General features: G+C 42.7%; 45 protein-coding genes and 1 tRNA gene (2 of these 46 running past the window's edge). 33 read left to right on the forward strand and 13 right to left on the reverse strand.

Features of this window, described 5'->3' with window-relative positions; genetic code table 11:
* Positions 1-134, forward strand: partial view of a hypothetical protein gene (locus AC2IOM_RS09430; protein ID WP_486358204.1) — the 3' portion only. It extends 847 nt beyond the left edge of the window; the window shows 134 of its 981 coding nt (coding positions 848-981); the start codon falls outside the window, past its left edge; the stop codon is at positions 132-134.
* 3 nt (positions 135-137) lie between these two features.
* Here the strand turns inward: AC2IOM_RS09430 and AC2IOM_RS09435 are convergent, their stop codons facing one another.
* A complete protein-coding gene (locus tag AC2IOM_RS09435; protein WP_010559758.1) occupies positions 138-467 on the reverse strand; it encodes a TraR/DksA family transcriptional regulator in 330 nt (109 codons plus the stop codon).
* 82 nt (positions 468-549) lie between these two features.
* Positions 550-1,515 carry a tRNA-dihydrouridine synthase gene (locus tag AC2IOM_RS09440; RefSeq protein ID WP_486358205.1) on the reverse strand — a complete coding sequence of 322 codons (966 nt, stop codon included), beginning with the start codon at positions 1,513-1,515 and terminating at the stop codon, positions 550-552.
* A 225-nt stretch (positions 1,516-1,740) separates the two neighbouring features.
* Here AC2IOM_RS09440 and AC2IOM_RS09445 point away from each other — a divergent pair, with 225 nt between their 5' ends.
* The 7 genes from AC2IOM_RS09445 (at position 1,741) to AC2IOM_RS09475 (ending at position 7,687) form a co-directional block, all read left to right on the forward strand.
* Positions 1,741-2,280, forward strand: a complete 540-nt coding sequence (locus AC2IOM_RS09445) for an HvfA family oxazolone/thioamide-modified RiPP metallophore (protein ID WP_100913691.1) — start codon at positions 1,741-1,743, stop codon at positions 2,278-2,280.
* Positions 2,281-2,354: 74 nt separating this feature from the next.
* Entirely contained in the window at positions 2,355-3,206 is an 852-nt protein-coding gene (locus AC2IOM_RS09450; RefSeq protein ID WP_486358206.1) for an HvfB family MNIO-type RiPP peptide maturase, read from the forward strand.
* A complete protein-coding gene (locus tag AC2IOM_RS09455; protein ID WP_486358207.1) occupies positions 3,206-3,940 on the forward strand; it encodes an HvfC family RiPP maturation protein in 735 nt (244 codons plus the stop codon). Before AC2IOM_RS09450 ends, AC2IOM_RS09455 begins: the two co-directional genes overlap by 1 nt.
* A gap of 67 nt (positions 3,941-4,007) precedes the next feature.
* Positions 4,008-4,136 (forward strand): hypothetical protein, encoded by a 129-nt coding sequence (locus tag AC2IOM_RS09460; protein ID WP_021033034.1) that lies wholly within the window; start codon positions 4,008-4,010, stop codon positions 4,134-4,136.
* Positions 4,137-4,309: 173 nt separating this feature from the next.
* Positions 4,310-4,861, forward strand: coding sequence for an adenine phosphoribosyltransferase (gene apt, locus AC2IOM_RS09465; protein ID WP_010559764.1), 552 nt, complete (start codon positions 4,310-4,312; stop codon positions 4,859-4,861).
* Positions 4,862-7,315: a DNA polymerase III subunit gamma/tau gene (dnaX, locus tag AC2IOM_RS09470; protein ID WP_486358208.1), complete on the forward strand. Its 2,454-nt coding sequence runs from the start codon at positions 4,862-4,864 to the stop codon at positions 7,313-7,315.
* A gap of 45 nt (positions 7,316-7,360) precedes the next feature.
* Positions 7,361-7,687: a YbaB/EbfC family nucleoid-associated protein gene (locus AC2IOM_RS09475; protein ID WP_010559766.1), complete on the forward strand. Its 327-nt coding sequence runs from the start codon at positions 7,361-7,363 to the stop codon at positions 7,685-7,687.
* A gap of 84 nt (positions 7,688-7,771) precedes the next feature.
* On the opposite strand, the gene AC2IOM_RS09480 is transcribed toward AC2IOM_RS09475, so the two are convergent.
* Positions 7,772-8,941 (reverse strand): lipid-transfer protein, encoded by a 1,170-nt coding sequence (locus AC2IOM_RS09480; RefSeq protein WP_486358209.1) that lies wholly within the window; start codon positions 8,939-8,941, stop codon positions 7,772-7,774.
* A 281-nt stretch (positions 8,942-9,222) separates the two neighbouring features.
* On the opposite strand from AC2IOM_RS09480, the gene AC2IOM_RS09485 reads away from it, so the two are divergent.
* The 11 genes from AC2IOM_RS09485 (at position 9,223) to AC2IOM_RS09535 (ending at position 30,528) form a co-directional block, all read left to right on the forward strand.
* The gene (locus AC2IOM_RS09485; RefSeq protein ID WP_486358210.1) at positions 9,223-11,031 is read left to right on the forward strand and encodes an HAD-IIB family hydrolase; all 1,809 of its coding nucleotides are present in this window, start codon (positions 9,223-9,225) and stop codon (positions 11,029-11,031) included.
* Positions 11,024-12,268 carry a glycosyltransferase family protein gene (locus AC2IOM_RS09490; RefSeq protein ID WP_336435232.1) on the forward strand — a complete coding sequence of 415 codons (1,245 nt, stop codon included), beginning with the start codon at positions 11,024-11,026 and terminating at the stop codon, positions 12,266-12,268. The genes AC2IOM_RS09485 and AC2IOM_RS09490 overlap by 8 nt, the downstream gene beginning before the upstream one ends.
* Entirely contained in the window at positions 12,268-14,016 is a 1,749-nt protein-coding gene (locus tag AC2IOM_RS09495; protein WP_486358211.1) for a sugar phosphorylase, read from the forward strand. The genes AC2IOM_RS09490 and AC2IOM_RS09495 overlap by 1 nt, the downstream gene beginning before the upstream one ends.
* Before the next feature lie 2 nt (positions 14,017-14,018).
* Positions 14,019-14,924 carry a UTP--glucose-1-phosphate uridylyltransferase GalU gene (gene galU / locus AC2IOM_RS09500; RefSeq protein ID WP_486358212.1) on the forward strand — a complete coding sequence of 302 codons (906 nt, stop codon included), beginning with the start codon at positions 14,019-14,021 and terminating at the stop codon, positions 14,922-14,924.
* A 300-nt stretch (positions 14,925-15,224) separates the two neighbouring features.
* Entirely contained in the window at positions 15,225-15,830 is a 606-nt protein-coding gene (locus AC2IOM_RS09505; RefSeq protein WP_486358213.1) for a class I SAM-dependent methyltransferase, read from the forward strand.
* The gene (locus tag AC2IOM_RS09510; protein ID WP_486358214.1) at positions 15,827-16,897 is read left to right on the forward strand and encodes an HNH endonuclease; all 1,071 of its coding nucleotides are present in this window, start codon (positions 15,827-15,829) and stop codon (positions 16,895-16,897) included. The genes AC2IOM_RS09505 and AC2IOM_RS09510 overlap by 4 nt, the downstream gene beginning before the upstream one ends.
* A gap of 35 nt (positions 16,898-16,932) precedes the next feature.
* The gene (locus tag AC2IOM_RS09515; RefSeq protein WP_486358215.1) at positions 16,933-18,120 is read left to right on the forward strand and encodes a nuclease-related domain-containing protein; all 1,188 of its coding nucleotides are present in this window, start codon (positions 16,933-16,935) and stop codon (positions 18,118-18,120) included.
* Positions 18,121-18,656: 536 nt separating this feature from the next.
* Complete coding sequence (locus tag AC2IOM_RS09520) at positions 18,657-21,821, forward strand: glycosyl hydrolase family 18 protein (protein WP_486358216.1); 3,165 nt, start codon at positions 18,657-18,659, stop codon at positions 21,819-21,821.
* Positions 21,822-21,865: 44 nt separating this feature from the next.
* Positions 21,866-23,443 (forward strand): lytic polysaccharide monooxygenase, encoded by a 1,578-nt coding sequence (locus tag AC2IOM_RS09525; protein ID WP_486358217.1) that lies wholly within the window; start codon positions 21,866-21,868, stop codon positions 23,441-23,443.
* A gap of 113 nt (positions 23,444-23,556) precedes the next feature.
* The gene (locus AC2IOM_RS09530) at positions 23,557-26,166 is read left to right on the forward strand and encodes a glycosyl hydrolase family 18 protein (protein WP_486358218.1); all 2,610 of its coding nucleotides are present in this window, start codon (positions 23,557-23,559) and stop codon (positions 26,164-26,166) included.
* A gap of 234 nt (positions 26,167-26,400) precedes the next feature.
* Complete coding sequence (locus tag AC2IOM_RS09535; protein ID WP_486358219.1) at positions 26,401-30,528, forward strand: hybrid sensor histidine kinase/response regulator; 4,128 nt, start codon at positions 26,401-26,403, stop codon at positions 30,526-30,528.
* Positions 30,529-30,590: 62 nt separating this feature from the next.
* On the opposite strand, the gene AC2IOM_RS09540 is transcribed toward AC2IOM_RS09535, so the two are convergent.
* The 6 genes from AC2IOM_RS09540 to AC2IOM_RS09565 form a co-directional block, all read right to left on the reverse strand.
* Positions 30,591-31,850: a sensor histidine kinase gene (locus AC2IOM_RS09540; protein WP_486358220.1), complete on the reverse strand. Its 1,260-nt coding sequence runs from the start codon at positions 31,848-31,850 to the stop codon at positions 30,591-30,593.
* A 12-nt stretch (positions 31,851-31,862) separates the two neighbouring features.
* Positions 31,863-32,564 carry a response regulator transcription factor gene (locus AC2IOM_RS09545; protein WP_486358221.1) on the reverse strand — a complete coding sequence of 234 codons (702 nt, stop codon included), beginning with the start codon at positions 32,562-32,564 and terminating at the stop codon, positions 31,863-31,865.
* Complete coding sequence (locus AC2IOM_RS09550; RefSeq protein WP_486358222.1) at positions 32,561-33,475, reverse strand: alpha/beta hydrolase family protein; 915 nt, start codon at positions 33,473-33,475, stop codon at positions 32,561-32,563. The genes AC2IOM_RS09545 and AC2IOM_RS09550 overlap by 4 nt, the downstream gene beginning before the upstream one ends.
* 251 nt (positions 33,476-33,726) lie before the next feature.
* The gene (locus tag AC2IOM_RS09555; RefSeq protein WP_486358223.1) at positions 33,727-35,856 is read right to left on the reverse strand and encodes a S8 family peptidase; all 2,130 of its coding nucleotides are present in this window, start codon (positions 35,854-35,856) and stop codon (positions 33,727-33,729) included.
* A gap of 331 nt (positions 35,857-36,187) precedes the next feature.
* A complete protein-coding gene (locus AC2IOM_RS09560; protein WP_486359558.1) occupies positions 36,188-36,673 on the reverse strand; it encodes a DUF1543 domain-containing protein in 486 nt (161 codons plus the stop codon).
* Positions 36,674-36,718: 45 nt separating this feature from the next.
* Positions 36,719-37,090, reverse strand: coding sequence for a nuclear transport factor 2 family protein (locus AC2IOM_RS09565; protein ID WP_394227800.1), 372 nt, complete (start codon positions 37,088-37,090; stop codon positions 36,719-36,721).
* A gap of 118 nt (positions 37,091-37,208) precedes the next feature.
* Here AC2IOM_RS09565 and AC2IOM_RS09570 point away from each other — a divergent pair, with 118 nt between their 5' ends.
* A complete protein-coding gene (locus tag AC2IOM_RS09570) occupies positions 37,209-39,146 on the forward strand; it encodes a RecQ family ATP-dependent DNA helicase (RefSeq protein ID WP_486358224.1) in 1,938 nt (645 codons plus the stop codon).
* Here AC2IOM_RS09570 and AC2IOM_RS09575 read toward each other — a convergent pair.
* From AC2IOM_RS09575 to AC2IOM_RS09590, 4 genes are all read right to left on the reverse strand, one after another.
* Positions 39,143-39,865 (reverse strand): SIR2 family NAD-dependent protein deacylase, encoded by a 723-nt coding sequence (locus tag AC2IOM_RS09575; RefSeq protein ID WP_486358225.1) that lies wholly within the window; start codon positions 39,863-39,865, stop codon positions 39,143-39,145. The two genes, AC2IOM_RS09570 and AC2IOM_RS09575, sit on opposite strands and share 4 nt — an antisense overlap.
* On the reverse strand, positions 39,858-40,760 hold the full coding sequence (locus AC2IOM_RS09580; protein ID WP_486358226.1) for a DMT family transporter: 903 nt from the start codon (positions 40,758-40,760) through the stop codon (positions 39,858-39,860). The genes AC2IOM_RS09575 and AC2IOM_RS09580 overlap by 8 nt, the downstream gene beginning before the upstream one ends.
* A 299-nt stretch (positions 40,761-41,059) precedes the next feature.
* A complete protein-coding gene (locus AC2IOM_RS09585; RefSeq protein ID WP_394227807.1) occupies positions 41,060-41,833 on the reverse strand; it encodes a delta-class carbonic anhydrase in 774 nt (257 codons plus the stop codon).
* A gap of 42 nt (positions 41,834-41,875) precedes the next feature.
* Complete coding sequence (locus AC2IOM_RS09590) at positions 41,876-42,019, reverse strand: hypothetical protein (RefSeq protein WP_486358227.1); 144 nt, start codon at positions 42,017-42,019, stop codon at positions 41,876-41,878.
* Between the two features lie 109 nt (positions 42,020-42,128).
* On the opposite strand from AC2IOM_RS09590, the gene AC2IOM_RS09595 reads away from it, so the two are divergent.
* The 13 genes from AC2IOM_RS09595 to AC2IOM_RS09655 all read left to right on the forward strand — a co-directional run.
* Positions 42,129-42,205 (forward strand) — tRNA-Met (locus AC2IOM_RS09595).
* 221 nt (positions 42,206-42,426) lie between these two features.
* Entirely contained in the window at positions 42,427-42,882 is a 456-nt protein-coding gene (gene rimP, locus AC2IOM_RS09600; protein WP_010559786.1) for a ribosome maturation factor RimP, read from the forward strand.
* A 35-nt stretch (positions 42,883-42,917) separates the two neighbouring features.
* Positions 42,918-44,417, forward strand: coding sequence for a transcription termination factor NusA (gene nusA, locus AC2IOM_RS09605; protein WP_010559787.1), 1,500 nt, complete (start codon positions 42,918-42,920; stop codon positions 44,415-44,417).
* Positions 44,418-44,441: 24 nt separating this feature from the next.
* Entirely contained in the window at positions 44,442-47,096 is a 2,655-nt protein-coding gene (infB, locus tag AC2IOM_RS09610) for a translation initiation factor IF-2 (protein WP_486358228.1), read from the forward strand.
* Between the two features lie 93 nt (positions 47,097-47,189).
* Positions 47,190-47,588: a 30S ribosome-binding factor RbfA gene (gene rbfA / locus AC2IOM_RS09615; RefSeq protein ID WP_010559789.1), complete on the forward strand. Its 399-nt coding sequence runs from the start codon at positions 47,190-47,192 to the stop codon at positions 47,586-47,588.
* A complete protein-coding gene (gene truB, locus AC2IOM_RS09620; protein WP_486358229.1) occupies positions 47,588-48,526 on the forward strand; it encodes a tRNA pseudouridine(55) synthase TruB in 939 nt (312 codons plus the stop codon). The genes rbfA and truB overlap by 1 nt, the downstream gene beginning before the upstream one ends.
* Positions 48,527-48,655: 129 nt before the next feature.
* Complete coding sequence (gene rpsO / locus AC2IOM_RS09625; RefSeq protein WP_010559791.1) at positions 48,656-48,922, forward strand: 30S ribosomal protein S15; 267 nt, start codon at positions 48,656-48,658, stop codon at positions 48,920-48,922.
* Between the two features lie 325 nt (positions 48,923-49,247).
* Entirely contained in the window at positions 49,248-51,389 is a 2,142-nt protein-coding gene (pnp, locus tag AC2IOM_RS09630) for a polyribonucleotide nucleotidyltransferase (RefSeq protein ID WP_486358230.1), read from the forward strand.
* 95 nt (positions 51,390-51,484) lie between these two features.
* Positions 51,485-52,387: a lipoprotein NlpI gene (gene nlpI, locus AC2IOM_RS09635; RefSeq protein WP_010559793.1), complete on the forward strand. Its 903-nt coding sequence runs from the start codon at positions 51,485-51,487 to the stop codon at positions 52,385-52,387.
* Positions 52,384-53,466: a hypothetical protein gene (locus AC2IOM_RS09640; protein WP_486358231.1), complete on the forward strand. Its 1,083-nt coding sequence runs from the start codon at positions 52,384-52,386 to the stop codon at positions 53,464-53,466. Before nlpI ends, AC2IOM_RS09640 begins: the two co-directional genes overlap by 4 nt.
* A gap of 245 nt (positions 53,467-53,711) precedes the next feature.
* The gene (locus tag AC2IOM_RS09645; protein ID WP_486358232.1) at positions 53,712-56,504 is read left to right on the forward strand and encodes a monovalent cation/H+ antiporter subunit A; all 2,793 of its coding nucleotides are present in this window, start codon (positions 53,712-53,714) and stop codon (positions 56,502-56,504) included.
* Positions 56,504-56,845, forward strand: a complete 342-nt coding sequence (locus tag AC2IOM_RS09650; protein ID WP_010559796.1) for a Na+/H+ antiporter subunit C — start codon at positions 56,504-56,506, stop codon at positions 56,843-56,845. Before AC2IOM_RS09645 ends, AC2IOM_RS09650 begins: the two co-directional genes overlap by 1 nt.
* 5 nt (positions 56,846-56,850) lie before the next feature.
* A protein-coding gene (locus AC2IOM_RS09655; protein WP_486358233.1) for a monovalent cation/H+ antiporter subunit D crosses the window boundary here: on the forward strand, positions 56,851-57,671 show its 5' portion. The gene runs 682 nt beyond the window's last position; only the first 821 of its 1,503 coding nucleotides appear in the window; the start codon lies at positions 56,851-56,853; the stop codon falls past the right edge of the window.

Below are 57,671 nucleotides of genomic sequence, written 5' to 3' on the forward strand. Positions count from 1 at the left end.
AGGCATGGAGTAGTGAGCATGCACTTACAGTGCTAACCAAGCAGTTAGAGATTGATGAAGAACGCGCTAATCGTGTACTAGCAAAAATATTACAAGAGCCAGCGCTTGCGATGGTAAATATCCCATTAGGCTAATGCCTAATGGGAACATGCTTTACAGCGTTGTGTTGCTGGGTCGTTATCGAGTAACTCCAACTCAATAGGTTCTTCACAGTCTGCACAATAGCCATATTGGCCAATTTCAAATTGCGCAATTGCCGCCTCCAACTGAATTAAACGACTCAGTTTAGGTTCATGATTTAATAGAAAGTGCTGTTCCAGAAAATCTGGCCAATCGCTATAGTTAATAGCATGTAAGTCATTAACAATTGCGGGCTGAACTTGTCCATAATGTTCAATTACCTCTTTGCGTAACGCTTCCAACTCTACTTCAAGCCTACGTTTGAATAACTCAAGTGACACGGTCATTCTCATTCCCCTTTTTATTCCTAGCACCTAAGGGTGCAATATTGAATTATAGGGACTTGATAAACGCGCGATATGATATGAATCAACAAGTAGTAACTTTGTTACTCGCCTGTAAAATTTTATCGAGCACTTCTTGACTCGATTTAAGGCGTTTTATTTCTTCAAAAAAGAGGTTTGCTTCGGTGTATTGTAGTTTTAAATAGCCAAGCCATTGTTTTGTACGACTGGCGAAGTAACGTTCACTGTTACCGCCATCACAATGCATTGATGAGTCAATTATATGGTGTAGTATTTGCTGCCACGATAATGCAGTGTAATGTTCGCCATTGCGCTTGCTGACAATTTCAGCTGCCAGATCGGGCTTTGCCAACGCACCACGACCTAGCATCACATCATCACAGCCACTGCGTTGTTGGCACAATCTATAATGGTCAAAATTCCACACCTCACCGTTGGCAACCACATTGATATCAGAGGTGGTTTTGAGTGGTTTTATTTTTTCCCAATACGCAGGAGGGCGGTAGCCGTCACGTTTTGTTCTTGCATGAATCGCGATACTTGAGGCGCCGGCACTGCAAACAGCATCAAAAACTTCTTGGCTTTGAGAGCAGTCATCAAAACCAAGGCGAACCTTAGCTGATACCTCATCATCCACAGGCACCGCATCTCGCACAGCTTTTACGATTTGGTAAATTTGCTCTGGTTCTTTGAGTAGTACTGCACCGCCTTTACTTTTATTAACTGTTTTTGCAGGACAGCCAAAATTCAAGTCAACGCCGTGAGAACCAAGTTCAACTGCACGCTGTGCATTTTCTGCAAGCACATTTGCGTGTTGTCCCAGTAATTGTATGCGCACAGGGGTGCCAGATTGGGTTTTTCCCTGATTGTTTAACTCAGGGCAGTATCGATGAAATACACGAGCAGGTAATAATGCATCAACAACACGGATAAATTCAGTAACACACAGGTCAAATCCACCAATATCGGTGAGCAATTGTCGCATATGGAAGTCAACAACACCTTCCATCGGTGCCAAAATCAGTTTCATTGTAACCCGTGTAATAGCTATCTCGGCGGCGATTTTAACGAGCTTATGAGCGAAACACTATTATTTTTTTTATTACAAGGCTAAACTGATATTGCTCAATGGGTTAGCTGTACCATAATGAGATTTACAAAACGAATTGATCAAAAAAATTTAAATTTATTTGAAAGAATATTTTTAAAAGCTAGGTCATTTTAAACAATCAAGTAAACGTAAAACGAGACAACTATGAAAACACTTAATAAAAATTCAGTAGCTTTAACAGTAGGTGCAGCAGTAATTGGTGCATCAAGCCTAGTTTCTACAGCGGCAAACGCTAACCCTTTCCAAGTTACCGCAATGCAATCTGGTTATATGCTTGACGCTGGCGAAGGCAAATGTGGTGAAGGTAAATGCGGCGGCGACAAAAAAGCTGAAAAAGAAGGCAAGTGTGGTGAAGGTAAGTGCGGCGGCGACAAAAAAGCTAAAAAAGAAGGTAAGTGCGGCGAAGGCAAATGCGGCGGCGACCACAAAGCTAAAAAAGAAGGCAAGTGTGGCGAGGGTAAATGCGGCGGCGACAAAAAAGCTAAAAAAGAAGGCAAGTGCGGCGAAGGTAAATGCGGTGGCGACCACAAAGCTAAAAAAGAAGGCAAGTGTGGCGAAGGTAAATGCGGCGGCGACAAAAAAGCTAAAAAAGAAGGCAAGTGCGGCGAAGGTAAATGTGGCGGCGACAAAAAAGCTAAAAAAGAAGGTAAGTGTGGCGAAGGCAAGTGCGGCGGCCACAAGTAATTAGTTAACCCTATTTCAGGCTAACTAGTCAAAAGGCCAGCTTAGCTGGCCTTTTAGTTAATTAAAGAATAAATATGTTTGGAGGGGCGGTGAATAAACACAATTTTGGAATGGTAGGACTTGGTCTACGACGTGAAATGCTTGATCCATTAATCGAAGACTACCCAAAACAAATCGATTTTTTAGAAGTTGCGCCTGAAAACTGGTTGATCTTAGGTGGCGCATTAGGCAAAAAGTTTAAGCAATTAACCGAACAACATAATTTTGTGTGCCACGGATTATCCCTTTCAATCGGTTCACCTGAGCCACTTGATATTGATTTTGTTAAAGATCTTAAAGTCTTCTTTAAACAACATAATATTAAAGCCTACAGCGAACATTTAAGTTATTGCTCGGGTACAGGGCATATGTATGATCTGATGCCAATTCCATTTAGTGAAGAAGCAGCCCGTTATGTCGCAGAGCGCATTCGTACGGTGCAAGATATCCTTGAAATGCCTATCGCGATGGAAAACGTATCGTATTACGCAGCGCCCGGGCAGCAAATGTCTGAATTAGACTTCACTAACTTGGTTTTAGAAGAAGCCAACTGCGAGTTATTACTCGATGTAAATAATATTTATGTTAATGCCGTAAATCATGGTTACAGTGCCAGCGAATTTTTAAAAGGGCTTCCTACCAAACGCATTAGCTACGGCCATATCGCCGGGCATTATAATGAAGCGGATGATTTAATTGTTGATACCCATGGCGCAGATGTAATAGACCCTGTTTGGCAATTGCTACGCGAGGCGTATCAAATTCATGGCGTATTCCCGACCTTGTTAGAGCGTGATTTTAACATTCCAGCGATGCCCAAATTATTAGGTGAAGTTGATACTATTGCCGCAATTCAGGCAGAGAATATTAAGCGAGAAACAGCTTAATGAGTTTTCAAGCTACCCAAAATGCCTTTATGCAGCATATTCGCGATCCTGAAAATCACCAGTTCCCCGATATTGAAGATCGTCGCTTAGCAATTTACCGAGAGCTTTTCTTTAACAATGTTGAAGGCTTTGTCAGTTCTGCGTTTCCGGTACTTCAGTCGCTTTATAGCGAACAAGAGTGGCTGGTATTAGTACGTAAGTTTTTTAGCCAACATGATTGTAAATCACCTTACTTTTTGCAAATTTCTGAAGAGTTTTTGGCGTTTGTATCAAATGAATATACGCGTACAGTGACCGACCCAGAATATATGCTGGAACTTGCGCACTACGAGTGGGTTGAATTGGCACTTTCAATCGCAGATCAAGATCCAAATGAAAGGGCTGTTTCCGATATCCAAACGCAACCACTTTATTTTTCATCGCTTGCGTGGCGTGTAAGTTATGCTTACCCCGTGCAATTCGCATCAAGCGAGAATTCCGAGCTATCGACACTTGAAGAAGGTAATCATTTGGTTATTTATCGCGACGGTGATGATGATATTCAGTTCGTTGCCATTAATGCGATAACCGCGCACTTAGTACAATTAATTGAGTCAACGCCAGGCATTAAATTTAGTGCAGTACGCGACACAATGCAGCAACTGTTACCCCAGTTTGATCCAGCTACGCTAGAAACAGGTTTAATCACTACACTTAACGATTTAGCACAAAAAGCAGTATTGGTCACAAAATAACACTTTTGATCTAGATCAACTTCTACTATTATATGCGGCGATTTTTCGTGCTTAAGATGTAGAGGTAATGATGGCGCACAAAGGTGATTTTAAAGACCCGTTCAATGCAAAATACTTTATTGGTTTCCTAGTTGTATTTGCAGGTATTGGTTGTTTAAATGCAATTCTAGGTTGGGCGACGCTACTAAGCGCTTAATACCATACCTTCCACATATTTTGTGATTTTAGGCCGATTTATCGGCCTTTGTTGTTTCTGTAATACCCCGTTGTGCAATAGATAATCGAAAGGGCTCGATTAATTATGCGAAGCGGAGGTTTTTTGTTTCAAACTTTGTATAATGACCTGTAATTAAAATATTGGGGAAAACCATGACTTTGTCAGTTTCAGACCTAGAACTAGTAAAAAACAGCATTGCGACTGTGCCAGATTATCCAAAACCAGGCATTATGTTCCGCGATATTACTAGCTTATTAGCTGAGCCTAAAGCGTTCCAAACCGTGCAAAAAGCACTGGTAGAAAAATACAAAAACCAAGAATTTGATGTAATTATTGGTACTGAATCTCGCGGCTTCATTTTTGGGGCACCGCTTGCACTTGAATTAGGCATTCCATTTGTCCCAGTGCGTAAGCCAGGCAAACTGCCACGCGAAACGGTATCGCAGTCGTATCAACTTGAATACGGTGAAGATACCCTTGAAATTCATAAAGATGCAATTAAAGCGGGCGATAAAGTATTGCTAGTAGACGACTTATTAGCAACTGGCGGCACTATCGAGGCAACCGTTAAATTGGTTGAAAAACTCGGTGGTAACGCAACCGACGCAGCATTTGTTATTTCATTGCCAGAACTAGGCGGTGAAGCGCGCCTAGACGGCCTAGGTTTAAACATACTTAAATTAGTTGAGTTTGAAGGCGAGTAAATGAGCTATCAAGTTCTGGCAAGAAAGTGGCGTCCACAAAACTTTCATCAGTTAGTTGGGCAGCAACACGTTAAACAAGCATTAGTAAACGCGCTTGATCAAAACCGTTTGCACCATGCTTACTTATTTACCGGTACACGTGGTGTAGGTAAAACCACTATTGCCAGAATTTTTGCAAAAAGCTTAAACTGCGAATCAGGCATTACAAGTCAGCCTTGTGGCAGCTGTAATGCCTGTGTTGATATCGAGCAGGGCCGTTTTATCGACCTAATTGAAATCGATGCAGCGTCGCGTACCAAAGTAGAAGATACGCGCGAAATTCTCGATAACGTGCAATACGCGCCCACGCGTGGCCGTTATAAAGTGTACCTCATCGATGAAGTGCACATGCTCTCTAAACACAGTTTTAATGCACTATTAAAAACACTAGAAGAGCCACCAGAGCACGTTAAGTTTTTACTAGCTACGACCGATCCGCAAAAATTACCCGTCACTATTTTATCGCGTTGTTTGCAATTTAATTTGGCCGCATTGTCGGAAAATGAAATTGAAACACAACTAACGCATATTTTGCAGCAAGAGCGACTGGGTTTTGAACCAGAAGCGCTTAAGCAATTGGCACAAAGTGCCAAAGGCAGTATGCGCGATGCACTGAGTTTAACTGACCAAGCCATCGCTCAAACTAACGGTAATATTAGCCATCAAGCAACCAAACAAATGCTTGGTTTAATGGATATTACTTGGGCACAAAGTTTATTGATTGCGGCCATGGCCAGCGATGGAGATAGCTTATTAGAGCTAAGCGCAAAATTGGGCTTACAAAATGGCAACTATGGTGCAGTACTCGATGACTTAATTAAGCTATGTCATTTAATACTCGTGTCTAAGTTGGTGCCAAGTGCTGCGCAACTGAGCGACCAATATGCTGATTTTATTAGTGAACTGGCAAATGAAGCAGATACCCGTGAAATACAGGTGTATTACCAGCTCCTACTAAACGGTAAAAAAGATTTAATGCTTGCGCCAACCGAGCAACTTGGCTTTGAAATGGTGATGTTAAAGTTACTGGCGTTTGAACCTGCACAAATGCAGGCACAAGCACCGGCGCAGCAAAACCAATCAGCGCAAACACAGCCACAAGCTCAACAAGCAACGCCAAGCGCGCGTGTTTCTCTTAAAGAACAATTAAAAAAACAAAAAGAAGCTCTCGATAATAAACAGGTAACGCAGCCTCAACCTGAGCCTGTTCAACCTGTAGTAGAAAAACCAGCACCGCTTGCTCCTGCAACAGAAGTTCCCGCACCACAGGTACAGACTGCACCAGTGCAATCTCAGGAACAACATTCACAAGAACAACCATCTCAAGAACAATTAGAGCAGCAAGTAAATCAGCAAATGGATGACGTACTTGCACAAGCTGAGCAGTTGACAGCGCAATCGCCAGCGCCTGAAATGTTTGAGCAACAGCAACAGCAACAGCAACAGCAACAGCAACAGCAACAGCAACAGCAACAGCAACAGCAACAGCAACAGCAACAGCAACAGCAACAGCAACAGCAACAGCAACAGCAACAGCAACAGCAACAGCAACAGCAACAGCAACAGCAACAGCAACAGCAACAGCAACAGCAACAGCAACAGCAACAGCAACAGCAACAGCAACAGCAACAGCAACAGTTCGATAGTGCACCAGAGCCACTGCAAATGCTTGAGCAGGTGGTAAATGAACAGCCACCAGTAGAAGAGTCACCTCAGCCAAGCTTTGAGCAAAATTTTAATAACGAAGCCGAAGCAATCGCGAAAATTTTAGCGCGCCGCAATGTGTCGGGCTCGGGTTCACTTATTCAACCGGACGGTAGCGAAACGTCAATAAAAAAGACTGAGCCCCAGCAAAGGGGCGAAAACTTTGCAAAACCAAAGCAAAGCCCACTTGAAAAATACCGCGGAGAAACTCAGCATGTGGCACCTGAGTTAATTGAACAATTAACGCCAGAGCCAAAGCAAGAGGAAGCACCTGCCCCAGAGCCTCAAGTTATTGAAGGCTTTGAAAGCCCAATTTCACAAGAGCGTTTTGCTCATCAGCAAGATGATTGGGCAAATAAAATTGAAACCATGGGACTCGGTGGTCGCGTGCGTCAATTTGCTCTGCACAGTATTTATCAGCAAAATGGGGCTGAAGTGAGCTTACTGGTTGACAGTGAACAGCGACACCTCGACTCACCTATGCTGCGTGAACAGTTGCAACAAGCACTGTCAAATTTACTAAATACGCACGTTGAATTAATTATTAATTTTAACGATGTGGTAGAACAAACACCGTTTAAAATTCAGCAAAAAATTGATGCATTTCGTCATCAACAAGCGGTGCACACCATTAAAAACGACCCAATTATCACTCAGCTCATGACACACTTTGACGCAGAGCTAGATGAAGGTACAATAAAGGCATTATAATTCTGTTGGTAGCCTCGCTGCCATGCATTAAAAGAGAGAAAAATTATGTTTAAAGGCGGAATGGGTAACATGATGAAGCAAGCGCAGCAAATGCAAGAGCGCATGCAAAAAGCCCAAGAAGAAATCAAAAATATGGAAGTAGTTGGCGAAGCAGGCGCAGGCCTTGTGAAAGTAACTATGCTAGGTAGCCACAATGTTCGTCGCATCGACATTGATGAGTCATTAATGGAAGATGACAAAGAAATGATCGAAGATCTAGTTGCAGCAGCAATCAACGACGCAGTACGTCGCGTAGAAGAAGGCTCAGCTGAGAAAATGGCTACAGTAACGGGCGGTATGCAGATGCCTCCAGGCTTCAAAATGCCGTTCTAATTTAGAAAGCATTTTATGTTTTGAAAAATAGCGCCTTTTGGCGCTATTTTTATATGTATTAGATATATCTATCAGAATTCAAAACTACTTTTGATACAGGGTAACTACCACAGCGCCACCTAAGCCAACATTATGCTGTAACGCAAACCTTGCGCCTTCAACTTGTCTTTTTCCTGCTTGGCCTCGTAAATGCCAGCATAATTCAACACATTGCGCTATGCCAGTTGCACCAATGGGGTGGCCTTTTGACATCAAACCACCAGATGGTCCAATCACAAACTTACCTCCGTAAGTATTGTCGCCGTCTGAAATCAGCTTTATTGCTTCACCTTCTTCACACAGTCCAAGCGCTTCATAATTAATTACTTCATTGGTGGTAAAGCAATCATGTAATTCAATTACATCAACATCTTGAGGTGAAACACCCGCTAGGTTAAAGGCTTTATTGGCAGCGCGTTTAGTCATATCAGCCCCAACCGAAAGAATAGGATCTTGCCATGACTCTTCAGTGTCGGTTGCCATGGCTTGGCCAATAATTTTCACCCCATGTTTAATATTATGTTTTTTAGCAAAAGCATCACTACACAGAATAGCAGCTGCAGCGCCGCAGGTAGGCGGGCAAGCCATAGTGCGCGTCATATAATCATCAAAAATTATTTTGTCATTAAGCACACTTTCTACGCTAAGTGGTGTTGAAAACAATGAATAAGGGTTATGTATAGCATGACTTCGTGATTTTACGGCCACTTTTGCATAAAGCTCGCTAGTGACATTATATTTTTCCATATAATGTTTTCCGGCTGCACCAAATGCGCGTAGTGCAATCGGCGCTTTTGCAATACCAAATTTATCATACACTGCATTGGCTCTATCAAACGGGTTTTCCCTATCAGACCAATGTGAGCCGAGCGCACCAGGTTGCATTTCCTCAAAGCCAAAAGCCACAACACACTCAACCTCACCAGACAATATAGCCTGCCTTGCAGCATAGAGCGCTGTTGAACCACTTGAGCAATTATTATTAACATTAATGATAGGAATACCGGTTTGCGCAACATCATAAAACGCATGCTGCCCACAGGTACTATCGCCATAAATATAGGCTGCATAGCCTTGTTCGATTTGGCTTACATTAACGCCAGCGTCAGTAAGTGCCAATCTAATAGCGTTTGCAGCCATTACGCGATACGGCTCTTGTTGGCCAGGTTTACAAAACTGTGTCATACCGACGCCAGCTACGATTACATTCTTCATTTTCAGCCTGTTGTTTTTATTATCTGAATTTTATTTTTACATTAAATACCAAGTATTAAGTGATTTAAAGATTAACCAAATACCTTACTTTTTAGCACTTTGTTTGTGTTATGGAACGTATAAACCGTAACAATAACGCTAACAAGTACATCTTTATTAGTTCGGAATTTCAATTACGAAAGCCTTTATATTATTTAAGCCAAACTGCAGGTGGTATGTTTTGGCACATTCCTTGACATATTATTAGATAGTTTATTAAAACGTTCAAAGGATGCATTAATATGGTGCAAGCACTCTCTACCAAGTTCCTGACTAAATTTTTAGAAAAACATGCGCTTTCTCAGGAAGTTAAAAAAACAATAAAAACTTGGTACGCGCCAATCGCAGAACAAATCGCACTGCACCAAAATAGAACAAAACAGCCATTGGTGATTGGTATAAATGGTTGCCAAGGGTCGGGCAAAAGCACACTCACGGACTTTTTAAATCAATATCTACGCATGTACTTTGGCTTAAATGTGGTGTCGATTTCGCTGGATGATTATTACTTATCTGCATCTGAGCGCGAAGAACTCGCCACACATATTCATCCTTTACTTGGTACACGCGGTGTACCGGGTACCCACAAAATTGAGCAGCTAGATCACGACTTAGCAGCGCTTACGCGTAAAACGCTAAAACGCCCTTTGTTTATTCGTCGTTTTAATAAAGCCACAGACAATCCGTTTCCATCAGATAAATGGACCAAAGTTACATCAGCGCCCGATGTGATTATTTTAGAGGGGTGGTGCGTAGGGCTTAACGCAGAGCCACAAGATGCTCTAAAAACACCGATAAATGCGCTTGAAGCCAATGAGGACCCAAACGGCACATGGCGTGAATACGTAAATAATCAGCTAAGTGGTGTTTACCAAAATGTGTTCAAGCGGGTAGACCGCTGGATTATGCTAAAAGCACCTAGTTTTGATGTAGTAGCACAGTGGCGCAAAGAGCAAGAAGCCAAGCTGCGCTTGCAACAAGATAAACTGCCAGCCAATAAAATAATGAGCGAACAAGAAATAGAGCGCTTTGTACTGTTTTTTGAAAGGCTCACCCGAGTTGGTTTAGTTGATTTTAGCCAAACCACCGACATCACTTTACACCTAAATGAAACACGCAAAATTGTTAACGTAACAGGGCGTTTTAAACAGTTATGCTTTCCTGAAAAACTCGCGGTATTTACCGATCTGGACGGCACCTTATTAGATCATTACAGCTATGAGTTTCAGCCTGCAAAAGTGAGTGTATTTTTATGCTACGAACTGGGCTTTCCCATTATTCCGTGTACCAGTAAAACCTTTAAAGAAATTATCGCCATTCGCACCCAGTTAGGACTAGGTACTCCGTTTATTGTGGAAAATGGCGCTGCCGTATTTTTACCCAAAAAGTGGTTGAAAGAATATTTAATTGATCCCGTTGGCTTAATTGAATTCGGCGAGTTTTACATAAAAGAATTTGGTCAGCCGCGCAGCTTTTGGTTAAACCAACTAAAACAATACGCAAATGATTTTGCCCATCTATACAAAGGCTTTGCGCAAATGACTAATAGCGAATTGGCAGAGCTAACAGGCCTAAGTGAAAAAGACGCCGAAAAAGCCAAACTACGTCACTACTCAGAGCCGCTGCATTGGTTAGGTGATGCTTGTCAAAAAAAGGCATTTATAAAACGTATGCGTGAAAATGGCGCAACCATTATTGAAGGTGGGCGCTTTTTGCATGTGTGTGGCGACGAAAGTAAAGGCGTTGCATTGAATTGGTTGTTTAACCTAATCAAGCACGAATTGCCGGGAGATTGGCTGAGTGTGGCACTAGGCGATAGCGAAAACGACAGCGCCATGTTAGAGCAAGCCGATATTGCAGTACAAATCAAATCAATGACTCACCCGTTTATTACACTTGAGCGTTCAAAAGGCGTTATGCGCTCAACTATGCCTGGGCCAACTGGCTGGCACGAGGTGATGATGCAACTAATTAGCGAGCTTGATAACCATCATATTGAACGCATTAAATCGATCCCTAACCACCCTCTAAAGGAGAAACACTATGGCTGATTTTTACCAAAATGGCATTGTAACCACTCTGCACAACTTAACAAATCGAGGCGTGGAAGAGTTAGAAAGCGAACTGGTTGAGTTTTCAAAAACGCGGCCTATGGGGCTTATTTTACCGTCGCTTTACAGCGAGCTTGAAGGCGAAGCGCTACCTAAAATTGTTGAGCATTTAAGTGAAGTGCCGTATTTATCGCAAGTGATAATTGGCCTAGATAGAGCGACCGAAGATGAGTTTTGTAAAGCCATTGAGTTTTTTAAATACTTAGGGCAACCGCATCAAATTTTATGGAATGATGGCCCACGATTAAAACAGCTCGACGCTGAATTACAAGCGCTTGGTGTAGCGCCGACCGAAATGGGTAAAGGCCGCAACGTGTGGTATTGCATGGGGTATGCGCTTGCCACCAAAGAGGCCGAATCTATCGCACTGCATGATTGCGATATTTTAACCTACGATCGCAGCTTACTTGCTCGCTTAATTTACCCTGTGGCGCACCCACAATTTAACTACGAGTTTTGCAAAGGGTATTACGCCCGATATTCCGATGGCAAACTTAATGGTCGCGTAGCGCGTTTGCTTGTTACGCCGCTTTTAAAGGCGCTTAAACGCGTGATGGGTCATAACGACTACCTAGATTATATGGATAGCTACCGTTATTCGCTCTCGGGTGAGTTTTCATTTAGACAAGATGTGCTAAACGATATTCGCATTCCTAGCGACTGGGGGTTAGAGATTGGCGTACTGTCAGAAATGCAGCGCAACTATGCATCAAACCGTTTATGCCAAGTAGATATTGCCAACGTGTACGACCACAAACATCAAGACTTATCGCTACACAATAGCGAAGGTGGCTTATCAAAAATGTCGATAGACATAACCAAAGCATTTTTTCGAAAACTTGCCACTCAAGGCTACACTCTAAACACCGAAACCATGCGTACCATAAAAGCTACTTATTACCGCATTGCGCTTGATTACATCGAAACCTATAAAAACGATGCGATTATCAACGGCCTTAAAGTGGATATTCACACCGAAGAAAAATCAGTCGAAATGTTCGCTAAAAACATTATGGCAGCAGGGCAGTCGTTTTTAGAAAAACCCATGGAAACGCCGTTTATTCCATCGTGGAACCGCGTAATTAGCGCCATGCCCGATGTGCTTTCGCGCTTAGAAGAGGCGGTAGAAGAAGATTACCTCGAATTTTCAGCAAAACTGCGCAAAAAGGTAAGCTGATGACCTATCCATTAAAAGAAAAACTGCTTAAGCAACTGCAAGTAATTTATGAAGGGGTCGCAATAAAAGATTCAGTTGATGCCATTGCCGATAAGCTTTTAACCCAAATGGCGTTAAGTGAAAACGCGCAAGGGCCAACGCCTTTTTTAAACCGCTGGAATGAATCGGATATTGTGATGATCACTTATGGTGACAGCATAGTAAGCGACAGTGAAAAACCACTGGTAACTTTAAAACAGTTTATTGATAGCCATTTAAGTAATGAGCTAAGTGGCGTACATATTTTGCCGTTTTTTCCGTACAGCTCAGACGATGGTTTTTCTGTGCTGGATTATTCCAGCGTGAATGAATCACTGGGTGATTGGCAAGACATTAGCGCCATAAGCGAGCGCTACAAACTAATGGCCGATTTAGTGATTAACCACTGCTCAGCGCGCTCCGTTTGGTTTGAAAACTTTATAAAAGGCGAGGGCACAGGCCACAATTACTTTTTTATTGCATCGCCAAGCGACCCGCTTGATAAAGTGGTTAGGCCGCGCACATCGCCCTTATTAAAACCAGTTACCACCAAACAAGGCGAGCAGTTTGTGTGGTGCACCTTTAGTCATGATCAAGTAGATTTAGACTTTTCAAACCCAGAGGTGCTTATTGCCTTTGTGGGTATTATTAAACAATACCTAGATGCGGGCGTGAGAATCTTCCGCTTAGATGCTATCGCCTTTTTATGGAAAGAAATAGGTACAAGTTGCATTAACTTACCGCAAACCCATGAGGTAGTAAGGCTGTTACGCACCCTGATTGAATGCGCCAATGAAAACGCCATCATAATTACCGAAACCAACATCCCGAATATTCAAAACTTAGCGTATTTTGGTAATGCTAACGAAGCCCATGCCATTTATAACTTTTCGCTGCCGCCGTTACTAATTTACAGCTTGATTTCAGGCGATTGCCAAGCGTTAAAACACTGGTTAATGCGCATGCCTCCCGCACAAAATGGCACCTGCTATTTTAATTTTATTGCATCGCACGATGGCATTGGTTTAAGGCCAGCCGAAGGTTTACTGAGCGAAAGCGAAATCGGCACTATGGTTAACACCATGCAAAACTTTGGCGGGCTTATTTCGTGGCGTACAGGGGAAGACGGCAGCCAAAAACCCTACGAAATGAACATTGCCTTGTATGATGCACTTAAAGGCACAATCGATGGGCCCGATAAGCATCAATACCAGCGGTTTATTTGCGCCCACAGCATTATGATGAGCCTAGAAGGCATTCCCGGTATTTATATTCATAGTTTGCTTGGCACCGAAAACGACTATGAAAAATACAATAACACCCATCATAACCGCGCGATTAACCGCCACCGCTGGCAAAGCGAATTGTTAAATGAGCAACTTGCCAATCCGTACAGCCATCACAGCAAAGTATTGAGTGGCCTAAAAACCTTGCTAGCAATAAGAAAACAGCAAAATGCCTTTCACCCTAATGCCACACAATTTGTGTTGCAACTTGGGCCAGAACTATTTGGTGTGTGGCGACAATGTATGAATCGCAGTCAAAGTATCTTTTGTATTGCTAATATTACTAATAAGCCAGTATCGCTTCGTTTAAACGAGCTTAATTTAATTGAAACAGAACACTGGTACGACTTACTCACAGATCAGCAAATTAACGATTTAAACAGCGAGTTTGCGCTGTTGCCATATCAAACAATTTGGCTAACCAATATACGTAAGGGAGTATAATAATGAAAAAAGTAACCAAAGCGGTGATCCCCGTTGCAGGCCTTGGCACACGTATGCTGCCAGCAACCAAAGCCATTCCAAAAGAAATGCTAACCTTGGTAGATAAACCACTTATTCAATATGTGGTGGAAGAAGCGGCCGCTGCTGGCATTAAAGAAATTGTGTTAGTAACCCATGCTAGTAAAAACTCCATCGAAAACCATTTTGATACCAGTTTTGAGTTAGAGGCGCAGCTAGAGTCGCGGGTTAAACGCTCGCTCTTACAAGAAGTTAAAAGCATTAACCCCAAAGGCATTACCATGATTTCGGTGCGCCAAGCTGAGGCAAAAGGGCTAGGGCATGCCATTTTATGTGCGCGTTCGGTAATTGGCGAAGAGCCATTTGCGGTAATTTTGCCCGATGTCATTATTGATAAATACCACTCAGACTTGGGCGTAGAAAACCTCGCAAAAATGGTTAGTAACTACAACGAAACAGGCATTAACCAAATAATGGTAAACCCAGTAGATATGGCACAGGTACAAAGCTATGGCGTGGTAGATTTAGACAACCAAACCCTGTGTGCGGGCGAAACCGCTAAAATTATCGGCATGGTTGAAAAACCACCACGCGAAGAAGCCCCTTCAAACCTTGCCATTACAGGCCGCTATGTACTTTCTGAAAGCATTTGGCCAATTTTAGCCAAAACCCCACCGGGTGCTGGCGATGAAATTCAGCTAACCGATGCGCTTTATACGTTATTAGACCAAACAGGGTTAGAGGCATACCAGCTAGTGGGCAAAACTCACGATTGCGGCAATAAGCTTGGCTTTATTAAAGCCAATATAGAATACGCCATTCAACGTGCTGAGTTTAAAGGTGAGCTGACCGATTATATTGAAACCATATTGGCCGAGAACAAACACTAAACAAAAACTTAGCCTAAAAGCCTCAGCAAAGAGGCTTTTACTACCTCACTTTCCTTACTAGTTGTACCGTTCTCCATATATCTACTTTCATAATTTTGGTAATAACACGTAATACCTAAATTCCTAATAATCCTTATCATTTGAGAAATAGTAATAACAAACTAACAAATATGTGTTTCCATATTGAAAACATATAATTAAATTAAAGGGTTACTTAAATAAAAACTTGTTTTTCATCAAGGGTTTTTGTTACATTTTTGACTATTGTAACCATGGAGCGGTAAGCATTTGAGCCCATCAATGACAGACGTCAATTCTCAATACTACAACACACATGCAACTGAATATTTCCTATCAACTAGAGATGTTGATATGCAGCCTGTTTATGACAAATTTCTAAGTAAAGTAATTACTCATGGGCATATTCTTGATGCTGGCTGCGGTAGTGGTCGCGATAGCAAAGTATTTAAATCATTGGGCTTCCAAGTGACCGCTATGGATGCGAGTGAAAAGTTGGCATTACTCGCTACAGAACATACTGGCATTCCAGTGCTGCATAAAACGTTTCAAGAAATTGATGAAGTAAATTGTTATGACGCAATTTGGTGTTGTGCGAGTTTATTACATGTTCCTTTTGACGAATTAAACAGCGTATTTTCACGTTTGGCAGTTGCGCTTAAATCAAGTGGTGTGTTGTATATCTCGTTCAAATATGGCGAACCATCAATTGTACAAAGAGAAGAAAATGGCAGACGATTCACCGACCTTAACGAAACAATATTAAGCAAAATAGTAAAAGACATTCCTAGCCTGACAATTTCATCAATCTGGAACAGCCAAGACAGGCGCTCAACGACACAAAGTACCACTTGGTTGAATACATTAATAATCAAAGGTGCAGTGTGAATAGTCCTACTGCAAATACTACTAACTACCAGACGTCAAACCTGCAATTACAGTTAGGCTTTATTAACTACATACAACGCCTTCTTGTTGAGGGCGACTTTAGTGCAACATACAAGTATGCGTTATTACACGCATTAGCGGATTGTGCAGTTGAATATCCGCTAGACGATGAACGAGCGAGCCTTTGTATCAAGTTTGATAGCTTAGTTGATAAGTTTATAGAACTGTATTGGCACCATGCCACGCCCTTTGCAGGCACAACTGGAACGAATGATTTATTGCTGCAAAACGCGGGTAAGCAATCTAAGGTGATCAGCGAACTAAACTATTGCCAATCTAAAAATATTCGTACGCTAAATGCATTAAAACAAAGTCAATATTGGCACTCGATACAAAAAGCCACGTTGCAAACTTTAAAAGAGGGCCCTTTATGGCGGTTACAAAAACTATCGAAAGTGGATGAATGCTTTTTATATCCGCATGTGAAAGGCAAAACGTTTATTACACTCAACCCTGGAATTGCGAATTGCTTTAGGCGTTTTTATGATTTAGTGGTTCATCTTGCCAGAAATGCATGGTTGTTAAAAATTCAAAGTATAAAGCAAAATCAACATATTATTGGTGCGCAAAGCCAGTTGTATGATTTTTTATTTGGTTGTGATCGCCAAAGTTTAGCCAAGGCTGTGCCAGTTCTTTTTGAAATACAAAAGGGCAACTGTTTTTACTGTAATAAGCCACTTGGTAATAGCAAACAAGTTGACCATTTTATACCTTTTGCCCGCTATGCTCACGATCTAGGACACAACTTTGTGTTAGCTCATGGTAAATGCAATAACGCAAAGCGTGATTTACTTGCCGCACCAAAGTTTAAAGATGAGTGGATTAACCAAAACCTCGTGATTCATGAAAAAGAAATTACTAAAGCATTAGAGAGTTACTTTTATTGTGATGCAGCGAAGTCTCTTGCTGTTTCCGATTGGGCTTATGATACGGTTGCCAGTAGTAAGGGGCATTTTTGGCATGGACTGATACCGGCAACAAATAGTGCTCGAACTGATTATCGATAACAGTTACAACAAAATAATGAAAAATGGATTTTACAGTGATATTACGAATTTTATGCTTGCTTGTATTAGTTACTAATTTATCCGTATTTGCTGCAGTACAGTACAGCGACGGAACGTGTATTTTATTACAAAATCAAGTTAAAGAGTTTAGCTTTAATAAGCAATCTCAGCATTACAAAACGGCAAAGCGCTCTGTTGACAGACACTGTGTTAACCCCGTCAAATCATCTACGGTTAATCAAACAAGTAGCACCAAAAGCTCAGAAAAGCTTACGCCTATTTATGCAGCTACAAAGTTACAACCGCAGAAACTGACAGAGCCATCAAATCAAGCCGTTGTAACGAAACCACATCAAGCCAAAACATCAGTTCCAGTCAACAATATTCAGAGCTTAGTGCTCAAAATAGGTGCGTGGGTTTTAGTCATTATGTTTCTTTTTGCTTTTCTCAAAGCAATCATTGTGCTGTTTGCCAAACGCGCTGCTAAATCACTACTTAACAAAGTAACAGGTCGTATTGAACCCGTTGTAAGTAACTTGCCTGTAAGAAAAGCTGAAGACATTAACCCCAAAACTGCTGCAAACGTTTCAGATAAGTCTTGCTCTGTACTAAAAGATACCATTGCCGAAATTGTTGCTAATGATGCAGGCAACTCAAGTGGCCAGCAAGGAGAGGTTGTTGTAAATGATTTAATTGAAAAGATTATTAACAACAAAGTGTTATCTGCGGCGAGTAATGTGAGTCATTATACAAGTGTGCTGCTAACGAACGATAATGATGAGCTTACTGAAATTGATCATTTAATTGTTTCACCAGTTGGCGTGTTTGTAATTGAGAGCAAAAATTACAGTGGTTATATATTCGGTAGTCAGCACCAAGCGAAATGGACGCAGACTTTAACAGGGCGTAAAACCCAATTTATGAACCCGCTTAGGCAAAACTATAAACATTGCTTAGCAGTCAGCCGATTACTTGGCGTTGTTGATGGCGTTGAATCCTTAGTGTTGTTTCATGATAAAGCGAGTTTTAAAACAAAACTTCCACCGAATGTACGTTATGTTAGTGAGCTGGAAGCATTTTTATCTGGCTTTACCCACGTTAAATTTACCGATAGCCAGCTTGAAGAATTTAACACACGACTCGCTAAAGTGATTTCGGTTACGACACGTGAAGATTTTAAGCAGCACATTAGCGAAGTAAAGGCAAAGCAATGCGATATTTAGAAATTTGCACTGCAATATCTTAGTCAATTCGTTTTACCTAACCCATCTTTTGAGTAACTATTTCATTTTTCGTCGTTGAAAATTAAGCAGCTGACTTTCAAAAATAGTAAAAATCTCACCTTTTAAAATACTTAACTTGCATAGAATGCATCATTTTTGTGCAATTTGTCCCTACTTTTATTATAGGTATTAGTCAAAACGTTTACTTAATTGTGAAAATTCGTAAATGCGCTAGAACATAAAGGCATAGCTTTAATTAGTTTGGTTATAAGCAAGCAATAGCAGTTCTTGAGAGGGGATAACTTAAATTTACTTATATTTTACAAATGTACCTAATAGGGGTTCCTAATGATTGTGTCCTAGTTTATTTTTCCTAGTAATAAGGTGTTTGTTTTTATTTAACTTATTGTTTTAATTTGTTTAATCTTGTTTTTGTTTTCCTGGAGTAGTGTTATTGCTCCAATTTCACTAATTGTTAATCATGTGTTAGTTATAAATAGTCGAAAGACGTTAGCTAAATTCCATTAGGGGGAAGTATGAGTAACAAATTAGTAGGCAAGCGTTTATTTAAAATGAGCGTGTTGTCGTTAGCTGTTTCTGGGTGGGCAGCCCATGCAGCAGTGGACTGTACAAACATTGCCGAATGGCAATCAGGCGTGGCTTACACTGGCGGGCAGCAAGTGCAAAAAGCCAATATTGCTTATGAGGCGAAGTGGTGGACACAAGCCGATCCAGTAACCCATTCAGGGCAATATCAAGAGTGGAAAAACTTAGGTGCGTGTAGTGATGGTCAAGTAAACGAATCACCCATCGCAGAGGTTTTTTCACCTATGAGCGGTAGTTCTTTTACTGAAGGTGACAGCGTTGTCATTGAGGCGCAAGCATCAGATTCTGACGGCACAGTTGTTAAACTAGAAGTACTGGTTGATGGTGTGGCGATTGCAACACTAAGCTCTGCGCCATATTCAACAACTTGGCTTGCAGTGAAAGGGCAGCATCAAATTTCGGTACGCGCTACCGATGATAAAGGTGCTGAAACAACATCCCCTGCAAATAGTGTGACTGTGGCTGAAGTAGTGCCAGATAACTATGCACCAACGGCAAGCCTTACTAGCAATGCGAGTTCAAATACCCTGAACTTAAATGACAGCGTTGTCTTAAGTTTGAGCGGTAGCGATCAAGATGGCACAGTAACAAGTCTTGAATTGTTTCAAGATGGCGCGTCTGTAGCGCAAATCTCTGGCGCAACGGGCAGTTTTAATTTTACCGCAACAAGCGCAGGTAATACGCAATTTAGTCTTGTTGCAACCGACGACAAAGGCGCAACATCTGATGCGCAAACATTGAGTTTCCGTATTGTTGATGGCACTACACAGCCAGGTGACCGCGATGCCTGTAAGCCGGAAGGTTTGTACCAAACACCGGGTGTAAATACGCCGTATTGTACTATTTACGATGCCGATGGCCGTGAAGATATGGGTGCCGATCACCCACGTCGTGTCATTGGTTATTTCACCAGTTGGCGCAACGGTGCCAATGGCCAACCGTCTTACCTAGTAGATGATATTCCTTGGGATAAAATCACCCATATTAACTACGCGTTTGCCCATGTTGATGCCAATAACAAGGTTTCAATTGGCGATCCAAGTGCGGCGGGTAACCCTGCTACCAATATGGAATGGCCAGGTGTTGCAGGTGCTGAAATGGACCCAACACTGCCGTACAAAGGTCACTTCAACTTACTGAATAAATATAAAAAACTCCATCCAGACGTTAAAACACTGATCTCTGTAGGTGGTTGGGCAGAAACGGGCGGTTACTTTGACGCAAACGGCAACCGTGTTGCAAGCGGTGGTTTCTACACTATGACAACCAATGCAGACGGCTCAGTAAACACTGCGGGCATTAATGCGTTTGCAAAAAGTGCGGTTGAGTTTATTGAAACGTACGGTTTCGATGGGGTTGATATTGATTATGAATACCCATCATCAATGAATGATTCGGGTCACCCTGATGATTTCCCAATTTCAAATGCACGCCGTGCAGGGCTAAATGCCTCTTACCAAGTGTTAATGAAAACCCTACGTGAAGAGCTTGATAAAGCAGGTGAGTTAGCTGGTAAACACTACATGCTTACCATCGCATCGCCGTCATCAGGTTACTTATTACGCGGTATGGAAACCTTCCAAACAACTAAGTACCTAGATTACGTAAACATTATGTCTTACGACTTGCACGGTGCTTGGAACGACCACGTGGGTCATAACGCAGCGCTTTACGATACAGGGTTAGACTCTGAGCTTGCGCAGTGGAATGTGTATGGCACCAAAGAGTTTGAAGGCATTGGCTATTTAAATACCGACTGGGCAGTGACGTATTTCCGCGGTGGTTTAAGTGCAGGCCGCATTAACATTGGTGTGCCTTACTATACCCGTGGCTTTAAAGATGTATCGGGTGGCGAAAACGGTTTGTGGGGGCGTGCTGCGTTACCTAACCAAGCTGATTGTGCCAAAGGTACTGGTGTAGGCGAGAAAAACAAATGTGGTAACGGTGCAGTTGGCATCGACAACATGTGGCATGATCTTGACGAAAACGGTAATGAAATGCCTGCAGGTAGCAACCCGTTATGGCATGTTAAAAACCTACAAAACGGCATTTTACCAAGTTACCTTGCTGCTTACGGTTTAGATCCAGCGAATGATCCAACTGATAAGCTAGTGGGCACTTACACTCGTCATTATGATTCTGTGGCAGTAGCGCCTTGGCTTTGGAATGCTGATAAAAACGTGTTCTTGTCGATTGAAGATGAAGAGTCAATGGGCACTAAGCTTGATTACGTAATCAACAAAGGCCTTGGCGGTATTATGTTCTGGGAGCTGGCTGGCGACTTTGACTACGACAGCGTGAAGAAAGAGTACTTTATGGGTTCTACTATGACCTCGCTTGCTTACAACAAGTTTGCACAAGCGGGTTCTAAGTACGACATCAACAAAGGTGAAAAAACTCACCAAGTACCAGCAGAAGCTGTAGATGTAAGCTTTGAAGTGAAAGACTTCCCAATTGGTGACGACAACTACCCAATTGCGCCAACCTTTAGTTTTACTAACAACTCAAACATTGATTTGAGCGGTGCAAAAGTATCGTTTGATGTACCAGTGGCTACATCGGCAATTTTCAAATCAAACTGGAATGCGCAAGAAAAACTCGGCATGGCAGTTGACGTAAATCGTTCAAACGCAGCGGGCAACAACATTGGCGGCTTTGAAAACGAGTTCCACCGTTTCTCAATCACCTTTGTTAACGAGTGGGGCGGCGCTGCTAAGTCGTTCGCGCCGGGCGAAACCATTAATGCACAAGTGATGTACTACATGCCAATTACTGGCCCAGTGAACCTTGTATTTGAAAAAGATGGCAAGCAATACGCTGCTAAATTTGAATACCCACATCTACCAGATGCAACAGCCGGTAACGGTGGTGGCAATGATGGCGGCGGCAACACCGACACATGTGAAGGTGTTGCAGTAGCTGATATTCCAGTTTATCCAAACTTCCCACAAACAGATTGGGCAGGCAACCCGTCACACGCTGCTGGCGGTGACTTAATGGTTGATGGCGCATCTACTGCGGTTTACAAAGCCAAGTGGTGGACATCAACTGAGCCTGGCACATCTGCCGATTGGGATAGTGTGTGTACTTTATAACGCAACCTATGTGAGGCCATGCGCCTCACTGTTTGGAGAAGATTATGAATACCAAATTTAACATCAGCGTGCTCTCTGGTTCAGTGCTACTAGCATGTATTGCAGCGCCGTTTAATGCCAGCGCACACGGTTATATGGATAGTCCTAAAGCACGACAAGCATTTTGCCAAGCGCAAGGCGGGTATTGGTGGCCAGAAGACGGCAGCAATATTCCAAACTTGGCATGTCGCGCTGCATTTTTAGAATCGGGCCATGTGCAGTTTATTCAAGAACATGAGTTTGCCGTTAATACGCCTGATTACTTAAATCAAGCAGCGGTTGAAGCAAATGTGCCCGACGGTACTTTGTGCGCTGCGGGTAGTCACGAAAAGCGCGGTATGAATTTACCGTCAGCGCATTGGCAAAAAACTGTGGTTACGCCAAACGCTAATGGTGAAATTCAAGTGCGTTATCGCGCAACCACACCGCACAACCCAAGCTTTTGGCAGTTTTATTTAACCAAGCCGGGTTTTAACCCTGCAACCGATACACTGACTTGGCAAAATATTGAGCTTATTCAAAGCCATGACAATATTGAGTTCGTAAAAGACCCTGATGGTAAACGTTACTATGAAATGAGCGTTGCCATTCCTGCTGAACGCGCCGGTGAAGCAGTGCTTTATAGCCGCTGGCAGCGTGTAGATGTGGTAGGTGAAGGTTTTTACAACTGTAGCGACATTATTATTGAGCGCGACACGGTGACACCGGTTGACTGGTTCCCGCTCGGTTACTTTGTACGTCAAGGTCAAAACGCAAATGCTGGCGATACAGTTCAAGTGCGTTTGTTTGACGCAACGGGTCTTGAAGTGGTTAATCAGTTGTTTGCGGTTAACGCTAGTAATCAAGCAACTTGGCAAAGTGAGCTGGCAGCTAAGCTTAATTTAGATTACGCATCTGAATTGCAAATTGGTGTTAAAAACGCCAGTGGCGATATTGTGTTTGACGAAGTTAATTTGGCGTCAAATCAGGTATATGCAATCTCCAGCGATCACAGTTTTGCGCTGTCGGTGATTACTGCATCAGAAAATACCGCACCGAATGTTAACCCTGTGGCAGATGTGGTAATGGACGAAGGTTCACAAACACTGGTGCACGTGCATGCGTTCGATGATGAAAACGACCCGCTTAGTTACCAGTTCATTGTGCCTAATGAGTTCACCTATAGTGTAGACGGACCAAACCTCACTCTTAATGCACCTGAGGTTTCAGCGAACGCTAACTTCACGATTCAGGTATCGGTATCTGATGGCAAGTTAAGCACTCCAGCAAGCTTTACGGTAACGGTTAACGATACCGCAACGAACCCTGATGTACCTGCGTGGGATGCCAGCAAAGCATATAACGCCGGCGATAAAGTTAGCTACTTAGGTACGGTTTATAAAGCCAAATGGTGGGTGCAAGGCGAAAAACCAAATAGCAGCGATGCGTGGCAATCGCTTTCACAATCAACTGACGATGCGTGGTTAAGCTCAAAAGCGTATTCGGCGGGCGATATTGTTAGCCATAACTCGCAAAAATACCAAGCACGCTGGTGGACCAAAGGCGATGAGCCAGGTACCGCCTCAGTGTGGCAAACCCTTTAATTTAATCGGCTAAAGCGAGCCATAAGCTTGCTTTAGCTACTTTAGTTACCCCTTGCCGCAACGGCGGCTTGGTTTGCGACGTTGCGGGTTTTTAAAATTTAAAGAGAAACATTATGATTAAAAAATTATCTCTAGCAGTGGCAGTTGCACTTTGTTCTGGGCATGTAATTGCAGCGCCTTCTGCACCTAGCTTAAGTTGGGAAGACCAAAAATATTCATTTGTTGATGTAAATATTGACGGTCAAGGTTCGTATAAGTCATTAGTTACACGTAAAGATGTGGTTGATATTGCTATCAAATGGAATGCGTGGAGCGGCGAAGGTGGCGATAGCTACAAAGTAAAATTTGACGGTGTAGTAGTAAACGAAGGTACGCTTGCTGCTGGCACTAAGTCGGGCACAATTACCTTTCCATACACGCAATCGGGCCGTCATCAATTAACGGTTGAGCTTTGCCAAGGCACAGTGTGTGCGGCAAGTGCGCCAAAACCAATTGTAATCGCTGATACAGACGGTGGTCACCTTGATCCATTACCAATGAATGTTGATCCAAATAACGGTAACTATGGTACTTCGCCAGACACCGTTGTAGGTGCTTATTTTGTTGAGTGGGGTATTTATGGTCGTGACTTTGATGTAACAAAAGTGCCGGGCCAAAACCTAACGCATATCTTGTACGGTTTTATTCCAATTTGTGGCGCGAACGAGTCATTGAAAGAAATTGAAAACGGTAACAGCTGGCGCGCATTACAAAAAGCGTGTGGCGACTCACAAGATTATGAAGTGGTGATTCACGACCCGTGGGCAGCGATTCAAAAGTCACTGCCGGGTGTAGATGCAAAAGACCCAATTCGTGGTACTTACTCGCAACTAATGGCGCTTAAGCAGCGTTACCCTGATTTAAAAATCTTACCATCGGTAGGTGGTTGGACACTGTCAGACCCATTCCATGGCTTTACTGAAAAAGCGAATCGCGATGTATTCGTAGCATCAATGAAAGACTTCTTAAAAACTTGGAAATTCTACGATGGTGTCGATATTGACTGGGAATTCCCAGGTGGCGGCGGTCCAAATCCAAATCTTGGCGATCCAGCAAAAGACGGTCAAGCTTATATTGATCTCATGCGTGAACTGCGCGCTATGCTAGATGAATTAGAAGCTGAAATTGGCAAACCGTACCAACTTACCTCTGCTATTGGCATGGGTTATGACAAAATTGAAGACGTAAACTATCCGCAAGCAGCGCAATATATGGATTACATTTTCGCCATGACCTATGACTTCTACGGCGGTTGGAACAATGTTACCGGTCACCAAACAGCGCTTTACTGTGGTAGCCATATGAGCACAGATGAGTGTAATGGTACTGGTCTTGATGATAAAGGCGAGCCGCGTAAAGGCCCGGCGTACACCACAGATAACGGTATTCAATTGTTGCTACAACAAGGTTTAGATCCGGCGAAAATTGTATTAGGTACGGCGATGTATGGTCGTGGTTGGGAAGGTGTATACCCTGCAAATACAACAGACGGTGCAAACCCAATGACTGCACCGGGTAACGGTAAACTTACCGGCACTACTGCGCAAGGTGTGTGGGAAGCAGGCGTAATTGATTACAAAGGCATTAAAGCCCATATGATTGGTGCGGCAGAAACTGGTATTAACGGTTTTGAGGTTGGTTATGATGAAGTGGCTGAAGGTGCCTATGTTTGGAATAAATCAAACGGCAAATTAATCACATACGATAGCCCGCGCTCAGTAAAAGCGAAAGGTCAGTATGTTCGCAATTTAGGCCTTGCCGGTTTATTTGCATGGGAAATTGATGCAGATAACGGCGATATTTTAAATGCAATGCACGAAGGCCTAGGCGTTGTAGGTGGTAACACTAAACCTGTGGTATCAGTACCGGGTGTAACTACGGTTAAATCAGGTGAAAGTACTTCACTTTTCGCAACAGCCAGTGATCGTGATAATGATCCGCTAACATACAGCTGGACAGGCGATGTTGCCTTAACGCTTTCAGGTGTAACCACAGATACGGTATCAATTACTGCGCCAACGGTAACGCAAGATACTGATTACACAGTAACCGTTGCTGTATCAGACGGCACAGACACTGTAACTAAATCGGCGATTATTCGCGTTGTATCAGATGCGGTAGTGATTAACGAACCGCCGGTAGTTTCACCAATTGCTAATGTTAGTGTGGAAGAAGGTAAATCAGCTTCTGTCAGCGTAACTGCATCAGATGCTGATGGCGATACACTAAGCTATAGCTGGAATGTACCTGCGGGCTTAACACTTTCTGGCAGCGGTGCAAGTGTAACGCTTACAGCAGGCGAAGTTGCAGCAGATACAAACTTGAACGTATCAGTAACGGTATCAGACGGTACTGATGCTGTAACAGAAAGCTTCACAGTAACTGTAACTAATGTAGATGGCGGTGGCAGCACAACATGGAATGCCGATGCAATTTACACAGGTGGCGATACTGTGCTTTACAACGGTGTTGAGTATAAAGCGAAGTGGTGGACACAAGGCGACCGTCCAGATCTTGGCGGCCCGTGGGAAGAAGTTATTCCAAACGACGGCCAAGTTCGTGCATGGCGTGCTGACCTTGTTTACAACACAGGTGACAAGGTGACCCACAATAACAATACTTACACTGCAAAATGGTGGACTAAAGGCGAAGAGCCTGGCGTTGCCGATGTGTGGGCGAAATAAGTTTTCATTCTAGTTCAAAAGGCAGCTACCGCTGCCTTTTTTTGTACTTGTACTTTGCTGTATTGGTAATAGTGCAGCTCTTTGTGCAATCGCAATGCCCAATCAATATAAAAGAGCAGGGGTTAACTGTTCTAAATAAAAGTTAAGTACTTATGAAAATCTCGTCAAAAATCAACAGGTCTTAATATTTAACGTCTATTATTGTGTTAATAACTAAAAGTCTTTGAACGTGACATGACCCCAAAAATATCGTTATTTGTAATCTGGCTTGCAATGACATTATTTGCATTTACTGCGAGTAATGCGTTGGCTAATGGGCAATCGTCGTCGCTGATCAACGAGTATGCGATTAAAAAGCTGGGCACTGAAGATGGTTTTGTGTCTTCAGAAATTTATTCAATTGTTCAAGATAGTCAAGGGTTTTTATGGTTTGGTACCGCTGAAAATGGGGTGATGCGATTTGATGGTCGCAAGGTTGTGTTGTTTGAGTTTAATAAAATGAACGAGAACGGCTTATCACATAATGACGCGGGTAATTTAATGCTTGATAACGACGGTAGAATTTGGATTGGCACGTGGGGCGGCGGCGCTAATCTTTACGACCCTAAAATGGGGCGATTTGAAAACTTTCTACACAGTGAATCGCAAGCAAGCTCGGTATCATCTAATCGCATTCAATCATTATTACATGACCAAACGGGCATTATTTGGCTAGGCAGCTACGATGGTGGGCTAAATAAATATCTGGGCAATGGTCAATTTGAACACATTACAAAAACCGGTGACACGGAGCCGAGTTTATCTCATAACCGTATTTGGGATATTGCAGACAAAGACGACAATTTTCTGTGGGTAGCAACCAGCTATGGCGTAAATTTATTTAACAAAAACACTCAGCAGTTTAAGCACTTCTTTCCAAACCCAAATAATAAAACCCCAACTGGGGCCAACGAAATTAGAAGTATGTTAATTACCAAAAGCGGAACATTTTATGTCGCCACGCAACAAGGTCCGTTTTTGTTTGAGCCAAATAGCGGTAGCTTCACCGCTATTTTAAATGTAGATCAGCAAGCGCTTGGCCAAGTAAATTCGATGATTGAAGACCAAGACGGATTTGTTTGGTTTGTTACAGCAACAGGCATTTATCGTTATGCCAATGATATTGAGCAAATTGAACGCCTAGATTTAGGTTACAACAATGGTTTTCGCATTATTTTTGAGGACTCTTTTGGTGTTATATGGATCACAAATGAAGTGCACGGCATTTTTAAACTGACACCACAGCGTAAATTTAAATCGATTAATAGCTCGCAACTAAGTGCGCCAAATGGCATAACAGTTGATGAAAACGGCGATGTGCTTATTGCTGCTTCCTCTTCCGCCTTGTTTAAATGGCAAGTACGGGCGAAAAGCTTAGAACCTATTTCTGGCCCGCTTTTCACTAAAGAAAATGGCTTGGCGAATAGTGGCGCAGTAGAAAAACCCATTATATTAAAACAAGGCACCAATTTACTTTGGGTTGCACAAGACCAAGGGCTTGCCAAATACAATTTAGCAACTGGCCAAATTGACATAATCCGCTACCCTAAAACCGCTGAAAATTACCAAGAATTTAGAGAGCTAAGGGCGTTAGCACTCGATGAGCAAGGCAACTTATGGATTGGTACCTACAAAAATGGTGTATACGTATACAACACAACGCATAAAACCTTTACACATTTAGACGAAAACAACGGCTTATCGCACCCTGAAGTACTAAAAATAATACGCGATAACGACAACAAAATGTGGGTTGGCACTGGCAATGGCGCAAACCTGTGGTTGGCCGATAAACAGCGTTTTCGCGTTTACAAAATGGATGAAGCCGACGAGCAAACTTTATTAGGTAGTATCGTACAAGATATTTACCAAGCCAAAAATGGCGCGATTTGGATAGCAACGCAAAAAGGTCTCAACTTATATCAACCCAATAGCCAAACCTTTAAGCATTACAGCGTGTTAAATGGCCTCGCTACATCGTTAATTCGCGCTGTGGTAGATGATCAAAACGGCAACTTATGGCTCACCACTAACAAGGGTATTTCTACCTTAAACCCAAATACTAATGAAGTTGTTAACTATGATGGCAGTGAAGGGATTTTAGGCGCAAATTATTATGCAAATAGTCTCGTTGTGGCTGCCAATAATACCTTATTTACAAGTAGCCAACGTGGCGTTGAATACTTTAATACGGATCTTGAAGAAAACGAAGTTAAATCACCTAATGTGGTACTAACTGGGTTCAGCAAAATGGGCGAACCGATAAAGCTCGATAAACCGTATTCTTATGTGAAAGAAATCGACTTATCGTATCAAGATTACTTTATTTCATTTGAGTTTTCGGTGTTAGATTTTACTGCACCTAGCAAAAATCAATACGCCTATCGCCTTGAGGGATACGATAACAACTGGATAGAGTTAGGTAACAATAATATTGCGTCATTTACTAATCTGGATGGCGGCAGCTACACCTTGCAAGTTAAAGCAACTAACAGTGCAGGCAAATGGAGTAATGAACTGCTTTCAATCGATTTAAATGTGGCGCCTTCGCCTTTTAAAAGCTGGTGGGCGTATACGCTTTACACTTTATTTGCCGGTGCATTGATTTTTTTAATGATATATCTGCGCACTCGCTTACAACAAAGCGAGATAACTCGGCAAAAGCAATTTGTAGTGGCGTTAGAAGAGCAAGTTGCAGAAAAAACGGCGTCGCTTGAGCAACAAGCCAAAGAACTCAAACTTGCCTTACAAAAAGCAGAAACCGCAACTAAGTTAAAGTCTGAATTTTTAGCCAATATGAGTCATGAGATCCGCACACCAATGAATGGCGTGATTGGTATGCTGCAACTGTTAAAAGACAGTAGGCTTTCGGACGAACAAGCACACCGCGTGAGCATTGCCAGTTCAAGTGCAAAGTCGTTACTGACGCTGATCAACGATATTCTTGATTTTTCAAAAATAGAAGCAGATCGCATTGAACTTGAATACATTGATTTTGATCTGCGCAACTTACTTGAAAAACTCGCAGAGTCTGTGGCCCTTGATGCACAGTTAAAAGATGTTGAGGTTATTTTAGATATCAACGCCATTTCGGTCAGTCATGTGAATTCCGACCCTGGGCGAATTCGCCAAATACTCACCAATATTTTAAGTAATGCCGTTAAGTTTACCGAGTCGGGTCAAATTGTGATCCGTGCAGAGCTTTGTGACTCTGAAAAAATAGGATTCAGCCAGTTAAACTGCGAAATTCAAGATACTGGCATCGGCATTGCCAAAGATAAAGTAACCTCGCTATTTGATGCATTTAGTCAAGGTGATGCATCGACTACACGAAAATACGGCGGCACTGGGCTTGGCCTAAGTATTACACGAAAACTGTGTAATCTGCTGCAAGGGGATGTAACGGTTACCAGCAAATTAGGCGAGGGCAGTTGTTTTAACGTCACCTGTTTAGTGAAAAACATCGCGCAGCCAAACACGGTAAATGAAGGCCCACTATTTGCGTTGTTAACGGTGTTGATTGCTGACGCAAATGACACTAATTGCCAAGTGATAAAACAGCTTTTAGAGAGCGAGTCAGCAAACGCAATCGTTGCCAATTCTGCTGAGCAGGTAACAACACATTTAAATAGTGACTTAGCAACTATCGATGTGGTTTTAATGGATGCTAAGTTGTATGAAAATGGCCTATTACAACAGCAATTAACGCGCCTAACGCAAACCAATAAAACACAGCTAGTTATGATGGCGCCAATTAATAAACAATTCGATAATGATGCGTGTGAAGCGGGTAATATTAGCGCGATTTTAGCGAAACCTGTTACACCAAAAGGCTTGATTAAAGTACTTAAAAGTACACTGCAAAATTCATCTGAGCATACCAGTGATGTAAGCGAGCAGCCGACTAATTTAAATGATGCAGACACCACTACGTTTAATGGTGTACACGTATTGTTAGTTGAAGATAATCCAGTAAATCAAATGGTCGCGTTGAGTGTTTTGAAAAACTTAGGGGTAACTGCTGACGTTGCCTCAAACGGCTACGATGCGTTAGCAGCACTTAAAGCGATGGATAAACCAAGCCACTATGCGGCAATTATTATGGACTGCCAAATGCCTGAAATGGACGGTTATGAAACCGCATCTAAAATCAAATCGGGCGAGGCTGGCGATAACGTAATAGATATTCCAATAATTGCGATGACCGCCAATGCAATGCAGGGAGATAAACAGCGCTGCCTTGATGCGGGAATGGACGATTATATGACCAAACCCATATCGCAACAAATGGTGATAGCCAAATTGAAAAAGTGGCTTAGTTAACTCGCTGGCTTAAATGCCAGCTTCCACGTGCGCTGTTAGTTATACCATTTACGTGAATGGGCTTAGGTAAAGGTTAAAGTAATCGTTACGCCATCATTGTCACTATTAAGTGATACGTCAACACCGTATTTTTCACACAGTCTTTTTACTAGCGATAGGCCAATACCACTGCCATGACTATTTGGCCCGCGTTGCCCCGCTTCAAATACGCTTTGCGATGAGAGTGTATCTGTTAAACCTTTACCGTTGTCTGCGATGGTGAGCACATTGTCTTGAAACTCAATTTTTATGTGCGAACCTTGGCCATGGTAAATGGCATTTTGCAGCAAGTTTTGTACGACGAGTGAAAGCTCTAATGCTCCCATAGCCACATTGGCGTTATCGGCCAAGCTAATGTCTATTACTACGTCTTTTAACAGCGCTTGATTTTTAATGATGCAATTTTCAATAACCGATTTTAAGTTGGTGTGCTCGGTATCGCGATGTTTCTCACGGGCAAGGGCAAGTAACGTTTCAATAATTTCATGCATATGTTGGTTGGCATCACTAATGCGCGTAACAAATTTTTGCTGTGCTTGGTTTAGCTCGGTATGGGTTAATAATGTGACCGCACCTTGGCTTACGGTGAGCGGGGTGCGCAACTCATGAGACACATCGCGGGTAAATTGTTGTTCTCGTGTGACAAATGCACTTACGCGAGCAAGCGCCGCTTCTAATGTTTGGGCAAATCGGCCAATTTCGTTTTGTTTAAATTGTGCTGCGAATTTTGTCGGTAACTTTTCAACCGGACTGTTATCGACGATAGTCATAAGATCATCGAGTGGATTAAGTAAGGTTTTACTTAATTTAACTGTGCCAAGCGCAAGCACTAACGCCAGTAAAATACCGAAGCACAGTAAGCAGAACGAGAAATAAAACAACTTGTTAGTGAGGCGGTTTACCACTAATTGTTGGCTTACTTCGGCCAGTAAAATATGTTGCTGACGCTGATTATCATCGAGATAGGCAATGTGATAATGCGTGTTTTTTGCACCGCTAAATTCTCTTTGCTTAGGTGCTTTGCTTAGCGCTTGTTGCACAGGCTTTGGCAAAGTACTTTGGTCTTTATGGTAAGTAATAAAATCAAAATGAGGCTTAGGTGTTTGCCCGTTTTTAATTTGGCTGAGTACTTGTTGCTTTTCACTGTTTAGAATTTGATAGAAGAACGTGTCTTCAACCACAAAACTAAACATCAAGGTCACAAGTGAAAATAAAATGCTGAGAAGTACTACAATGGAAACAAAGTACGTGACGATTTTGTTTCTAAGTTGCTTTGCTGTCATAACTGGGCTCGTCTAAATATCGAGTGCTAAACCAACACTGTGTATGGTTTTAATAAGTGGTGTGGCAAACGGTTTATCAACCGCTTTTCGCAGCTGATAAATGTGTGAGCGTAAAGAGTCTGAATCAGTGCCGTCTTCACCCCAAATACGTTCGCAAAGCTCACTTTTAGATACCGCACGCGGGTAACTTTCCATCAAAATTTTTAAAATACCAAAAAGCATAGGGGAGAGTAGCAGCGGTGTGCCGGCGCGCGTAACTTGTTGACGCTGGTAATTAAGCACGAGTTGTTTATTTGCATCGCCTATACTCAGCGTTCGCTCGCTTTTTTGGTTAGTATGACGAAGGGTTAACGCACAGCAGCGCATATATAATTCGTCCAGTGCAAATGGTTTGGTGAGGTAATCATCAGCACCATGTTGAAAGCCCGCCAGTTTGTCATCTAATGTATCTCTGGCAGTTAGCATGATTATGGGAATATGGCGGTCAGCTTTTTCTCTTATACGTTTACAGACTTCAAGGCCTTCAATATCGGGCAGCATAATGTCTAAAATAATGCAGTCAAAATACGCTGTCAGGGCTAATTCGACGCCCTGTTCACCAGCGTATGCAAAATCCAGTATGTCGCCTTTTAGTGTGAAGAAATCAGCAATGTTCTCGGCAATTGCTGCATTATCTTCAATCACTAAAATGCGTAGTGGTGAGGTTTTTGTCACTCGTACCAACCTTCTAATTGTGTGTAGTAGCCTTCAGGAAGCTCATGCTCGCCCTGAATAACAATATGGTGTTTTTGTGTATTTGCAATTGCGTTAAATAGCGCAATGTTTTCTTGTTTATTGGCATATTGGTCGTTATCTGCGGTAACTAACCAGGTTTTTTCTGCTCTCAGCTGTTTAACGAAATTGAGTGGTGACACACGCGCAACATTATCACTCGAAGCTGGTGGCACAATGGATAACACCTTACTTATACGAGTATCAAGTGATGCCAAAATTAAGCTAATTTGACCACCCATGCTGTAACCTGCCACGCTAATTTCGTTTTGGTCGAATTGCTGCTGCGTTGCGACCCAATCTAAAAGTACACGGTGATCTTTAACCGTATCAATTATCATGGTTTCGTATGGTTCGCGTTTGCCCCAAAACCATAAATCATACATTACCTTTTTTATGTTGTAATCCAAGTTCTTACGTTTGCCATGATTGCGTGCATCAATAACTAATACCGCATACCCTTTGGCAAGCGCCATATTGGCTAGTTCATCGGTTTGTTCAATGGTATCGGTATTTTTAAATGAATCTTGTAACCAACGAATGTAGCTTCGTCCCATTGCGTGAACACCTATCAACAAGGGCACAGGTTTGCTGCCATCATAGTGTTCAGGGTACACCAACTGGCCGTTTACGTTTTCTCCATCAAAGCTTTGGTAATTGATAGCGTAATGGCCGTTTTCAAGCTGTGTTAGCGTTACGTTGGCGTTTTCCACTTGATAACTGTAGGTTTCTGCTAGCTGATTTGGCGTTACCTGATACGGTTTTAAAGCAAACTTGGTATACCAAAAAATTGCCAGCAATGTGAGAACGGTGATTGTTGTAAGGGTAATTTTCATCCAATTTTTCTTAATCATTGTTTTTTCCTTGGGTGCGATTATTAATGTTATTCGCTAGGCCATTGTTATGACTGAGCGGTTTATGACAGGCACTTTAAATCAGCAGATGTGAAATGGATGTGAAAGAAAGCGATGTTAGGGTGATAGGGCAATTAAAGTGATAGGTGTGTTTTAAAAAATATAGCTGCTTTGAGCCAAAGCGCTTGAAGGTTTTTGAAATATAAAAAAGGCCGCATGTGCGGCCTTTTGTTGTCTTCAGAGAGTTTTTTCTAAGGTCTGTATTGTGCGTCTACGGTTACGCCAGAGTATGCTCTGTAACCATATGCGCCAATGTGCCATGTACCTGCACCTGGGTTGTTAATAGTACAGGTTTCTGTGTTGCCGTCGTTCCATGAACGACAGTCGTATGATGACGTGCTTGGTTGGCTACCGTTGCGAATATAAAGATCCGCATCACCTGTGCCACCTGAAAGCGTTACTGTGAACGTTGACATACCTGCTGGTACGTCAATTGTGTAACGGCTCCAAGCACCGCGACTTGCTGATACGTTATCAACTGAACCGCCGCCACCATTCGTGCCACCTGTTGTTGATGATGTGATATCACCTGTTAGTGACGCACCAGAGAAGGCTTCGTATGCGTTTAGCATTACGTGATAAGTACCTGCTGTTGGGTTATCAATAGAACAGGTTTCACCGTTACCTGAGTTCCAAGAACGGCACTCATAGCTTGAGGTAGTTGGCTTGCTGCCAGCACGCACGTAAAGGTCTGCATCACCCGAGCCACCTGCTAGCGTGAAAGTTACGTTAGTTGCGCCAGATGGTACTTCCATTGTGAAGAACGACTGTGCGTTTTTAGCGCCAGAAAGACCAGTTTTAGCAACCTTATCTTCTAACACGTTATCGCCTGTTGGTGGTGTAGTAGTGTCGCCAGACGCCGCATTTACAGCAGCAAGTGCATCAACAATACCAGTACCACAGTTGTTACATGTAGCAGGGAATGAACGCGTTGTTGATTTTAGGATCTGTTCAATTTCATCAGGTGTAGCAGATGGTTTTGCTTGTTTGATTAACGCAGCAACACCGGCAACATGTGGCGCTGCCATTGATGTACCTTGCGAGTATGCATAACTGTCGCTACCTGGGCCTGTTGAACCTGAGTTGTAAGTTGAAAGAACGCCTTCAGGATCGTTTGCAAAGCTCTGTGCGCCACCTGGTGCTGCAACATCAATATTTGCACCATAGTTTGAATAGTATGCACGGCCACCGTTACGGCCAACTGAAGCTACGTTTACAACGCCTGAACAGTTACCTGGGTTGTAGTTTGCAGAATTATCGTTATCGTTACCTGCTGCAATTACAACTACTGCGCCATTTGCACGGGCAGTGTTAATTGCCGCTTGTGTGGTCGCGCTACACGCACCTGAACCACCTAAGCTCATATTAATAACAGATGCAGGGTTAGCATTCGCTGTGGTGCCAGAAACTGAGCCACCAGATGCCCAAATAATACCGTCAGCGATATCTGACGTTAAACCACCACATTTACCAAGTACACGTACTGGCACAACTTTCGCGTCGTATGCTACACCTGCAACGCCTTCGCCGTTATTCGCCACTGCTGCAACCGTACCTGCTACGTGAGTACCGTGCCAGCTTGAACTTTGATCTGAGCGTGGTACTGGTTGACCTGAGCTATCTGTACCACATTCACCCGTTGTAGTTGCATCACCTGGATCGCGTGCATCGTTATCACGACCGCCGCCATCGTTTGCTACGAAAGTGTTTGAAATCATATCGTAACCAGGTAATAGGTTTGCATTTAAATCTGCGTGCGGACGGTAACCTGTATCAAGTACCGCAACAGTTACGCCAGCACCAGTTGCTTTATCCCATGCGCTCGGTAAGTTAAGGCCACCGTTTGCTTCATAGTAGTGCCACTGATCTGAATATTGCGGATCATTAGGCGTAGCAAATGGTTGTAACATTTGGTCGATTTCAATGTATTCAATATCACCAGATGCAATCATGTCTTGCATATATTGCTGTGTTTCTTGTGCAGATAGCTTGCCGTCTACTTTTACTACGTGAAGGCCTTGCATAGCCATAGGGCGCACGTAGCGAGATTGCTTTTTAAGCTTCGATTTGAAGTTTGATACAAACGATTGTGCTGAAGCGCGCGGTGCAAAAGATTGCGTATCTGCAGTATGTGCAAATTCTGCAGCGGTTTGCGTTTTGTATTTAATAATGAATTGTGTCGAAAGCTGAGCTTGACCCACTAATTTAGCTTGTACTTCAGCAAGTTGTGAAGGTTCGCTTAATGTATTTGCGTTAGCGCTGATTGCGAGCGGTACTAGCGTTGCTAATAAGCTCTTTTTTAATAATTTATTATTATTCATAGTATTCCCTAGAATTATTGTGATGTTGCCATTTTGGACCCAAATGAGGATCTATTGTTAATTTAATGTGAAACAAAAACTAATAAATTACTAAAAAGCTATAAGTTAATAGTAAATGGTTATAAGCAAGGTGATTGCTCGTCTGCCACCTAGGTTAGCTATGTAAATGGATGTTAATAGCTATATTTCAATAGCTTACAATTCTCATGACAGGACATTTGTCTGGTTTTTATGAAATTAATACAAAACCATGAGATCAAAAGTGTGATTTAGATTTGTTAATTTTTGCTCTAAATGCAATAGTAGGTGTTTTTTACGAAAATAGTCGTAGTTATAATGGGTGGTAACCAAACCAATCTGGTTTGATTGCTTGGCGCTTGCCTGAATAGCTTAATTTGATATAAAAACCATCAATTAAGTCGATAGATAATAAATCATCCACCGCCATTAAACGGTCTTTATGTGGTTTCGATAAATTGTTCGGCACACGCGAAAGTGCGATTTGTTTTGCTTGTTCGGGTGATTGCGCCACGATCAATTCAAAACTGTGTTGCTCCATGATGTGATCAGGGTAATACGCACCTAAGTTAACAAAAAACAGGGTGTGTTGATTTGGCTCAGGGTGCTCCGATAGCGAAATATCAAAGCCGTCAATGTGTTTTATTTCACAGTAGCTGTCGATATGCACCTTGGCTTTATCGCCACACCATTGCTGTTTCAGCGCGTTAAACGTTTGTTCTATGGTGTCGCCTACGACAAAACGAATATCATGCATTTCGATATTGCAGCCGCTTACTTTACCGCCTAAACACACCATAAATAGTCGTTTCACAGTTAACCCTTTTGTTAGTTTTTAAAGACTTTAGTCACGCATAAAGGATACGCGTTTAATTAAACCGTTTTCAATTTGGTAGCTCGCAATCACCACTACATCGGTATCAATAATATTTGGGTCTTGTGATGCGCTAGAGGCACGCTCTTTATCGACTAAAAAACTACCATTCACAATACGGTTTAACGACGTGGCATTTAAATACACTAGCGAGGCAAACTTAGCACCATAACGTTTAATTAATTCGTCTTTGCCCTGATACTGCAATCCGCCAGGAAATGCATGAATTTCTACGTCATCGTGGTAGGTCGCGGCAAACGCATCAATATCGCGGTTATTGTAGGCATCAAGTTGCTTATCAACGATGGCAATGGTTTGTTGTTCTATCTCTGAATAGGTCATTATAAATTGCTTGTAATAGCTCAAAGAGCACGATTGTAGTAAAGTTTTACCTTTCGCAACATGATTTTGCGATAAACTTGCTACTCGCCAGCCCATTATTATTTTTCAGTGAGCCCAAATGAATCAAACACAGTTACAGCAAGCGCTAAAACATCACTTTAACTTTGATGTTTTTCGCGAAGGACAAGGACAAACCATTTCGCAGCTTTTAGCAGGCCATTCAAGCCTTGCTGTATTTCCAACCGGCTCAGGTAAGTCTTTGTGTTACCAACTTACCGCGCTGTTGTTACCGCATTTAACCTTAGTGGTGTCACCCTTGCTCGCGCTGATGAAAGATCAGGTGGATTTTCTCAATAGCAAAGGCATTGCAGCCGCGAGTTTAGATTCGAGCCTTGATAAAGATAGCTACTTTGATGTGGTTAATCGTGTAAGGCAAGGCGAAATAAAAATTCTTATGGTGTCGGTAGAGCGCTTTAAAAACGAACGATTTAGGCAGTTTATTAACTCGGTTGCGATTTCTATGCTGGTGGTTGATGAAGCCCACTGTATTTCGGAATGGGGTCACAACTTTAGGCCTGATTACCTGAAGCTGCCGCAGTACCGTGAAGAGCTGAATATTCCGCTGGTATTACTGTTAACGGCGACCGCAACAAAAAAAGTTAAACAGGATATGGCGGCTAAATTTCAAATCCAGCAACAGCATATAGTGCAAACGGGTTTTTATCGTCATAATCTCGATTTATCGGTGATCCCAGCGGTTACGGGGCAAAAAACACAGCAACTAGTTGATGTTGTAAAGTTACAACAGGGTTGTGGCATTGTGTATGTGACGTTGCAGCAAACTGCAGAGTCTGTCGCAACCATACTTGCTGATCAGGGAATTAATGCAGTCGCGTATCATGCTGGTCTTGGCGCTGAGCAACGTCAAATGATTCAAAACCAATTTATGCAAAGCAACAATCAAGTGGTTGTTGCAACCATTGCCTTTGGTATGGGTATAGATAAAAGCGATATTCGCTTCGTGGTGCATTATGATTTACCGAAATCAATCGAAAACTATTCGCAAGAAATTGGCCGCGCGGGGCGTGATGGCAACTCAGCTAATTGCTTTGTGTTGGGTAATCTCGATGATGTAACTACGCTTGAAAACTTTGTCTACGGCGATACGCCTGAAGCAACGAGTTTGCAGCGATTTTTTAACGACATACGCGAGCAAAGCCAAGATAATTTATGGCAGTGCCAAATTTATTCACTGTCACAGACAACCAATATTCGCCAGTTAACGTTAAAAACGGTGCTCGTGCAATGTGAGTTGTTAGGTTTATTAACCGCCAAGTACAGTTATTTTGCTGAGTACCGCTATTTTTTCAAATCGGATAAAGCAAGCGTCTTAGCTAAATTTAACCCCGAGCGACAAGCATTTTTAAACCAGCTATTTGATGCAACTGACTTTAAGAAAAAGTGGGGCAGTATCGATGTTAGCGAGTTTGCCATGCAATCAGGGCTTGACCGTTCACGTGTATTGTCGGCACTTGAGTATTTACACGAGCAGGGCGATATTGAGCTTGAAAGCAAACAGCTTGTAGATGTTTATGCCGTTAATTCTAGCTTATTAGATAATAATGAGCTGCTTAGTCAGCTAACAGATTATTTTGCGAGTAATGAAAAAAGCGAAGTGGCGCGTATCAACACCATGTTGCGCTATTTTCAGCTAGACACGTGTTTAAGTTACAATTTGGCGCGCTATTTTGATGATCAAGGTGCGCCACAGCAGTGTGGTCATTGCAGTGTGTGCCGTGGGCAAGTTGCTAAGTTGCAATATATTGATACGCAAAAACAGCTCATAGAAAATCAAATCAATGGTTATTTAACACCATTAGATATTGCATTAAATGGGCAAGGGTTTGAATTAAGCGATACGCTAGCCGCACGCTTTTTAACAGGCTTAACCCAACCTGTGTTCACAAAAGTAAAAGCGTCGAAAATGGCAGGATATGCGGTATACGATACCGTGCCATTTGAATTGGTGAAAAGCGCAGTAGCGCGAAACCGCTAGCCTACTTTTTCAATGTATTCTAGCGCCGTCATTTGGTGATAAGTGACATCGCTGTGTAATACATGAGCCGGATTGGGGTCAACTATCTCAATTGGAATAGCATTTTGACGTGCCACTTCAAGCGCCATTTGTGTAATGTTGACACTAAACGATGTGCCGATGAATACCATTTTATCGGTGTTATACATGCGGTTTTGCGCCTCAGTGATTTGGTACAAATCGGTATAAAATTCATCAAACAGTAAAACATAAGGTTTTAGAGACACATTGAGCTCTGGCCCGTGTTTCGAAATCTTAAAAATATCGAGTAACGATGCTTTAAGGTTTTGCTCGTCAACGTCCTGCCATGGCGCGTTAAAACGTTCAACAACCGGCCCTTGTTCATGATAAAGCGTAACGTGATCAATACGGCCATGAATTGAAATGTAATGTTGATTGCCCGCTTTGCCATCAAGGCCGTCTATATTTTGTGTAATGAGGTTTTTGTCGGCTAGCCAACAGTGTGCCTTGTTGGGGCCGTGGTTGCGGTAAGTTACAAAACGCGTGTAATACCAAGCCAAAAACTCCGCCGGATTATGTTGGTACATGGCACGGGTTGCCATCTCTTGTGGCGTGTAATTATTGCTGCCAATGGTCCAAAAACCGTCTTCGCCACGAAAGGTCGGTATACCACTGGCACTACTTACGCCCGCTCCAGTGATATATAAAGTATTAGTCATATCGCAATGCACTTCTTTTTTTGCTTTTAAGTAGTTTATCGCCAAATTGAAATAAACCAAGACCAGTGACAATAATCACCGCGCCAATAATTAGTGAGAGTGACAGAGGTTCATTGTTTAACAGTGTACCCAGTGCAATGGCAAATCCCGGTGTAATCAGTGTGATCAAGGCAACCGTGCTGGCTTCTAACTTTTGTAACACATGAAAATACGCCAAAAAGCCAAGTAGCGAACCAAATACACCTAAATATAAAATTGAGGCGATGGCACGATGACTCCAACTGCTTGGCGCAAAGGTACCATCCACCAGTAACCAAGTGATAAAAAATAGAGGCGTTGCGATAATAAGTGCGCCAAAGGTGGTTGCCATTGGATGAATAGCCAGCTTTACGGTTTTAACCATCACACCGCTTAAGCTAAAGAAACACACCGCAGCGAGTACACACAAAAGACCCACATTAAACACCGAACCGCCAGCGAGTTGATCTTTACACACTAGCGCTAAACCACACACCGAGAGCATTAAGGCAATCACTTTTACTTTGCTAAATTTGGCTTCGTTTAAAATACGCTGCGCTAGCAAGCCCGATAAAATGGGTGCAAGGCCAAAAACCAGTGAAATAACGCCAGAAGGCACGGACTGCGCTGCAAAGTAACTGAGCATCATGCCGCCATAAATGCCAAGCGCTGAATAGGCGTATAACTTTATCGCTCTGCCATGCCAAGGTAAGCGAATATTCGCAATCGCCATTACAAATGCGCCGAGTACTAGGGCGATTAACATGCGCAAAAATACCGACATGGTTGGCGGAATAGAATCACTGCTCCATACAATGCCAAGCGGTGTAGTTGACCAAATTAGCACGACAAAAAAATACGATACCTTAACAGGCATAATAGCGTTCCTAAATTTGGCAGATAAAAGAAGTGAGGGGGGAGTGACTAACCGCTTTTACCTGCGGTTAAATCATTTAACCGCGTTAAGTACGACGTAGCAGGGCATTGACCGTGTTGGCCTGCCATGTATTCCATACTAGATGCGAGTTAAAGAGTGTCATTTATTTTCAATGTAAGTTTTCGTTTAAGAAGTTATAGATTCGTTTGGAATGGGAATGAAGTCAAGCAGAAAAAAGGGTAATTAAATTACCCTTCATAAAACAAATGTAACAAGCTATGTAAGCGTGAAACGAAAACTTAGTTAATTGGCGCTAATAACGTTGGATTGGTCACTAACTGACGTACGCCATGCGCGTGATCTTCTTCAAATACGTTCGCTTCACACCATTTACCAATAGTATTGATATTTAGCTTTGCACACTGTGGACGTACATTCCATGTAACTTGAAGTGGTGAACATGATTTTTCGCTAAAGCTTGGGCCTGTAGTTGAACCTAAAAACTCAACTGGCGCCCCCGTGTTATTTGGAATATGTTTAGCTTGGTGATAACCGTTTACGACATTGCCGTCGTAGCTTAAGTCGTTAAAATCCAGTGCATCGTCATCATTTACTAAGGTAAATACTTGAGTTTCTACGCGTAAGTCTGGGTTTGCACATTTGTTACTTAAGCATGAACCTAAACCTTTACCCGGTTTAACATCACATGAGGTGTGTACCCAATGCACTTCAATGGTGTCACCCGGTTTTAAGCCTTTACAAATTTTACCTTTTGGCGCTTTTAATTCAGCGGCACTAAGTGACTCAGAGATATTACATTGGTAACCACCATATTTACCGTCACCTGCAAATAAAGAAAAATCTTTCGCTTTGTGTTCGGCATTTTTATGGAAGTGAATATTACATAAATTAAGCTGTTCTTTGGCCGGTGCTTTGCTGAAAACCACTTTATTTTCGCCAACTAGGTTATCAATATCGCGCGGTGTTTGCGGGCCAAAGCCCTCACAGGTATCGGCAAGTGTTGTCGTGGCAAAGCTCAATGCGATGGCTGAAAAAAGTGCTTTTTTTATCATTATGGTTTCCCTTAAAAAGTTGTGTCGGCATACGCAACGCACTTATACCGCTGCAAAAGCATTGGCTTTTGGGAAATCGGCGGTGGTGGCAACGTATGGTTCTTTTTCAGGGGAGCGCGAGTGTAGCACGGCGTTTATGGCTTTTTGTGAATTTAATGATTTTTTTAATTGTTTTTTATTTAACATTATCGCAACAATAAAAGCTTGATAAGAGGTTGCTTATTGACTTATGGAAGCTTATAATCCTCACCATATTTTTAGTCGTGCACTGCGTGACTAATTAAGTAGTCATTGGCGCGGGATGGAGCAGCCTGGTAGCTCGTCGGGCTCATAACCCGAAGGTCGTCGGTTCAAATCCGGCTCCCGCAACCAACTACCTGTTACTTTTGTAACTTGCGCGCATTACTTAATGCGCGTTTTGCGTTTAGGCAAAGAGTATTTGCCTAATTTGGTTTTCGACCCGCACCAAGCTTGGCCAACGGCCACACAGATTAGTTTTTGATGTGACGCCCCGCTTGGTTCGGGGCGTTGTTGTATCTGAAACGCTAGAAGTTGGGGCATATGCCCTTTTTTTGTTTGTACGGAGAGATGTTGTGACTAAACTCGAACAAGATTTAATAGCGATGTTTGAGCCTACCATTGAAGATATGGGCTTTGAATTATTGGGCTTAGAGTTGGCGCAAGCGGGCCGCAATTCGACGCTGCGCGTGTATATCGATCATGAAAACGGCGTAAATGTAGATAACTGTGCCGATGTCAGCAGACAAATTAGCGCTATCTTAGACGTTGAAGATCCGATAACGAATGAATTTAACTTGGAAGTATCTTCGCCAGGCATTGACAGACCATTATTTAAACCAGAACACTTTGTTAAAGCCACAGGTGAAGAAGTGCGTTTACGCACTAAGCTTCCACAAGACGGTCGCCGCAATTTTAAAGGCGACTTAACCCAGGTTAATGGCGATATGATTACGCTTAACATCGACGGTACGGATTGTATGATCATGCTATCGAATGTTGAAAAAGCGAACATCATCGCTAAGTTTTAATCGTGCGAAAGGAATAGGGCAAGCGAGGCAAGAAGATGGCAAAAGAAATACTTTTGGTGGCAGAAGCTGTTTCGAATGAAAAAGCAGTACCACGAGATAAAATTTTTGAAGCACTAGAGTTCGCACTAGCGACAGCGACAAAGAAAAAGCACGAAGGTGATATTGACGTACGTGTAAGTATCGACCAAAAAACAGGTGAATACGATACGTTCCGTCGTTGGATGGTGGTAGAGCCACAAGAAGACGGTAGTTTAGAGCATCCTTTCCGCGAGATTACGTTTGAAGCTGCGCAGGTTGATGAACCTGAAATCCAGCTTGGCGATTTTGTTGAAGAACAAATTGAATCAGTTAAGTTTGACCGTATTACAACACAAACTGCGAAGCAAGTAATCGTACAGAAAGTACGTGAAGCTGAGCGCGCATTGGTTGTTGAAGCATACAAAGATCAAGAAGGTGAGATGATCACCGGTGTTGTTAAAAAAGCAACGCGTGACGCAATCGTACTTGATTTAGGTAACAACGCGGAAGCGGTTATTTACCGTGATGATATGTTACCACGTGAAAACCACCGTCCGGGCGACCGTGTACGTGGTTTACTTTATGCAGTTAAGCCAGAAGCACGCGGCGCACAATTATTTGTAACGCGTTCTAAGCCTGACATGCTAATTGAACTTTTCCGCATTGAAGTGCCAGAAATTGGCGAAGAGATGATTGAAATTAAATCTGCAGCGCGTGATCCAGGTTCACGTGCCAAGATTGCGGTTAAGTCAAACGACAAGCGTATTGATCCGGTAGGTGCGTGTGTGGGTATGCGTGGTGCACGTGTACAAGCCGTATCAACTGAGCTATCAAACGAACGTATTGATATCGTGCTTTATGATGATAACCCAGCGCAATACGTAATTAACGCAATGGCACCTGCAGAGGTAGCGTCGATTGTTGTTGATGAAGATTCGCGTTCAATGGATATCGCAGTAGAAGCCGATAATCTAGCGCAAGCGATTGGCCGTAACGGTCAAAACGTACGTTTAGCAAGCCAATTAACTGGCTGGGAACTAAACGTAATGACAGTTGAAGATATGCAGAAGAAGAATGAAGAAGAGTCAGATAAGCTGGTTTCTTTATTCACTGAAGGTCTAGATATCGACGACGATTTTGCAGAGTTCTTAATTCAAGAAGGCTTCTCTTCACTTGAAGAAGTAGCTTATGTGCCTGTAGCTGAATTCCTTGAAATTCAAGGCTTAGATGAAGCAACAGTTGAAGAACTTCGCGAGCGCGCAAAGGCTGCGTTAACTACGCAAGCACTTAAAACAGAAGAGTCTCTAGAGGGCGCAGAGCCAGCAGCAGACTTATTAGGCCTAGAAGGTCTAGATCGTCACCTCGCATTCGTAATGGCGAGCAAAGGTGTAGTTACCCTTGAAGATCTTGCAGAGCAAGGTGTGGACGAACTTGTAGACATTACTGAACTAAGCGAAGAACAAGCGGGTGAGCTAATCATGGCTGCACGTAATATTTGCTGGTTTGGCGACGAATAATTATTGACGGAGGTAAAGTAAATAATGGCAGAAGTAAGTATTGATAAACTCGCCAGCGACATAGGTACAACTGTTGATAAGCTAGTGCAACAGTTCAAAGACGCTGGAATTGAGAAATCTCCGTCAGATCAAGTTACTGAAGATGAAAAAGCGCAGTTACTTGATCATTTAAGCCGCGCACATGGTGGTGAAGGTACAAGTGCACCAACGCGCATGACGTTACAGCGTAAGAGCAAAAGCACATTAAGTGTGCCAAGTGGCTCAGGCAAAGCAAAGTCAGTGCAAGTAGAAGTACGTAAAAAGCGCACTTATGTTAAGAAAAGTGCACTAGAAGAGCAGGCGGCTGAGCAAGCAGCAGAGCAGGCACGTATCGAAGCTGAGCAACAAGCACAGCAAGAAGCAGAGTTAAAAGCAAAGCAAGAGGCTGAATTGAAAGCGAAGCAAGAAGCAGAACGCAAAGCAAAAGAAGAAGCTGAACGTAAAGCAAAAGCAGAAGCAAATGCTGAGCCAAAAGCAAAGGCACCTGAAGCACCTAAGATGACCGCTGAAGAAAAAGCGGAAGAAGAGCGTCTTCAACGCGAAGCTGAAGAAGCGGCTAAGCGTAAAGTTGAAGAAGAAGCAAAGCGTGCTGAAGAAGAAGCAAAGCGTTTAGCAGAAGAAAATGAAGCGCGCTGGAAAGCGGAAGAAGAAGAGCGTAAGCGTCGTGAAGAAACGGCGGATTACCACAGCACTTCATCTGAAGCAGCGCGTCTTGCTGAAGACGAGTCTGACATGAAAGAAGAGCAGTCAGCCCGTCGTTCAAGCAAGAAGAAAAAGAAAAAAGAAGATGCACCTGCACCACGTGGTAAAGGTAAAGCCGCTAAAAAAGGCAAGCTTAAAGCACCTCAGTCACTGCAACACGGTTTCCAAAAGCCAACTCAAGAAGTAACGCGTGACGTTCGCATCAGCGAAACAATCACAGTAGCTGAACTTGCTTCTCGTATGGCGGTTAAAGGCACAGAAGTTATCAAGACCATGATGAAAATGGGCGAGATGGTAACAATTAACCAAGTACTAGACCAAGAAACAGCATCACTTGTTGCTGAAGAAATGGGTCACAAAGTTGTATTGGTTAAAGAAAACGAGCTGGAAGAGAAAGTACTTTCAGATCGTGGTGACGAAGGCGAGCAAGCGCCACGTGCACCAGTTGTTACTGTTATGGGTCACGTTGACCATGGTAAAACATCAACACTTGACTACATCCGTTCTAAGAACGTAGTAGACGGTGAAGCCGGTGGTATTACACAGCACATTGGTGCATACCACGTTGAAACTGACAATGGCATGATCACTTTCTTAGATACTCCGGGTCACGCAGCGTTTACCTCAATGCGTGCACGTGGTGCGAAAGCAACGGATATCGTAGTACTTGTAGTTGCAGCAGACGATGGCGTAATGCCACAAACAATCGAAGCGGTACAGCACGCGAAAGCAGCTGAAGTACCACTGATTGTTGCAGTGAACAAAATTGATAAAGAAGGCGCTGATCCAGATCGCGTTAAGAACGAGCTTTCACAACACGACGTAATCCCTGAAGACTGGGGTGGTGACGTACAGTTTGTTCATATCTCTGCGAAAGTAGGTACTGGTGTTGATGATTTATTAGAAGCAATTCTAATGCAGTCAGAGCTACTTGAACTTACGGCAGTTCGTGAAGGTATGGCGTCAGGTGTTGTAATTGAATCACGTCTAGATAAAGGTCGCGGTCCTGTTGCTTCTGTACTTGTTCAATCAGGTACGCTTAAGCAAGGTGATATCGTACTGTGTGGTTTAGAGTACGGCCGTGTTCGTGCGATGCGCGATGAAGATGGTAAAGAAATTAAAGAAGCGGGTCCGTCAATCCCTGTTGAGATTCTAGGTCTTTCAGGTGTGCCTGCGGCTGGTGATGAAGCAACAGTTGTTAAAGACGAGCGTAAAGCACGTGAAGTTGCACTTTACCGTCAAGGTAAATTCCGTGATGTGAAACTTGCACGTCAGCAGAAAGCGAAGCTTGAAAACATGTTCTCTAACATGACCGAAGGTGATGTGTCTGAAGTGAACGTAGTACTTAAAGCAGACGTACAAGGTTCAGTAGAAGCAATCTCTGACGCACTTGTGAAGCTTTCTACAGATGAAGTTAAAGTTAAGATTGTTGGTACTGGTGTTGGTGGTATCACTGAAACTGACGCAACACTTGCAGCAGCGTCAAACGCAATCGTTGTTGGCTTTAACGTACGTGCCGACGTATCAGCACGTAAAGTAATCGATAGCGAAAACCTAGACTTACGATACTACAGCGTAATCTATGACCTTATCGATGAAGTTAAGCAAGCAATGTCAGGTATGCTTGCACCAGAATTCAAGCAAGAGATCATTGGTCTTGCTGAAGTACGTGACGTGTTTAAGTCACCGAAAATTGGTGCAATCGCTGGTTGTATGGTTACTGAAGGTCTTGTTAAGCGCAATAACCCAATTCGTGTTCTACGTGATAACGTTGTTATCTACGAAGGTGAACTTGAATCACTACGCCGCTTTAAAGACGACGTTCAAGAAGTTCGTAACGGTATGGAATGTGGTATCGGTGTTAAGAACTACAACGACGTTAAAGTTGGTGACCAAATCGAAGTATTTGAAGTTGTTGAAGTTCAGCGTAGCCTGTAACTTTCACTTCAATAATTAGATAATTCTTTGGGGGCTTTATGCCCCCTTTATGCTATTTTCTCAAATAGTATTTAAGAGGAATAAGAAAAGTTTATGAGAGAGTTTTCTCGTACAGATAGAGTGGGTCAACAGATCCAAAAAGAAGTGGCACTTATTTTACAACGTGAAATTAAAGATCCACGTCTTGGTATGATCACTGTGAGCGCAGTAGAAGTATCACGTGATTTATCGTACGCCAAAGTGTTTGTTACAACGCTTAATGATCACGACGAAGAAAAGTCAAAACTGATCATGAAAATTTTAGGCGAAGCACAGGGCTTTGTACGTTCATTACTTGGTAAACGTATTCGCGCACGTATTGTGCCTGAAATTAAGTTCGTAATGGATACTTCATTATTAGAAGGTATGCGCATTTCGAATTTAGTTGATCAAGTAATTCGCGACGACAACGAAAAGCGTGGCGATGAACCGCAAGAAGGTCAAGAAGACTAATGGGGCGTAGGCAAAAAGGTCGTGCAATTGACGGCATTTTACTGTTAAACAAACCAACGGGTATCTCATCAAGTAAAGCACTGCAAATTGCCAAGGGCATTTACTTTGCGCAAAAAGCAGGGCATACCGGTGCACTTGATCCACTGGCAACGGGCATGTTGCCAATTTGTTTTGGTGAAGCGACCAAGTTTTCACAGTTTTTGTTAGACACTGATAAAACCTATGTGGTGCGTGCTAAGTTGGGTGAACGCACTGACACCTCAGATTCAGATGGCGAAATTGTTGAAACTAAGCCAGTTAATATCACTAAGCAGCAGTTAGTTGATGCAGTGAAATCATTTGAAGGCGAATCGGACCAATACCCATCGATGTACTCGGCGCTGAAATATGAAGGCAAACCTTTATATTACTATGCAAGACAAGGCATCGAGGTTCCGCGTAAATGCCGTAAAATTAACGTGTTTAGTTTAACCCTAGACGAAGTTGATTTTGACAATAACGAAATTCAAATGACTGCTCATGTAAGTAAAGGCACTTACATTCGCACTATTGTTGACGATTTAGGTGAAAAGCTTGGCTGTGGCGCACACGTTATTATGCTGCATCGTAGTGCAGTGGGTCATTATCCGGCTGAACAAATGATGACGCTTGACGAATTACAAGCGATTCTTGATGACGCAAAAGCAAATGACATCACACCAAGCGAAAAGCTTGATCCATTGTTATTGCCAATGGATACCGCATTACATGGTATGACAGAAGTGTTGGTAACCGATGGTCAGGCGAAAGCGTTTAGTCATGGTCAGGCTGCAACTATGCCAAACCTACCCGACGGTGAGTTTAAAGTTATCCGTCAAAGCGATAACCGCTTTATGGGCATTGGTGAGCGCAATAGTGACGGCCAACTTAAATCTAAGCGTGGATTATCTAACGCTTAGCAATAAAGTATTTACTGCTACTTGTAGTAATTTTAAATGCTGGTAGAATACGCCAGCTTAAACGCTTTGGCTGAATTAGTGATCGGCTAAAGTAAATTCAATTAACTCACTAAATTTTGGAGTCTAACAATGCTAAGCATTCAAGAAAAAGCTGAAATCGTTGCTAAATTTGCACGCGCTGAAGGCGATACTGGTTCACCAGAAGTACAAGTTGCACTTTTAACTTTCGATATCAACAAGCTTCAAGGTCACTTCGCTGATCACAAGCATGATTTCCACTCACGTCGTGGTCTTCTTCGCAAAGTAAGTCAACGTCGTAACCTTCTTGACTACCTAAAGCGTAAAGACGTTGAGCGTTATTCAGCGCTAATCAAAGAGCTTGGCCTACGTCGCTAATCACTTTGATGCCAAAAAAGCAGCTTCGGCTGCTTTTTTTGTGTCTGAAATTTGACAATATATAAGATTAAAGCCTTGCCATTTGACATAAAAAAGCATGACATAGGCTGCTTTTTTACGCTGCGACACTACCATCTTTCGCGCTATGCAGTATACTAGCGCACAAGTGAAATGCTTGGTGCTAAACAACGCTAAATCATTCACTTAATAAACTGATGCCAATTGTAGTAGTTAATCGATTTTGCTCGCTTAATTTATCGTCAAATACGATTAACTACTGTAATTGGTGTTATTCAAATAGCTATACAAAATAAAGGATTTTTTAATGCAACCAATTATTAAAAAATTTCAGTTTGGTCAACATGAAGTGACCTTAGAGACGGGCGCAGTTGCTCGTCAAGCAGATGCAGCAGTTATCGCGAGCATCGGTGATACAGCAGTACTTGTATCAGTAGTAGGTAAGCGCGAAGCGGCACCTGGTCAAGATTTCTTCCCACTAACAGTTAACTACCAAGAGCGTATGTACGCTGCTGGTCGTATCCCAGGTGGTTTCCTTAAGCGTGAAGGTCGTCCAAGCGATGGCGAAACACTTACAGCACGTCTAATTGACCGTCCAATCCGTCCACTTTTCCCAGACGGTTTCGTAAACGAAGTACAAGTAATCGCGACAGTTGTATCAATTGACCCAGAAATCAAGCCTGACATCGTAACGTTAATCGGTACTTCAGCAGCACTTGCTATTTCTGGTATTCCATTTAATGGTCCACTTGGTGCAGCGCGCGTTGGTTATATCAATGACCAGTACGTACTTAACCCATCAGCAACTGAGCTAGTTGAAAGTAAACTAGACCTAGTTGTTGCAGGTACTGAAAACGCAGTACTTATGGTTGAATCAGAAGCTGAAGTGCTTTCTGAAGACGTGATGCTTGGTGCGGTTGTATACGGCCACGAGCAATCACAAGCAGCGATTAAAGCAATCAATGAATTCCAAGCTGAAGCGGGTAAGCCAGCATGGGATTGGACTGCTCCAGAGAAGAACGTAACACTTGCTGACAAGATTGCAGCGATTGCAGAAGAGAAAGTAGGCGCAGCTTACTTAATCACTGACAAAGTAGCACGTAAAGAAGCAATTTCTGCTGCAAAAGCTGAAGTTGTTGAAAAACTAACTGCAGAACTAGCAGAAGACGAATCACTAGACGAGCAAGAAGTAGGTAAACTATTCGGTTCTCTAGAGAAGAAAATCGTACGTGGCCGCATCATTGCTGGCGAAAAGCGTATCGACGGTCGTGAACCAGATATGGTGCGTGCGTTAGACGTAATGACCGGCGTATTACCGCGTACTCACGGTTCAGCTATCTTCACTCGTGGTGAAACGCAAGCACTTGTAACTGCAACACTTGGTACAGAGCGTGATGCACAGATGATCGACGACCTAACAGGTACTAAGACTGATCGTTTCATGCTTCATTATAACTTCCCTCCATACTGTGTTGGTGAAACTGGTTTTGTAGGTTCACCTAAGCGTCGTGAAATCGGTCACGGTAACCTAGCGAAGCGTGGTATTGCTGCAGTAATGCCAAGCCTTGAAGAATTCCCGTACTCAATTCGTGTGGTTTCTGAAATCACTGAATCAAATGGTTCATCGTCAATGGCATCAGTATGTGGTACGTCACTTGCGCTTATGAATGCAGGTGTACCAACTAAAGCATCTGTTGCTGGTATCGCGATGGGTCTAGTAAAAGAAGGGGACGACTTTGTTGTTCTTTCTGACATCTTAGGTGATGAAGATCACTTAGGTGATATGGACTTTAAAGTTGCTGGTTCATCAGAAGGTGTAACTGCACTACAAATGGATATCAAGATTGAAGGTATCAACAAAGAAATCATGCAAATCGCGCTTAACCAAGCAAAAGCGGCTCGTATGCACATTCTTTCAGTAATGGACCAAGCAATCGACAAGCCAAGCGAAGAGCTTTCTGAGTTTGCACCGCGTATCTACGTTGTTAACATTCCACCTAAGAAAATTGCTGATGTTATCGGTAAAGGTGGTGCAACAATCCGTGCACTTACTGAAGAAACGGGTACAACAATCGAAATCGAAGATGACGGTACAGTTAAAATTGCTGCAACGAACGGCGAAAGCGCACGCGCTGCAATCGCACGTGTTGAGCAATTAACTGCTGAATTAGAAGTAGGTACTATCTACTCTGGTAAAGTTGTTCGTATCGTAGACTTTGGTGCATTTGTTAACGTACTACCAGGTAAAGATGGCCTAGTTCACATTTCACAAATCAGTGAAGAGCGTGTAAACAACGTAGCTGATCACCTAAAAGTAGGCGACGAAGTACAAGTTAAAGTACTTGAAGTTGACCGCCAAGGCCGTGTACGTCTAAGCATCAAAGAAGCGCTTAAGAAAGACGACGCACCAGCTGAAGAAAACGCTGAAGAAAAAGCATCAGAAGAATAAGTCGACTAAATAAGACTTAGCGATAAAAAAGGGGCTGAATAGCCCCTTTTTTTATGCTCTAATAGCAGAGCAGTTAATTTTAAGGATAGATTTTAGTGAATAAATTGAAACGGCTTCTTGCAACTTTAGCGATAGGCGCGAGCCTAGTCGGCTGTCAGGCGACAAATGATGTTGAACAGGGCGACCACCCGGTTGTTAATGTGCCTTTTGCTGGGCCATTACAACACGACTTCCGTAAAGAGTTGGAAATTGCACGTATTAATCAAGCGCTAAATAGCCCTGAAATTACCACCGAGCAACGTGCCGCACTACACCATAAACGCGGTGCACTATACGATAGCGTTGGCTTATCAACACTTGCTCGCCTTGATTTTAACTATGCGTTAAAGCTAAAGCCTGATTTTGCTGAAGTGTATAATTTTACAGGAATTTACTACACCTTAGCGATGCAGTATGAACAAGCCTATGAAAGCTTTGATGCGGTAATCGAGCTATTACCAGAACATCAGTATGCTTATTTAAACCGTGGTATTGCGCTTTATTACGGATCGCGTCCTGATTTAGCAGAGCGCGACTTAAAAAAATTTTTAAATGCTGACGATAGCGATTCATATCGTGCTGTATGGGTTTACTTAGCAACGCGTGAAGTTGATGCAACGCGCGCGCTAACCGAGTTACAGCAACATGCTGAAAAACTCGATAAATCACGTTGGTCGTATCAGCTTGTACAATACTTTTTAGGTGAGCTAAGCGAACGCGATTTATTACTTAATGTGCAAAAAGACTTAACCAGCCACCGAGAGTACTTAGAGCGTTTATGTGAAGCTTATTTCTACCTGGCAAAAGATGCCGTAGCTGATAATAAGCCGCTTAAAGCGGAAGATTATTTTAATTTGGCAATGGCAACTAACGTGTATGAATTTGTTGAATATAAATATGCTCGCTTAGAGCTACGTTTACTATACAGTGACGAGCAAACACCTGACGAAATACAGTGAAGTGGTTAACTGTCCTCTTTTTAAGTAGCTTTCTTACTTCAAGTTACTGTTATAACGAAAAACGCCTGTTACAGGCGTTTTCTGCTTTTCCAAACCCGTATTATGCAACTTTGGCAGAACGCGCAATATTGCCAAATGTGCAAACTTATCACCATTCAATCGCCCATTTACGTGTCTATGCCAATAATCAAAACGCCGATGCGATGGCGCTGCTTGCCAATGAGTTTTCAAATAACCAACATTTGTACCAATCCACGTTAATCAGCGCGGCAAAGCGGGGCTCATTGATTGCAAGAAAACAGTTAGCTGCCCATTATGAAGAAGCAGATCAGTGGCAAGCGCTGCATGATTTCCCTTGGCCGCTAACACACAAACAACAGACTCGCGTTGCAATGGCACTTGGTTTACCGCTTGCGGCAACAGCGCATCAATTAGTGCCGATTTATAAAAACGAGCAATGCATGCAAAAGATAATGCTAGCAGTAACTGATTTAAAGGCTTACAACCAAGTCATTCAGCTAAAGCAGCGTTTTGATAAAGCGTTTTCGCTGCCCGTGTGTTTAAGTCAGCCTGTTTACTTTGATCGTTCTAAATTGCAATGTGATGGCGCAGCCGGTAGGCGCATACGCTGCGAAATACGTGATAAAAAAGCGTTTTCACAACTTTCGTACGATAAAATCGCATTTTTTAGCGAAACGGGTATTGCTAACGCGTCGGGTAATTATGTTTTTATGCGTTCTCAACAATCAGAGCGTGTATTACTGCATGAACTAATGCACTTGTACGGTTTTATTGATGAGTATCCACTTAAAAAACAACTGGCAAAGCGACTGTGCAATGTGACGAAACCAACGCGCATCGCTAAAAACTTAATTGTTGTGCCAAAGAAAAAAGAAGTTACCCGCACGCTGAAGGTTGACGGGCACACTTGGTATTTGACCAACACCTGTAATCAGGCAGAGGGGCAGGCGTACAAACCGGTTAAATCAACCTCAAATCTAGAGCTGCTTGACCTGCCACTACCAGATTTATATGAAACTTGGCTAAAACAGGCTATGAGTGAATTTAACAGCTTGTAGTTAAAAGATTTACATCCTTTTTCAATAGTCTTTATTTAGTATTTACACTATATTTATTAAAACTGCGAAATGGCTTGTTTTGTGTTCAATTACATACGCTTAATCTAGACATGACAGGCGTTTTTAACGTATAAATATAAAAATGTATGCATAGCGCAATCACGCGCGGCTACGCAACTTACTTGCTAGCATAACTCACGCTTTAACCTTGTTGTAAAAATAGGGAAAAGCCAAAGGATAAAACTATGTCATTAATGTGGATACCTGTGTTATCCCTATTAGGCAGCTTATTTGCAGCGACGACGAATAAACTTTCGCGTACCTACGCTGCATTATCAATTGCAATATTTCCGGTTGTAGCGCTCGCCATTGTTCTTTATCACACATCAGCTGTGCTTGATGGCAATGTGCTAAGAGAAAGTGTGCAATGGATCCCGCTGCTTGGAATTAATCTCAGTTTTCGACTTGATGGATTAGCGCTTCTTTTCTGCCTAATGATTTTAGGCATTGGTTTGCTAATTATTTTGTATGCGCGCTACTACCTTAGTAGTAAAGACAATATGGCGCGGTTCTATACTTTTTTAATGCTGTTTATGACAGCAATGCTTGGCATTGTGTTGTCTAACAACGTTATTCAAATGTGGGTGTTCTGGGAGCTTACCAGTATTAGCTCATTTTTATTAATCAGCTATTGGTGGCATACATCCGAAGCGCGTCAAGGCGCGCGCATGGCACTTACCATTACCGGTGGCGGTGGTTTAGCCTTGCTTGCAGGTCTGATCTTAGTCGGTAATATTGTTGGCAGTTACAATCTTGATGATATTTTAAATAACGGCCACATAATTAAAGAACACGCGCTTTATCCTGTTACATTAATCTTGATTCTTCTGGGCGCCTTTACCAAGTCTGCTCAGTTCCCATTCCACTTTTGGTTGCCACATGCGATGGCCGCACCGACTCCGGTAAGTGCGTATTTACACTCGGCGACTATGGTAAAAGCAGGTATCTTTTTACTTGCGCGTTTTTATCCAGCGCTATCAGGTACTGAGCTGTGGTTTGCTATTGTCACTTTGACCGGTTTGGCAACCTTAATTGTCGGTGCTTACGTTGCGTTATTTAAACATGACTTAAAAGGTTTATTGGCGTATTCAACGATTTCGCACTTAGGTTTAATTACCTTATTACTCGGTTTAGATACCGAAATGGCAGCTGTTGCCGCGATTTTTCATATTATTAACCACGCGACATTTAAAGCGTCACTGTTTATGGCAACCGGTATTATTGACCACGAAACTGGCTCTCGCGATATGCGTAAGCTTAATGGCTTATGGAAGTATTTACCGTATACCGCAACGCTCGCTATGGTTGCAGCCGCGTCAATGGCGGGTGTGCCGCTGCTAAATGGTTTCTTATCAAAAGAGATGTTCTTTGCTGAAACGCTGCATCAACACGTGCTTGGCTCAATGTCTTGGCTTATTCCGGTACTCGCAACCTTAGCGGGTGCGTTTTCGGTGGCGTATTCAATGCGCTTTATTCACGATGTATTCTTTAACGGTGAGCCAGTTGGTATCAGCAGAGAAATTCATGAACCGCCACGCTATATGCGCGTGCCGGTAGAAGTACTTGTGGCACTGTGTATTATCGTTGGTATGTTCCCGAATTTTGTTGTTGATTCGCTACTGGCGAGTGCATCGCTAGCGGTGATTGGTGATGGTAGTTTGCCACAATACAGCTTAGCAATTTGGCATGGTTTGAATTTACCACTACTTATGAGTTTCCTTGCCGTAACCATTGGTTTATTAATTTACTGGCAGCGTAAGTATTTATTCCAATTTAACGCGTCGTTACCCGATGTGGACCCTAAATCGGCATTTTTAAATGCGCTAGATAGTATTGCGACAGTGTCTGAAAAAATAATGTACCGCATGGAAACGGGTTCACTACAGCGTTACATTGCTTGGTTGTTGGTGACCGTTTTGGTGTTTGCAGGTATTCCACTATTTGACATGTTGGAACTGGCAGGTGACCAAACGCCGCAACCAATCGATCCGCATAATGTGATTGGCGCAGGCTTACTTATTGTTGGTGCAGTTGCTACTGTAATTTGCCACCGTTCACGTATGACATCGTTATTAATGATTTCGATTGTAGGTTTAATGGTATCGGTAGCGTTTACACGTTTCTCTGCGCCTGATTTAGCACTAACGCAGTTAACAGTAGAAGTAGTGACAATTGTATTGCTGATGTTGGCACTGTTTTTCTTGCCACATCGCACACCAAAAGAGTCAACGTCGCTGCGTCTTGTTCGTGATGTGGGTATCGCATCGGCGGTAGGTGTGATTATTGGTTCTATCTGTTATGCAATTATGACCCGTCCGCTTAATTCAATTTCACAGTTCTTCGTTGAAAACGCGAAAACCGGCGGCGGTGGTACTAACGTTGTAAACGTGATTCTGGTTGATTTCCGTGGTTTTGATACCTTAGGCGAAATTACCGTGTTAGGTATCGCAGCGTTGGGTATCTACAAATTGTTACTTAACTTACCACTCTTTATGCCAGCGAGTGATGGCGAAGGGCGTCCGTGGGCGATTGAGCGTTACCCAATGCTACTTGCCAGCATTTCTCAAGCATTATTGCCATTAGCACTTATGGTAAGTGTGTATATTTTCTTACGCGGTCATAACTTACCAGGTGGTGGTTTTATCGCTGGCTTGATTACCGCGATTGCGATGATATTACAATACATTGCACGTGGTTCTGATTGGATCTATGAGCGACTGGATATTAATTACCGTAAGATAATAGCATTCGGTATTGCGATTGCTTTTGTGACGGGTATCGGTAGTTGGTTCTTCGATAGACCATTCCTGACGTCTTGGTTCGAATACTTTGATATTCCGTTTATCGGCAAAATTGAACTAGCAAGTGCGATTGCATTTGATTTAGGTGTTTATTTAACGGTAGTAGGTGCAACCTTAATGATTCTAGCAAGCCTAGGTAAACTCACATTAGCTAGCCAACCGAAGGAGGCAAAATAATGGAAGTACTCTATGCAACATGCGTTGGGGTGTTATTTGCCTGCGGTGTATTTTTAATTTTACGTGGCAGAACCTTTCCAGTGGTGTTAGGGCTTACTATGATGTCGTACGGGGTTAACCTGTTTCTTTTTGCATCAGGTCGAATTCACAGTAACAAGGCTGCGGTATTAGGTGAATCAGCACAATATGCTGATCCTCTGCCACAAGCGCTGGTACTAACGGCTATTGTAATTGGCTTTGCGATGACGGCATTTGTGGTGATTCTTGCCATACGTGCACGCGCAGATTTAGGGCATGACCATGTACATGCGCGTTTCCCGAAGATTAAAGGCAAGGAGTAGTATACGTGCCACATTTTGTATCTTTGCCTGTTTTAGTGCCGATGCTGGCTGGTATTTTATTATTACTACCACCATCAGGGAAAAACTTACAAGCGCGACGCATTGTTTCAAGCATCATGGCATTGCTTACTCTCGTAGTAAGCGGTTATATGCTAAACAATGCGCTGTCTGGTGAAATATTTGTTTATGCTATCGGGAACTGGCAAGCGCCTTTTGGCATTGTATTAGTTGCTGACGTAATGTCATCGCTGTTAGTGACACTGACATCGTTTCTTGCGCTGATTTGTGTACTTTATTCACTGTGTGGTGATGATGAAGCCGGTAGCTTCTTCCACCCACTATTACATTTCTTATTGTTAGGTGTGAACGGTGCATTTTTAACGGGTGACTTATTTAACCTATTCGTATTCTTTGAAGTCTTACTGATTTCATCGTACGCATTATTGATGCACAGCTCTGATAAACACAAAACGCAATCTGCGTTGCATTACGTGGTTTTAAACTTGGTAGGCTCAAGTGTGTTCTTGGTTGCGCTCGGTATTTTATACGGCGTATTAGGTACCTTGAATATTGCAGATATGGCGGCAAAAGCGGCGTTGTTATCGGGCGATGACCGAGCACTATTAAATATCGGTGGCATGCTGTTACTTATCGTGTTTGCACTTAAAGCAGCAGTGATCCCATTGCAATTTTGGCTACCGGCAACTTATGCATCGGCACTGCCAGTGGTCGCCGCGTTATTTGCGATTATGACCAAAGTTGGTATTTACGCGATTATTCGTGTTTACCCAACAATTTTTGTTGACCCAAATGATGCAAGCACCCA

This window comes from Pseudoalteromonas sp. NS-SX12 (assembly GCF_057367955.1).

What these genes read in the sequence shown, in the direction of transcription:
- AC2IOM_RS09435 (WP_010559758.1), bottom strand. Translation starts at nt 467, where the DNA reads ATGACCGTGTCACTTGAGTTATTCAAACGTAGGCTTGAAGTAGAGTTG.
- AC2IOM_RS09440 (WP_486358205.1), bottom strand. Translation starts at nt 1,515, where the DNA reads ATGAAACTGATTTTGGCACCGATGGAAGGTGTTGTTGACTTCCATATG.
- AC2IOM_RS09445 (WP_100913691.1), top strand. Translation starts at nt 1,741, where the DNA reads ATGAAAACACTTAATAAAAATTCAGTAGCTTTAACAGTAGGTGCAGCA.
- AC2IOM_RS09450 (WP_486358206.1), top strand. Translation starts at nt 2,355, where the DNA reads ATGTTTGGAGGGGCGGTGAATAAACACAATTTTGGAATGGTAGGACTT.
- AC2IOM_RS09455 (WP_486358207.1), top strand. Translation starts at nt 3,206, where the DNA reads ATGAGTTTTCAAGCTACCCAAAATGCCTTTATGCAGCATATTCGCGAT.
- AC2IOM_RS09460 (WP_021033034.1), top strand. Translation starts at nt 4,008, where the DNA reads ATGATGGCGCACAAAGGTGATTTTAAAGACCCGTTCAATGCAAAATAC.
- apt (WP_010559764.1), top strand. Translation starts at nt 4,310, where the DNA reads ATGACTTTGTCAGTTTCAGACCTAGAACTAGTAAAAAACAGCATTGCG.
- dnaX (WP_486358208.1), top strand. Translation starts at nt 4,862, where the DNA reads ATGAGCTATCAAGTTCTGGCAAGAAAGTGGCGTCCACAAAACTTTCAT.
- AC2IOM_RS09475 (WP_010559766.1), top strand. Translation starts at nt 7,361, where the DNA reads ATGTTTAAAGGCGGAATGGGTAACATGATGAAGCAAGCGCAGCAAATG.
- AC2IOM_RS09480 (WP_486358209.1), bottom strand. Translation starts at nt 8,941, where the DNA reads ATGAAGAATGTAATCGTAGCTGGCGTCGGTATGACACAGTTTTGTAAA.
- AC2IOM_RS09485 (WP_486358210.1), top strand. Translation starts at nt 9,223, where the DNA reads ATGGTGCAAGCACTCTCTACCAAGTTCCTGACTAAATTTTTAGAAAAA.
- AC2IOM_RS09490 (WP_336435232.1), top strand. Translation starts at nt 11,024, where the DNA reads ATGGCTGATTTTTACCAAAATGGCATTGTAACCACTCTGCACAACTTA.
- AC2IOM_RS09495 (WP_486358211.1), top strand. Translation starts at nt 12,268, where the DNA reads ATGACCTATCCATTAAAAGAAAAACTGCTTAAGCAACTGCAAGTAATT.
- galU (WP_486358212.1), top strand. Translation starts at nt 14,019, where the DNA reads ATGAAAAAAGTAACCAAAGCGGTGATCCCCGTTGCAGGCCTTGGCACA.
- AC2IOM_RS09505 (WP_486358213.1), top strand. Translation starts at nt 15,225, where the DNA reads ATGACAGACGTCAATTCTCAATACTACAACACACATGCAACTGAATAT.
- AC2IOM_RS09520 (WP_486358216.1), top strand. Translation starts at nt 18,657, where the DNA reads ATGAGTAACAAATTAGTAGGCAAGCGTTTATTTAAAATGAGCGTGTTG.
- AC2IOM_RS09525 (WP_486358217.1), top strand. Translation starts at nt 21,866, where the DNA reads ATGAATACCAAATTTAACATCAGCGTGCTCTCTGGTTCAGTGCTACTA.
- AC2IOM_RS09530 (WP_486358218.1), top strand. Translation starts at nt 23,557, where the DNA reads ATGATTAAAAAATTATCTCTAGCAGTGGCAGTTGCACTTTGTTCTGGG.
- AC2IOM_RS09535 (WP_486358219.1), top strand. Translation starts at nt 26,401, where the DNA reads ATGACCCCAAAAATATCGTTATTTGTAATCTGGCTTGCAATGACATTA.
- AC2IOM_RS09540 (WP_486358220.1), bottom strand. Translation starts at nt 31,850, where the DNA reads ATGACAGCAAAGCAACTTAGAAACAAAATCGTCACGTACTTTGTTTCC.
- AC2IOM_RS09550 (WP_486358222.1), bottom strand. Translation starts at nt 33,475, where the DNA reads ATGATTAAGAAAAATTGGATGAAAATTACCCTTACAACAATCACCGTT.
- AC2IOM_RS09555 (WP_486358223.1), bottom strand. Translation starts at nt 35,856, where the DNA reads ATGAATAATAATAAATTATTAAAAAAGAGCTTATTAGCAACGCTAGTA.
- AC2IOM_RS09560 (WP_486359558.1), bottom strand. Translation starts at nt 36,673, where the DNA reads ATGGTGTGTTTAGGCGGTAAAGTAAGCGGCTGCAATATCGAAATGCAT.
- AC2IOM_RS09565 (WP_394227800.1), bottom strand. Translation starts at nt 37,090, where the DNA reads ATGACCTATTCAGAGATAGAACAACAAACCATTGCCATCGTTGATAAG.
- AC2IOM_RS09570 (WP_486358224.1), top strand. Translation starts at nt 37,209, where the DNA reads ATGAATCAAACACAGTTACAGCAAGCGCTAAAACATCACTTTAACTTT.
- AC2IOM_RS09575 (WP_486358225.1), bottom strand. Translation starts at nt 39,865, where the DNA reads ATGACTAATACTTTATATATCACTGGAGCGGGCGTAAGTAGTGCCAGT.
- AC2IOM_RS09580 (WP_486358226.1), bottom strand. Translation starts at nt 40,760, where the DNA reads ATGCCTGTTAAGGTATCGTATTTTTTTGTCGTGCTAATTTGGTCAACT.
- AC2IOM_RS09585 (WP_394227807.1), bottom strand. Translation starts at nt 41,833, where the DNA reads ATGATAAAAAAAGCACTTTTTTCAGCCATCGCATTGAGCTTTGCCACG.
- AC2IOM_RS09590 (WP_486358227.1), bottom strand. Translation starts at nt 42,019, where the DNA reads ATGTTAAATAAAAAACAATTAAAAAAATCATTAAATTCACAAAAAGCC.
- nusA (WP_010559787.1), top strand. Translation starts at nt 42,918, where the DNA reads ATGGCAAAAGAAATACTTTTGGTGGCAGAAGCTGTTTCGAATGAAAAA.
- infB (WP_486358228.1), top strand. Translation starts at nt 44,442, where the DNA reads ATGGCAGAAGTAAGTATTGATAAACTCGCCAGCGACATAGGTACAACT.
- rbfA (WP_010559789.1), top strand. Translation starts at nt 47,190, where the DNA reads ATGAGAGAGTTTTCTCGTACAGATAGAGTGGGTCAACAGATCCAAAAA.
- truB (WP_486358229.1), top strand. Translation starts at nt 47,588, where the DNA reads ATGGGGCGTAGGCAAAAAGGTCGTGCAATTGACGGCATTTTACTGTTA.
- rpsO (WP_010559791.1), top strand. Translation starts at nt 48,656, where the DNA reads ATGCTAAGCATTCAAGAAAAAGCTGAAATCGTTGCTAAATTTGCACGC.
- pnp (WP_486358230.1), top strand. Translation starts at nt 49,248, where the DNA reads ATGCAACCAATTATTAAAAAATTTCAGTTTGGTCAACATGAAGTGACC.
- AC2IOM_RS09645 (WP_486358232.1), top strand. Translation starts at nt 53,712, where the DNA reads ATGTCATTAATGTGGATACCTGTGTTATCCCTATTAGGCAGCTTATTT.
- AC2IOM_RS09650 (WP_010559796.1), top strand. Translation starts at nt 56,504, where the DNA reads ATGGAAGTACTCTATGCAACATGCGTTGGGGTGTTATTTGCCTGCGGT.